Raw genomic sequence first — 57,324 nt, 5'->3', positions numbered from 1 at the left:
ACCCGCCCCGACGCGACCGCAAAGGCAGTTGGCTCTCCCTCTTTCGCCAGGAGCGGTTCCGACACCGGGAGCTCCTGCACCCAGAGCAGCTTCTCGCCGTCGAACGCCGCCAGCATGGGCACGCGAGTGCCCGGCTCGCGCGTCCCGAGCACCAGCACCTGCTTGGTGTCCGCGATCGCGAAGACGTCGGAGACCTGCATGCCCTTCACGCGGTCACGGTAGGGCGCTTCGTCCACCTCGATCAGACCGGGACCCTGGCTTGCGTCCGCTGGATCGAGGTCCACGCAGCGCGTGCCTTTCTCCTGCGCGTAACGTGCACCAGCGGTCGGAGCGCCCAACGCCCCGTTTCCCAGATCGACCGGGAAGAGCTGCTTGTCCTTGGTCAGCACGGCGACTCCGCTCGGGTGCTTGCAGAGCGCCTCCGGCAGCTCGGGCAACGCCGTCGCGAAGGCCTGCGTCCCGCTCTTGCCGTCGAACCCGAACACGGCATTGCGCACGGTCACGACCAGCCGCCCGCGCGCGGTGGTCGCGTGGTTGGCCTCGCCGCTGGCGCCCAGCGAGGGCGTGCGCCAGAGCTCCTTGCCGGACTGCGGGTCGAACGCCGCGAAGTGGAGCTGCGGAGTCTTCCCCAGGGTGGTCACCTCCAACACGATGTCCTCCACGCCGTCGCCGTTCGCGTCGAGCGGCAGCGGGCGCCCGCCGACCGAGTAGCGCCCGCCGCCCGCCTTGCCCGAGAAGGCGATGGCCGCGCCGACGCCCGCCAGCACCAGCACGAGCACGATGGGTACGACCACGAGCGCGCTCGTGCTCGCGGGTCGCACCTCGGGCATCACGATGGTAGGCATGCCTTGCGGAGCGACCGGGATGGGCTCGGTGGGCGCGCGCCGCGGCCGCTGGATGAACGACGACGTGCCGCAGAAGGTGCAGCTCACGACGTCGCGGGTCGGATCGAGCGTGACGCCGGCACCGCAGTGCGGGCAGGCGGCTTTGACGAGGCGCGGCACCGGGCGATCCGAAGCCGAGCGGGCCCAGCCGTCAACCGCCTTCTCAGAAAGCGACGGCGCCGCCCAGGGCGAGGGTGGGTGTCCACTGGTCCACCACGCCGCCGTCGGAGTCGCTGCTGACGAACACGGGCGCGCGCGCTGCGAGGAAGAACAGCGCCCGCGTGCGCGTCACCCGGAACAGCTCCACGCCCACGCGCAGTGACGGCGAGAAGCCCGACGCGCTGGCCGAGGCGTGGGCGTCGGGGCCAGCCAGCGGCGCCGGGCCCGCGAAGCGCTGGTACTCGTAGCCCAGGGACAGCGCCGCGAACGCTGCCGTGTCCGCCGTGCTGCTGGACCAGAGCGCCGCTTCGACTTCGGCGACCACGTCGGTGCTCAGGCGCAGCTCGGAGCGCTCGCTGAAGTCGTGGGCGCCGGCGAAGCGCACGGCCACGTGAACGCTGCCGACCTCGCGACGCACGAAAGCTCCGAGACCGGACAGCGACTGCGCCCGGTCGCCGACCCAGGCGCCGAGCGCGTAGGCCTCGACACCGACGTAGGTCTGCCCGTTCAGGCGCAGCGCGCGGACGCCCGTCGCGAACAGATCCTGCTCGGCCTGGGGTCCGCGCAGCCGGCGCGGGTCGTTGTGCAGGATCACGCTGAGCAGCTCCTCCAACGCTGGCGCGAGCCCGTCGCCGCCCACCGTCACCCGATGCGGAACCTCGCCGTCGAGCCAGCCGGTGAGGTGGCGCTCGCTGCCCACGCTGATCAGCTCGACGCGCAGGCGTGCCTCGCAGCCTTGCTCGGCCCAATCGTGGCTCGCGTGGCGCGCGAGCTCGTGGCGGACGAGCTTCTCGAGCCCCGCGCGCTCGCTCGGCGCCTGCACGGTGACGCAGGTGCGAACGCCCGCAAGCGCAACCGGCGCGGCGAGCACCAGGGCCAGCGCGAGGAGGCCGGCGGGCAGTTCAGAACAGGACGCCAATTTGCGCCAAGCCCCCGGGCAAGTAGGCGTCGAGCGAGCCGTAGGAGCTCTCGGCGCGCACCGCGTAGGTCGGGACCTGCAGCTCTGCTTGCGCGAAGAAGTGCAGCGACGAAGCGCGCAGGAACTCGTAGCCCACGAGCAAGTCGAGGTTCAGGCCTGCGCCGAGCACGTAGTCCCGATCGCGCTCGCTGCGCTGCCCATCGGGGCGGATGATCGAGAACAGCGAGAGCTCGAAGCTGGCGCCACCGCCGTAGTAGAACGAAGTCATCCCGGGCGGGTCGAGGTAGCGCAGGAAGTGCAGGCCCAGGCTCGCCGATCCGGCGAAGTCGACGTGACCGCCGAGCTCGTTGTTGCGCACGGCACGCTCGCGGCTACCCATGCCCAGGCGCCCGAGCACGTCCAGGCCCCACTCCTTGAACTTCCCGCGGTACCCGAACTGGAAGCTCACGGGCGTGAGCAGGCGAAGCTCCTCGTTAGCGGGCGCCTGCGCGTCGTTCGCCGTTGCCAGCTTGCCTGCGCGGACCGCGGTCCCGAGCGCCAGCGCAACGTGGCCGCGCGTGGCGATGGTGCGATAGGCGTGCTCGCTGTCGGAGCGCAGCACGTTCTCGCGCGTGATGGTCTGCTGGATGGGACGGTCGCGGAGCAGCGCGTAGGCGAGGCGCTGCGCGAGCTGGGGGAATTCGTCCAGCTGGACGTAGTCCACCTTCTCTTCGCGGGCGGTGCCCGTGTAGCGCGCGAACACCGTCCAGCCCGACGAGAGCGGGAAGAGCTCGACCTCGACGCGATGCTGGCAGCCCTTGGGCAGCGAGTGAAAGCCGGGCTCGTGCGTCACCTCGTACTCGAGGACGCGCTTGAGGTAGGCGGCAGGATCGAAGCTCCCCGGGCCTTCGCCGGTCTTGGCGGGATCGGCGCTGAAGCGCCAGGCCTCGGGCGTCGCCTTGGGCTTCGGCTGCTTCGACTCGGAGGCCCAGGTCTTCTGCTGCACCTCGACGCACACCGACGTCTCCGCGAGAGCGTGGGAGGTGGCGAGCGCGAGTGAAAGACACACCACGACGGCCGCGCCGGTGGGACCGGCACGCCGCGGAAGAGTAAGCGGCATGAAAGTGATCGCGCGGACGCAATCAACGTGCCACTCAGCGGAACGCTGAATGTGATGTTGCGCGCGCGCAACGTGTGACGCGTAGTTGACACCTCACGCGTGAACTCGCGTCAGCGTTCGCGCTCGACCTCGACGATGATCGGGTCGAGCAACGGCGAGAGCCCGTTGTGTTTGATCTCGAGCATCAACGCCAGCTGCTGTCCGAGCTTGCCGCGCGGGAACCCCTGGCGCGAAAACCACACCAGGTAGGCTTCCGGCAGCGTGTAGAGCGGCTGCCCCGAGTAGCGACCAAAGGGCATCTTGGCGCGGACGAGCTCGCGCAAGGTCTCGGGCTCGAGCGGGAAGTCAGTCGCCATCGAGCTCGAAGACGCCCGCGAAGATCGAGTCGATGTCGACGGTCGCGCCGCTCGCGAGGCGTACCTGCCCTCCGGTTTCCGAGACGCTGTAGCGCCAGGACCCATCGGCTTGCCGCTGAAAATGCTCGATTCTGGCGGCAGTCTGGGAGACCAGCAGGTAGTCCACCACGGACGCGAGGCGCCGGTAGCCCTCCCACTTCTCGCCGCGGTCGTAGGCCTCCGTGCTCTTCGACAGCACCTCGACGACCACGGTCGGATTCAGAAGCACGTCGTTGGTTCCGCTCTCGAGCTCGACGGGCCCGAATACCACCGCCGCATCGGGGTAGACGTAGCTGGACCCGGGAGGCGCGGCTATCCGTTGGTCGCTGGTCAGGACTCTGCAGCGCCCGCCTCGAAGGGAGAGCCCGAGATCGCGAATCAAGGCCGCACCGAGAGCGTTGTGGCGCAAGCTGCCGCCAGCCATCGCGAACACCTCGCCGCCGTGAAACTCGTGACGTGTTTCCTGCTGCCGTTCCCAGGCGAGGTACTCGCTCGCAGTCATCCGCTGGAAGGTGCTCGCGACGGTCACCCGAGCAATCTAGCACGGGCCCGCGCTAGGCAGCGAATACACCCAGGTCCACCAGCGCCAGGGCCATCACGCCCGTGGCTCGCACCAGGTCTTCGATGGCGACGTGCTCGTCCGGCTGGTGCGCGAGCTCCAGCGTGCCGGGACCGTAGGCGACGCAGTGCTCGATGCCGGCGAGCCGGGCGAAGTGCTTGTGGTCGTAGGTGCCGGGGCTCGCCACCAGCTGGGCGGGGCGCGAGTAGACCTGTTCGATGGCGCGCTCGAGAGCCGCGACCAGCGGAGAGCCCGCCGGTGTCTGCACGGGGTGAAACACCAGCAGATCTTCCAGCGTGTAGCGGCGGGAAGGGTCCTCGGCCCGGGCTTTGGCGAGCAGGGCGACGATCTCCTCTTTCGCTGCGACGAAGCCCTCCTCCAGCAGGAAGCGCCGATCGAAGATCGCCTCCGCGTGGTCAGCCACGCAGGGCGTCTGCGGCTCGCACCCGGCTTGCCCACCCAGGATGGCGTTCACGTTCAGGGTCGCGTGGCGCGCCATGTCGGGGACCACGGGCATGTGGGTCACGCGCTCCCGGAGCGCAGGTTGGAGCTCGGTGCGCACGCGCTCGACGAAGTGGGCCAGGTGGTCGATGGCGCTCGACCCCAGGAACGGCATGCTGCCGTGGGCGACGCGTCCGTGCGCCGTCACCTTGAACCAGTAGACGCCGCGGTGTCCGACGCAGATGCGATCGGGGTCGAGCGGCTCGGGGATGATCACGTGGTCCACGCGGTCCCGGCGGATCACGCCCTTCTCGCACAACCACGCCACGCCGGCCTGGCCTCCGCTCTCTTCGTCCACGGTGCCGGAGATCTCCACGCTGCCGCGGAGCGCGAGCCCCGCGCGGCGCGCGACCTCCACCGCCAAGACGCCGGCGGCGAGGCCGGCCTTCATGTCCGCGGTGCCGCGGCCGTAGAGCTTGCCGTCCGTCACGAGCCCCGCGAAGGGATCGACCGTCCAGCCGGCGCTCGCGGGAACCACGTCGAGGTGACCGTTCAGGTGCACCACGGGGTGCGCGCCGTCGCCCAGGCGCGCGAGCACGTTCACGCGCGGGTGCGCTCGGCTGTGCGACCGGCTGCCCTCCGCCTCGTGGTAGGCGACCTGGTAGCCGCGCTCGGCGAGATCCGCGCCGAGCAGCTCGGCGGCGTCGCGGTAGTGCTCGCCCGGAGGGTTGACGCTCGGGATCCGGACCAGCGCCTGGGTGAGCGCGACGAGCTCGTCCTGCGCCCGCTCGGCCTCTTCGAGCAAGCGGGCGCAGAGCTCCGGGTTCATCCTCGGATTATGCCGCGGGAGCGTCCTCTGTCACCTGGTCAGAAGGCTTTGCCAGCGCCAGCGTGAGCCCGGCGTACACGGCGAACGAGAGTGCGAAGCCGACGAACCAGGCGTAGTTGTAGAGCTTCAGCCAGAACTCTCCGACCTGGGCCCACTTCACCACGCCGAGGAAGCCCGGCAGGTTCGGCAGGATGCCGGCCAGGAGCGCCACGATGGCGATGGGGTTCCAGCCGCCCTTGTACCAGTACGGGCCTTCCCTCTCGTAGAGCTTGATCAGATCGAGCTTGGTCTTGCGCACCACGTAGTAGTCCGCGATCAAGACGCCGCCGATGGAGCCGAGCAGCGCCGAGTAACCGACCAGCCAGGTGAAGATGTAGCCGCTCGGATCCGAGACCAGGCGCCAGGGCTGGATCAGGATGCCGATGACGCCGGTGATCAGGCCGCCGGTGCGGAAGGAGATCTTCTTGGGCGAGATGTTGGCGAAGTCGTTGGCCGGGCTCACCACGTTGGCCGCGATGTTGGTGGCGAGCGTGGCGATGACCAGCGCTGCCAGCGCGACCACGAGTAGCACGGGGTTCTTGAAGCGCGTGATCAGGATCACCGGATCCCAGATGGTCTCGCCGTAGATCACCACCGTGGCGCTGGTGACGGCGACGCCGATGAACGAGAACAGCCCCATCGTGGTCGGCAGGCCGAGGGCCTGGCCCACGGCCTGGTCGCGCTGCGAGTACGCGTAGCGGGTGAAGTCCGGGATGTTCAGCGAGAGGGTGGCCCAGAAGCCGACCATGCCGGTGAGGGCAGGGAAGAAGAAGGCCCAGAACTGGCCGGCTTTGGGCTGCCCCGCGTCGAAGGCGCTGGGCTTGTCGAGCATGGGGCCGAAGCCGCCGGCCTTGGAGTACGCCCAGTAGAGCAGCGCCAGCCCGAGCACGATCAGCAGCGGTGCCTTGATGTTCAAGAGGATGCGGATCGACTCGATCCCCTTGTAGATGACCAGCATGTTCACTGCCCAGAACAGCAGGAAGCAGATCAGCTGGGGCACGTTGATGCCGACGAAGGGCAGGTTCGGGAGCTCGTCCCAGCTCGGGATCCAGACCGTCAGGATCTTGTAGATGGCCCAGCCGCCGATCCAGGCCTGGATGCCGAACCAGCCGCAGGCCACCAGCGCGCGCAGGATGGCCGGGACGTTCGCCCCCAGGATGCCGAACGACGGGCGGCAGTAGACCGGGAACGGGATGCCGTACTTGGTGCCGGCGTGCGCGTTGAGCAGCATCGGCAGGAGCACGATGGTGTTGCCGAGGAAGATGGTGAGCACGGCCTGCCACCAGCTCATGCCTTCGGCGATCACGCTGGACGCCAGCATGTAGGTCGGCACGCACGCGGACATCGAGATCCAGAGCGCGGCGATGTCCTTGGTCCCCCACTTGCGCTCCTTGATGCGCACCGGTGAAAGATCGTGGTTGTTGTAGGGCGAGACGATCTCACCCTCGACCTCGAACATCTGCCCTTGGCTTCGAACAACCGGAGGGCCCTGGCTCAGGTCCTCTTCACGCGCGACCGTGGTCATGCCGCCTCCCGAGGGCGGGGCGAGTAACACGAGGCGGCGGCGCAGGACAAATGGGCGCACGCGCGCTCGTTTTCTGCGACCCTGCGGGCTCCATGGCTCGCGCAGAGATCTACGTCAGCACCGACGTCGAGGCCGACGGCCCGATCCCGGGACCGCACTCGATGCTGAGCTTCGCCTCCGCCGCATTCACGGCCGATAAACAGCTCGTTTCCACGTTCAGCGCCAACCTCGAGACGCTGCCTGGCGCCGCGGCCCACCCGGACACCGCCAGCTTTTGGCGGTCGCAGCCCGAGGCCTGGGCCGCGTGCCGCAAGGACCCGGAGGACCCCGCTCTGGTGATGCCGCGCTACGTGGCGTGGGTCGAGTCACTCGGCGCCCCGCCGGTGTTCGTGGGCTACCCGGTGGCCTACGACTTTCTGTTCGTCTACTGGTACCTGATGCGCTTCGCGGGCAGGAGCCCGTTCTCGCACTCGGCGCTCGACATCAAGACGCTGGCGATGGCGCTGCTCGGGACCGGCTATCGCGACGCGACGAAGCGCAACATGCCGCGCCGCTGGTTCGACGACCTGCCGCACACACACCAAGCGCTGGACGACGCCATCGAACAGGGCGCGCTGTTCTGCAACGTGCTGGCGGAGCTGCGACGAGGTGTTCCGTAGCATCGCGGGCGCGTCCGCGCCAAGCGCGATGCGGTGCGGTGCATGTAGGACAAGCGGGGACAGGCGCACTTCGGATCGTCGGCTATGCTTCGCGACCGGAGGTTCAGGTTTGCGAAGAAACCAAGCGCTCTCGTCTCTCTGTGTTGGCGCGACCGCGTCGCTCGTGTCGTCCCTGGCGGCGGCCGCGACGTACAAGGTGGGTCCGGCCCAGCAGTACAAGCAACTCTCGTCCGTGACCGCGTTGCTCGAGCCGGGCGACGTCGTGGAGATCGACGGCGACGCCACCTACTCGGGCGGCGTCGTGTTCGCCAAGCCCGGAACGGCGGCGAACAAGATCACCGTGCGAGGTGTCCCGAAGAACGGCAAACGCCCGGTCATCAGCGGCGGCACGAACACCATCGAAGCGCAGGGAAATCACTACGTATTCGAGGGCCTGGACATCACCGGCGCCTCGTTCCGCTGCTTCTACCACCACGCCAACGACGTGACGCTGCGCGACTCCGTGGTGCACGACTGCGTCAAGCACGGCGTGCTCGGCGCCGACACCGACTCCGGGTCTCTGACGCTGCAGTACGTCGAGGTGTACAAGTCCGGTGCGGGCACCACGAACCACCAGATCTACGTCGCTACCGACGAGACGGCCTACCCGAAGAGCGTGTTTCGCATGGAGCACTGCTACGTGCACGACGGCGTCGGCGGTAACAACGTCAAGTCACGCGCCGAGCGCAACGAGATCTACTACAACTGGATCGAAGGGGCGCTGTATCACGAGCTAGAGCTGATCGGCCCAGACGGCCAGGACGCCGGCCTGGCTCGCGAGGACTCGGACGTGGTCGGTAACGTGTTGCGCAAGACCGGCAGCTCGTACGTGGTGCGCTTCGGCGGCGACGGCACCGGCGCCACCGGCGCCCGCTATCGCTTCGTCAGCAACACCGTGATGGTGCAACCGGGCGGCGCGGCCGTGTTCCGGCTGTTCGACTCGCTCGAGAGCGTGGAGATGCACAACAACGTGTTCACCGTGCTCGGCGCCGGCGGCGTCAACCTGGTGCGTTCTACCGAAGCGGTCTGGACCACCGGCACCGCGCTGATCGCGGGGAGCAACAACTGGGTGAGGTCGGGCTCGACGAACGTGCCGAGCACGTGGAAAGGGAGCATCACTGGCAGCGATCCGAGCTTCGCCAACCCGAGCGCCTTCGACCTGCACCCTACTGCGACCAGCCCACTGGTGGACGCCGGCGCCGCGAGCCTGGCGGGGCCGCCGGGTTACGCGTTCCCTTCGCCGCTGGCGGCGCCGCAGTTTCACCCGCCCAAGCGCGTGCTGGAGAAGCCCGGCAGCTCCGAGCCTCGCCCGCTCGCGGGCAACATGGACGTCGGGGCTCTCGAGTACACGACGGGCGGCGGTGGAGCCCCCGGGAGCGGCGGCGCACCGGGCGGCGGCGGCGCACCGGGCGGCGGCGGCGCGACCGGCGGCGGCGGCGGCGCACCGGGCGGCGGCGGCGCGACGGGCGGCGGCGGCGCGACGGACGGCGGCGGCGCTGCGCAGCCGGTGCGGCCGGCGGCGGCGGCGCGACGGGCGGCGGCGGCGCGACGGGCGGCGGCGGCGCGACGGGCGGCGGCGGCGCGACGGGCGGCGGCGGCGCGACGGACGGCGGCGGCGCTGCGGGCGCAGCCGGTGCGGCCGGCGGCGGCGGCGCGGCGGAGCCACCTCCGCCACGGGCGGCGCCCCGAGCGGTGTGGGCGGCGCTCCAGCGGCGGCCGGCGCCGCGGGCAACGCGGCGGAAGCGTCGCCCTCGGGCGACAGCGGCGACAGCGGCGGCTGCCGTCTCGGCGCCCCACGCGACCCGGGATCGCTGACGCCGTTCGCTCTGCTCGGATTGCTCGCGCTGCTGCGCCGTCGCCGCTGACTTCACTGGCTCGGGCGACTCTGCGCCGATCCGGCCCCCCTCACCGGGGTTGATTGCAGACCGCGCTCACCGCGCTCGAGCTGTTGTTGTCGGTGCGGCACTCGACCACGCCACTCGGTGGCGTGACGGTGGCGAAGACCGGTGTCTGCCCGCTCTTCACGTCTGCAGGCGCGTTCGGCAGTTCGATGGACAGCACCTCGGCCTGCGCCGCGTAGAGCGGGATGGTGGTCGTCGCGGTCGCCAGGGACGTCCCGGTCGGCGGCGAGCCGGCGAACACCTCGACCTTGATGCCCGTGGGCAAGGGCGCGCTACCCAGGTTGCGCACCTCGACCAGGACGCCGAACGTGCCAGAGCAGCGCGGCTTCACCGTCACCGTCGCGTCCGGTGCCGCGAGCTCGCTGCCCGGCTGTTTGTTCTGGCGGAAGTTGTTCAGGCCCGGGACGGTCCAGTTCGCGACCTCCTTGGTCGGAACGGTGCCGTCCTCCTCGATGTTGGTGATGTGGTAGCTGTGCTGATTCCACACGCGGCGCGTGCGCACCCATGACTTGCTCTTGCTCTGGATGACGCGGATGCCGCTCTGCTTGGTGCCGCCGCAGTTGAAGGCGTAGGCGTTGGAGGCGACCACGATGTCGGCTTGCCCGTCGTTGTCCACGTCGGCGATGACTGGGTACTCGATCAAGGTGCCGGTCGTGTTGCACGTCTTCCAGAGCTCCGTGCCCGTCGCGCCGTCGTAGACCTTCAGGTTGAGCTCGTCGGAGTAGACGGCTTCCGCCTTGCCGTCGCCGTTGAAGTCGAACACCGAGCTGCCGGTGGCCGCCGACGAGCAGTCCTGCGTCACGGTCTGCCAGAGCAGCGTGGTCGTGCTCGCCGCCGTCGCGTCCATCAGCTTCTTGCCGTCGAAGATCACGTAGGCGATGGAGCCAGCGAGGGCGACGTCCGGCGTGCCGTCGCCGTTGAAGTCGGCGATGGTCGGCGGACCGCCGCCGGAGTTGTGCCCGCACGGATTGGAGGGCGCGGTCTCGTGGATGTCAAAGGGCTGCCGCACGACCTGGAAGCCCGGCGCGCCGGGCGTGACCCGCCAGATGTGCATGCGGCGCTGGCCGTTGGAGGGGTCGATCCCGACGATCTCGGGCTTGCCGTCCTTGTCGAGATCGCCGACGGCTCCCCACGACGAAGGGTTGCCGCTGTCCGCGATCAGCGTGCCGTCCGCCTTGAACGCGCGCCGGCCGTCGGTGATGTCGAGCTTGCCGTCGCCGTCCAGGTCGGACACGGCCGGAGTGGGGACCCCGGGCAGCGCGTGCTTGAGCGTGCCATCAGCGCCGTTCAAGATCCCGCCCTCGACCACCACCTCCACCGTGCCGTCGCCTTCGAGATCGGCGATGGCGGGGGAAGCGCAGCTGACGTTCGAGTTGGTCCAGACGACCTTCCCCGTGCCGTCGAAGGCCGTCGCCACCGACCCATTGCAGCCCACGACCTCGTTGCCGGGCTTGCCGTCGATGTTGCCGCCGGCGAGCTGGCTCATCGGGCTGACGCCGGGCACGCTGAACTTCTCGACCACCTTCGAGTTCACGATGGAGATGGCGTGCAGCGTGCCTGCGCCGGTGTAGGCGCCCCCGGTGAAGGTGACGAAGACGATCTCGGGGATGTCGAGCGGGGTGATCTTGCCGTCACAGTTGTCGTCATCGAGCTGAATGACGATTGGCGTCATCATCACGTCGCTGCTGAAGGGCGACGAGGTCACCCCTCCCCAGGTGTAAGTGATCTCGGGATCGAAGGTGCCGCTGCTCGGGGGCAGCTCGCACTTCGGCAGACAGTCCAGACCCGGCTCCGCGCCGGTGCACACCGGCGGCTGGGGCAGGCACTTGCCCTCCGCGACGATGAAGCCAGTGGTGCAGCTGGCGGCGTCGCCGACGGGCCCGCCGTCGCTGCCGCTGCCGAGGGCCATCTCGCAGTACTCGCCGGCGGCGCAGTCCGAGCTCTCCGTGCAGGTCTTGCCCGGCGTGACGCACTTCTGGAACGAACACAGCTCGCCGGTCGTGCAGCAGTCGTTGCCGCAGGCGTTCGTCTTCTCGCAGCACACTCCGCCAGCGCAGATGCCGCCGTCACCGCAGGCGTTGCCCGTCTGGCAGTCGCCCGAGTCGAGGTTGATCGAGGCGTCACCGGCCTTGCCGCCGGTTCCTCCGCCGCCGGTTCCTCCGCCGCCGGAGCCCGCGTTCGAAGCGGTGCCCCCGTCCGAGTCGGAGCCGCAGCTCGCGAACACTGGAAACAAGAGAGAAGAGAGTGCTGCCGCCTGCCAGAGCCTCATGCCCTGGATGTTCGCACGCTAGAAGCGCTTCGCCCAGCGGTACCGCACTCCGAGGAAGCCGTAGGTCCCGGCGTAGGGCCCGAGCTCGTCGGGTCCCGACACCACCACCGTCGTGGTGAAGAGCCCCTCGAAGTTCTTGGTGAAAGAGACCAGCGCCAGCGGGCCGACGCGCGTGGTGTTGAAGGGACGGCCGGGCGTCACCAGGTACTCGACCATGGCTCCCACCTTCGCGTCCTGCCGCTCGCCGAATCCGTAGACGTACCCGAGCCGCGTGCGCATCGCGAAGGGTGGCACGACCACGACGCGCATCACCTCTTCGAACACGTAGCTATCGCCGGGGGCGTCGAACCACATCGGGTGAAACTCCGTGAACACGGCGCCGTGGAGCACGGGAGCGAGCAGGGTCAGCTCCCCCTCGGTCACCTCGTACGTGGAACGCTCGTCGTGGCCGTTCAGATCCAAGTCTCGCGCGCGGTACTTCTTCTGGGGCGGCAAGTAGCGGCGGTTGAACGGGTAGTTCCAGCGGTGCCCGAACTGCACGTCCAGGAACGGCAGGCTGGCGCGCCAGCCGGCGTAAGCCGCCGCGAAGCCGTTGGTCGAGAGCAGGTATCCGTCGAAACCGGTGAACTGCCAGTGCGGGGCGCCGTAGCCGAGGAAGAGCTGGGGGCGCGCGTAGACGATACCGGCGTCGCTGGCGCTCGAGGCGTAGAAGCTCTGCTCGTTGCTCTGCCACGCCGAGTACTTCTGCTCGTCGTGCTCGAGGGGTGTGGCGAGCGTGGCGCGCGACAGCGCCCAGGCGAAGCCGAAAAGCAGCGTCGAAGCAAGCGCGCGCACGGAGTTCCGTTAGTCCCTGGCGCGGGTTTGGGCAACTGCTCAGTGTCTGGTGGCAGTCTCGATCGGTTCTCCGCGAGTCGAGCTGGGTCGCCACCACCGGCGGGGAAGTGGTGACCCGGGGACGGGGCGGTGGGGAGGTACTGGGCCGCACAGGAGCAAGTGCCATCGAGCCTCTACGGGGGCAGGAGCCCGAGGGCGGTGATCGACGCGGAGTCTGTCAAAGAGCAGGTCGGCGCGAAGGCCTCGGCACGGGTCACGCAGGCGCCGGCGGGAGCCGGCGGTCACTCGAGTTTCGAGGGGTCTCTGCGGTGGCCTTGACTGTGCAGAGCCAGATGTGGCGCATCAGGTCGCGCCAGGGCCGCCTACGCTGTTCGTCGCTGCGCAAAGTCACCCCGCGCCAGAGCGCGAGCAGCGTGTATGCGATGCGCCGCAGCACCATCACGACGACCGTGGCTCGCGGGTTCTGTTCGATCCACGGATGATGGTCCTCGGCGAAGGCGCCATCGAGAAGCTGATGGGCAGTCTCGACGCCCCAGTGGCGCCGTACGACGAGCAGCCACTCGGCATCGGTGAGACGAGAGCGTGGCAAGCTGGAGACGAAGTAGCGGTTGTCGTTCGCGACCCGGACGCCATTGGAGTCGAGGGTCTCGACCTCGACGCGGAGCACGGTCCTGAGATGCTCCCAACCTTCCGGCGCGGCAAGGGCTTCACCGAGGTAGATGCGCCGCACGACGGAGCGACTGTGGTCGAGATCCGTGCTGGTGGCGGCGGCCTGGTCAGGCTCCAGGCCACCCATCCAGCGCACGGCCTCGGTGTGGAGGGAGGGTTGGGTGCTCTTGACGGCAAACAGGTAGTGAAGTCCGAGGTCGCGCACCGCCCGAGCGCCAGCGACGCCCGCGTGGGTTGCGCGGGTCGCGGACCTCGTCGAGGCGCGCGTCGCCGAAGCGTTTGACGAGCATGCCGATGACTCTGCGTTGAGTGCGACCTGTTCGAGGCACAGATGAGCTCCTTTCCTTCGTCCGCATGCGTGCCCACGGCGCTGCCGCTGACAATGACCACCAAGGGCAATCCGTGCACACCCCATTCGACGTGGGGTGTGCCCGAACCGTCTCACGGTGTGAGAATGGCGAGCGTCGCGCGAAGCATCGGCTCGAGCAGCGGCTCCACCTCGCAGAGGCGCGCTTGCTCGACGGCTCGCCGCGCGTCCGCTCGCTTGAACCCCATCCGAACCAGCGCTCCGAGCACCTTTTCGGACACGCCGCCCTCGGGCGCGGGCGTCGGCGCTGGTGGCGCCGGTGGCGTGCTCTGTCTTCGCCTCGCTCGCGCCTCCGAGATCTCGTTCTGGATGTGGTCCTCACCGAAGACCTGGCGCGCTCGGTGGGCGTTGTGAGGTCTGCAAAGCAAGCAGCAGTTGTCCACCGTCGTGGGCCCGCCCTTCGCGAACGGGTCGATGTGCTCGATGGTCAAGAAGCGCGTCGCCGAACACCGCCGCCCTTCGGCGTCGGTGAAGGTGCACTGGTCGCCGTCCCGCTCCCTGACCGCTCGCTGGACTTCCACCGGAACGTGCCGCGAGCCCGGCTTCGTCTCGCGGCGCTTGCGGGGCTTGCCCGCGCCGGCGCGGCGCTTCGTCTCCCGCTCGATGAGCAGGTCCAGCGCGCGCTCGAGGATCGTCGCGAGGTCGCCGCTGGGCACCGTGTGGCTGAGCAGCGCCCGGGCCTGCTCGAGCTTGTCGCGGAACGCAGCGTGGGCGCTGAATTCCACGCGAACGCTCTCCGGCGAGAGCGGCTCGACGCGAGGGCGAGGCGCCTGGGCCGGCGGGGCCGGGGTACCTGCCCCGGACCATGTGGACAACTGCCCTTGTACCGGCTCGGGCGTGACCGGGGTGATGGTCGGCGGCACGGCCGGCCGCGGGAACCAGCGGGCGAGCAGCTCCTCGAGCTGTCGCTTGGACTTCCCTCGCGCCTCGGCGAGGAGCTGCTCGGCGTTGTCGTCCGTCAGGTGGCCGGAGAGCAGGAACAGCCCCGTCAGGTGGAGCTCGCCGCTGGCGAGGTCATCGAGCACCTGGGGGAACTGCTGGGCCAGGCGGGCCACACGCACACGCTTGGTCGCGCTGTCCTCGGAATAGCCGAGGCGCTCGGTGCAGTAGGCGAAGAGGGAGGAACACGCATCGAAATAGACAGTCCGGCCGAGCCGGAGGAACTCGCTTCCGGTCTGCCGCAGTCGCGGAATCGCTGTCGGTGGTGTGGCGTGGAACGGGAACAACACAGCCTGCGGCGGTCGAGCTCTGCCAGGTGGAAGATGACGTTGGCGCACGCCGACCGCTCCGAGCTCACGGCGGCCGAAAGTCGCTCGCGGAGCTCGTGGTCGGAGACCGAAGAGAGAGCGTTCACGCTTTCTGGCATATCACGCGATTTTTCGAGCTCGCTGCTGACACGCTGAGCGCGTTTCGGGCATCTGAACGCGTCGCGCGTCGTCGCGCGCACGAACGCGCACGAGCGCGTCACCACGGGCGAGCGAGAGGCCATCGGCGGCGTGGTCGTCGAACGCGAACGCGCGTCGCTCGAGAATGCGTCAAGAGAAATCGACGTCTCGATGCTCTTTCCTTCAGGTCACCGTACGCTGAAACGCTGCTCGCGCGCCCGCAAACAAACGGGCGTGCACGGGATGCCCTCGGTGGTCTTTGTCAGCGGCAGCGCCGTGGGTCCGGAAGCTGCGCGTCGAGCTCGAGTCCGTGGCGCTCCCTCCAGGCAGCTGCACGCAGTGCCGCACTCGCGGTCATCGAGCTCTGCGTCGTGCGCTCGACCACTGCGCCGACGCCGCCAGCGCTTCACCAGCGCCCCCGAATGGCCACGCCCTCCGCTCCAGCGCCGGCCCGTCCTGACCTCAATTGCGAAGCTGCGCCTGCTCGAGAGCCCTGCCCGTGACCGTCCTCAACCGCCCGAGAACGCGTCGCTTCTCACCCTCTGTCCGGCCCGACTACCGAGCGGGGCTGCGAGCGCTTCGAGCAGCCGCTGGTGGATACCGCCGAACGAGCCGTTCGAGAGCAGCGCCACCACGTCGCCCGCGTTGGCTCGCTCCGAGAGCGCCGTCACGATGGTGTCGAGGGAGCGGTGGGGCTCGGCGTGCGGCCCGCGCCGGCAGAGCTCCGTCGAGAGCCGCGCGGTGTCCAGGCGCTCCTCGGGGGCGAGGTTGTCGCGGCCGAGGGGAGCGAAGTGCACCTCGTGGGCGAGGTCGAAGCTCTTCACGTACTCCTCCTGGTGGAGGTTGCGGCAGGCGGTGGCGCTGCGCGGCTCGAACACCACGAAGAGTCTGCCGGCTGCGTGCTTCTGCCGGAGCGCCGCCAGGGTCTCGCGCACCGCCGTCGGGTGGTGCGCGAAGTCGTCGTACACGAAGACCCCGCGGGGCTCGCCCAGCAGATCTTGGCGCCGACGCACGCCCTCGAAGCGCGCGAGGGCGTGGGCCAGATCGCCGAGCTTGGCGCCGAACCCCTGGGCGCTGGCGGCCAGGGCGCCGAGCGCGTTCTTCAGGTTGTGGCGACCCGGCACGCGGAGCGCGAAGCGCCCGGCCGAGACTCCGCCCGCGAACAGGTCGAACGTGGTCCCTTGCTCGGTCTGCTCGGCGGGCGCCGCGAGCCAGTGCGGGGCCTGGCCGTGAGTGTCCTCGCCCTCCAGCGCGTACCAGGCGACGGGCGCGCGCGCGGCGCTCCGAACGACCTCCACCACCAGCGGATCCGAGGCGCAGGCCACCAGGAGCCCGGACTCCGGGATGCCCGCGACGAACTTGCGGAACGCGTCCAGGTACGACTCCAGCGTCGGGTAGATGTCGATGTGATCGTGCTCGATGCTGGTGAGGATCGCGACCTCCGCGGAGTAGTGGAGGAACTTCGCCGTCTTCTCGAAGAAGGCCGTGTCGTACTCGTCGCCTTCGATCACGAATGGGGCGCGGCGCAGCGCGCCGCCCGTGGGCAGCGACGCGCGCGAGAGCGGCGCGCGGAAGCTCTGGGAGAAGTTCTTGGGCAGGCCGCCGATCAAGAAGCCCGGCTCGCGGCCGACGGCGTCGAGCAGCCAGGCGGCCATCGCGCTGGTCGTGGTCTTGCCGTGGGTCCCCGCCACCACCAACGGCGAGGCCTTCGAGAGCACGAACTCCTGCAGCGCCCCGGCGATGTGCGTGTAGCGCAGGCCGGCTTGCATCGCAGCCACCGCCTCCGGGTTCTCGCGGCGGCAGACGTTGCCGATCACCACCAGATCCGGCCGGGGGTCCAGGTTCTTGGCGTCGAAGCCGGGCAGCTTGCGCACGCCCCAGGCGTCCAGGGCCGGGCCCATCGGCGGGTCGAAGGCCACGTCGCTGCCCGAGACGTCGTGCCCCAGCTCCTTCAGCAGGCCCGCTAGCGCTCCCATGCCCGTCCCGGCCACCGCGACCACATGAATGTGCATGCCTTCTCTCGCTCTCTTTCGCCCGGGACTTCGCCCTGCTACACGCTTCGGCCTTCTTATGAAGATCATCGAGAAGCTGGCGTCAAAAAAGCCGTCGTTCTCGTTCGAGTTCTTCCCCCCGAAGGGCGAGGAGGGCAAGGAGAGCCTGTACGAGACGGTCGCGCACCTTTCCCCCTACGCCCCGACGTTCGTCTCCGTCACCTACGGCGCGGGGGGCAGTACCCGGCGCCTGACGGTGGAGCTGACGCTGCGCATCGAGAAGGACACGGGCATCGAGTGCATGGCTCACCTCACCTGCGTGGGCGCGGGCCGCGACGAGATCCGCGGCGTCCTCGACCAGCTGCGGGACGGCGGCGTGCAGAACGTGCTGGCGCTGCGCGGCGATCCGCCCCAGGGGCAGACGGACTTCGTCGTCGCCGAGGGCGGTTTCGCGCACGCCTCCGAGCTGGTGGAGTTCATCCGCGAGCAGTACGACTTCTGCCTCGCCGGCGCGTGCTACCCGGAGAAGCACCCCGAGGCGCCGAGCGCCGAGGTCGATCTGGCGAACCTGAAGAAGAAGGTGGAAGCCGGCGCGGAGTTCCTGGTGACTCAGCTCTTCTTCGACTACCGGGACTACTTTGCGTTCGTCGAGCGGGCGCGCGCGGCGGGCATCAGCGTGCCGATCCTCGCCGGCATCATGCCCATCACCAACGTGAGCCAGGTCAAGCGCTTCACGGCGATGTGTGGCGCGCGCATTCCAAGCGACTTGCTCTCACGTCTCGAGGCCGTCCACACCGACGCGCGAGAGGTCCGGCGCGTGGGCGTCCAGCACGCCATCGCGGAGTGTCGCGCCTTGCTCGACGGCGGCGCGCCGGGGATCCACTTCTACACGCTGAACCGCTCGACGGCGACGGTTGAAATCCTGGAAGCGCTGCGTTAGCAGCCAAGGTACCAAGATGCTCTGGAACGAGTTGACCGACGAGTCGAAGGCGCTGGTCTTCGAGGTGCTCGAGCGCGAAGCCCAGCGGCTCGAGCGCGAGGCCGTGCACCTCGAACACGCGGCCAAGCAGCTCGGCAGGCCTTCTTTGGTCGAGCGCACCGAGCTTCGGGCCAACGCCTTCCGGGCGGCCATCGAGGCGCTCGGCGGCGCGCCGTTGGGAGAGAGTTAGCCAGGGGTCAGCGCTGCGCCTGCTTCGCCCGCGATGTCAGCGGGATGACGTCGGCGATCTGGTCGCGAGGCCCGTCGGAGCTCGGCGCGCCGGCCAACACCGCCCAACGACGGAGGTAGCGAGCCAGGCAGCGACTCTGGGCATCCCCCCGTCGCTCGACGACGAACGCGAGCTCGGCGAAGCCGATGTCGTCCTCTCCCGGCGCGGGGGCGGGCTCCACGAACACCACGCGCAGCCGCGGGCCTGGGCTGCCGAGGGCGGAGAGAGCTCGGGCCTCGAGCTCGGGTTCCGTGTGCCCGCGCTTCCCCCGCGCGCAGACGCGGACGAGCACGGCGGTGTCCTCGTAGACGCTCGGGAGCACGAAGCTGGCTTCGATGCCGCCGTCGCCCGCGCGGCGCTGGGTCGGTGGCAGCGCGATGACGGTCTCCGAGAGCAACAGGCCCGTGTGGGCGGCGACCGCGTCGGCGAGGTGTGCCTCGATGAACGGCAAGAGCCCCGACTCGAAGCGACCATCGCGCAGCTCCCGGGAGCGATCGAGCGTCGCGAGCACCGTCTCGAGCAGCGTCCCGGTGTCCACGGGCCGAGGGGGGCCGAGCGAGGCAGCGCGCGCAGGGAGTGGCGAGCCCGCGCCGGGTCTCCATGACCAACCGTAGGGCTTCGTGCCGTCGGAGCACACGATCGGGAGCACCCGCGAGAGCTTCTCGAGGTCGCGTTGCACGGTGCGGCGGGACACGCGAAACCCGCGCTGCTCGAGGAGCCGCGCGAAGCTCGCGCTGTCGGTCATTCGTGGTGAGTGCGGCATCTCTTGCAGGAGCAGCAAGTAGCGCAGGAATGTGTCCGACATGATGGCCTCTCCCTCCGACCTCTAGCGGCGTGGAGCGCGCGTCCCCGTCCCCCGGCACATGAGATCGCTGCTATCAGCCCGAGCGCGAGCCAGGGGATGGGTCTGCAGCTCGACGCCGAGACCCCGCGCTTTGACGCTGGATCAGCGCGCTCGGGCCGGCCGTCGCGGGCTCGCGCCGAAGATTCGATTTCGAAACTCGGCAACGAACGACAGTGGCCGGTCGTGCTCCGCGCGGCTAACATCCCGCGCGTCCATGGGCGGCATCACCGTGCTTTGGTTGACCGACGGCGAGGACGTGCCCCGCGACCCCGACGCGCGCTACCAGCACGTCGTCGGCGATCCAGAGCGTCCGGCGGCGACCATCACACGCCTCCTCTCCGAGGGCCCCGTGCTGGCGGTGGTGCGCAGCGAGGACGAGGGGCGTCGCGCCCTGGCGCTCGGCGTGGACGATTTCGTGCTCGCCGCGCACGCCACCGGGAACGACTTCGAGCTCACGGTGGCCAGGACGGTGGCGCGGGCGCGCGGGCGCTTGCTCCGCGACCTCTGGTTGGTCGATCTGGTCCGCAAGGACGACACGACCGCGCTGGAGCTCCTGGCCAACGCGCTCGGCCGAGAGCTCGGCGAGCCGCTGAGGCGCATCGCCGACGAGAGCCGCCGCCTGGTTGACGCCCCGGACGCCGAGCGCCCGGAACGGACCGCGCGCGCAGGGCTGATCGCCGACTCCGTCCAGGCGATGGCGCGGGTCGTCGAGCGGATGCAGGAGCTCGTCGACACACGCCCAACCGACGAGGTCGTCGACTTCGTCGAGGTGGTCCAGGACGTGGTGCGTTCGCTCGAGGCGAGCGCGCGGCAGGTGGGCCGCCTCGACCTCCAGGTCGTCGAGGTCAGCTGCCGGGTCGGCCTGCCGCGCTGGCAGGCCGCGCTGGTCGTGGCGAATTTGGTCGCCAACGCGGTCGAGGCAGTGGCGGCACGGGGCGCGGCGGACGGCGCCATCTCGGTGCGCCTGTCTCGGGAAGAGGACTCGGTCGTCCTGGAGATCTCCGACAACGGCGTCGGCATGGACGCCACGACCCGCACCCACGCCAGCGAGCTGTTCTTCTCCACCGAGCGCGCGACGCGGCTCGGGCTCGGCCTTCCCCTGGTCTCCGCGCGGGTGCGACGCGCCGGGGGCGAGGTGATGATCGACTCGGAGCCGGGCGTGGGCACGACGGTGAGGGTGTTCTTGCCGCTGCTCGACGCTCCACCCCGGGTGCCGGCGCGCTCCAGCTGAGCGTGCCGGTGTTTCCACGTGGAAACACCCGAGCGGTCAGCGCTTCGCGCTCACCCGCCGGAGCTCGCGGGCGAGCTCAGTGAGCACCTCGCTCAGCTCCCGCAGCGTGACGAGCCCCACCTCGACGTCCTCGCTGCTCATCCGCGCGATGGCGTCCCTGTCGAGCAGCGTCGTCGCGGGTAGGGCCGACAGCCGCCGCAGCGTCTCGAGCGCTCGTTCGACCTCGGCCTTGCGCGGGCGCCCGCCCCGGCCGGTCCTTCTCTGGGCCGCCTCTTCGCTCAGTCGAGTCACGGTCCAGCTCTCGGCGTCGGCTCGAGCGATCAGCCTCGCCTGGCTGCTCGGCGGCAGCCCGAGCACGGCGCGCGCGTGGGACACACCGAGGCGCGGGCTCCGGCCGAGAGCCGGGACGCGTAACGACAGCTCGTAGATGGCCACCGCGCGCCACAGGTTGGTGGCGCTCATGGGGAGCTCCGGGTGGAGCGCCAGGCGGCGAAACGAAGCGTCCTTCGGACCCCGGCGCCGCACGCGCGCGGAGTTGCCGCTGAAGATGCGGTGGAACACGATCTCGCCGACGTCCAGCGCGAGCTGCAAGGACGCCGCGCGGGTGAGATGGCGGATGTCCGCGAGCGCCTGAAGCACCGGATCTCCGGCGAGCGAGCCCGGGCGCCAGTCGTCAGGCGCGACCCCGGAGACGGCGCTCGCTGCTCGTGCGGCCATGGCCTCCGTCATTTCACCAGCACCGAGGCCCGCGATCAACCCCGCGGGGTGGTAGCTTCGGGGCGTGCAGAATTCCGGGCTGATCGTCGATCTCGACCGAGGCCTGAGCGAGCTCGGGCTGCCGAAGCGCCTGAGCGACACGCCGAGCTCGGCGCACACGCGCGGCCTGTTCTTCAACCTCGCCGAGGCCGCGGTGGTGCGCAAGGATCCCACGCTCCTCTCCGCGTGGCGTGCGGCTTCGGGCGCGCGCCGGCGCTTTCCCTTCAAGCTCTACCCCACCCGGGACTTCATTCGAGAACAGGCGACCGCGGCGGTCCTCATCCATCCCGACGACCCGGGGCGAGCGCTCTTCGAGATGTGGCTTCGGACGCCCACCCTATCTCCCTTGATCAAGGCAGAGCGCTTCATCCGTTACCTGACCGGCAACGATCCCGCACACGCGCTGCGCTGGCTCGAGAAGAATCGCGGCATGATGTGCGACTACGGCCTGTGGCGACTGGAGCAGCTCGGCCCGAGAGAGTTCATCTTCCACATCGCCGAGGAGTGGGTGTGGATCGACTCCGCACACAAAGGTGGCGCGACCGGCACGCTCGAGCGCTGCGGCGTCGTCGGGACGGTGACCGCGGAGATGGTCTCGGATTACGACGGGAAGCTGCACTTCACCTGGCAGTGAACCGCGTTCGACTGCGACGACTATCGTCGTAGCGCTGGTTCACGGTAGAGTTGATGGCCAAGCGCTCGACCCTGGCGCAGCTGGCGCCGCGCCCTGCGACCCAAGTCCGAACCGCTGCACAGGTGTTCCTGCAGACGCTCGCGGACGCTGGAGTCAGCCAGGCTTGGGGGATCCCGGGCGGCACCATCAGCCCGGTGTTCGACGCGCTCTGCGACGTGCAGGCGATCGCCTACGTGGCCACACGGCACGAGCTCGCGGCGGCGTTCGCGGCGCTGGGGCACGCCCGTGTCTCGGGCCGACCCGCCCTGGTGCTGACGACCTCGGGGCCTGGTGTCACCAACGTGATCACCGCAGTGGCGTCGGCGCACTTCGAACAGCTCCCGATGATCGTGGTGGGCGGCGAGGTGCCGGCGCGCGCCAGCGGTCGAGGCGCGCTCCAGGACGGGACCGCCGAGGGCTGGAGGGCCGCCGAGGTGCTCGGCCCCATCGTTCGCTGGGCGGGACGCGTCTGCTCGCCGGCGGCCGCCCAGTCCGTCGCGGCGCGGGCCTTGGGCTCGGCGTGCGGAGCCGTGCCCGGGCCGGTCTTCGTCTCCGTGCCTCTCGACGTGGCGGGTCAGCCGGCGACGAGCTTCGCGCTCGGGCCTTCGCGACCGCTCGCCCGTGCTACTCCGGAGCGGGAGGCGTGCCTGGATCTCGCGCGCGCGCTGGCACGAGCGAAGCGACCCCTGCTCGTGCTCGGCAACGGCGCGCGGTCCGCCTGCAAGGAGACGCTGGAGCTGGCGGAGGCCGTGGGCATGCGCGTGATCGTCACCGGCCACGCCAAGGGGTGCTTTCCGGAGAGTCACCCGCAGTACCTCGGGATCTCCGGCCTCGGGCAGCACCCGAGCGTGGACCAGTTCTTGGTCACTCCGCCCGACGTGACCCTGGTGGTGGGCTCGCGCCTGAACGACCTCAGCACGAACGGCTGGAGCATGGTCTTCGAGGGCACGGCGGCCACGTTCCACCTCGACCGGGACCCGGTGCTCCTGGGGCGGAACGTCCAGGCGACGCACTGCCTCGTCGGCGACGCCGGTCGGACCTTGCGAAGGGTGCTCTCCGTGCTGGTCCGGAGCGCCCAGCCGCTCGTCGTCGGAGGTGATCCTCTGCGCCGGCATCGTCCCGAGCTCGAGCGCTCGGACCAGGTCCCGCTCGCGCCGCCCCGCGTGCTCCGAGCGTTGCAGGACGTGTTGCCGGACGCCATCTGGTGCTCCGACATCGGCGAGCACCTGGCCTTCGCCCTCCACTACGTCGGCGTCGACTCGCCCGACCGCTTCCACAATCTTCTCGGCTTTGGCTCGATGGGCAGCGGTGTGGGCGCTGCCCTCGGCATCCAGCGCTCGCGCCCGGGCGAACGCGTGATCTGCCTGTGCGGCGACGGAGGCTTCTCGATGCTCTTGGGCGAGCTCTTGACCGCCGTCGAGCAGCGCTTGCCGCTGGTCTTCGTGGTGATGAACGACGCGCGCTGGAACATGGTCGAGCACGGGTTCCAGGCCGTCTACGGACGCTCCCCGGACGGGCTCGCCCACGCGCGCGGCGATTTCGCCCTCGTGGCCAGAGCGCTCGGGGCCGCGGGCGTCTGCATCGAGCGGCCGGAGCAGTTGGAGCGGGCGTGCTTGTCCGAAACGCTCCGGTCCCGGTCGGGCCCCATCGTGCTCGACGTCCGCATCGACCCGAGCGAGTCCTTGACTCGCGAGACACGCTCCGCCGCCATTCGCCACTTCCGCGGGGAAGCTCCAGATGTCTGACCATCGGCTCGACTCGCGAGTGCTGGAGAACGTCCGCCTGGCCGCCGGCTGCGGCGCCGCGCCGGCGATGCTGCTCGTGGTGGCGCTCGCCAGCGCGAGACCCGCCAGCGTCGCAGAGGGAGTCGCGCTCTTGGCGCGAATGAGCGAGCGCATCCAGGAGCTCCACGTCGCCACGCCGTGCCCACACCAGCGGCTCGCCGAGATCGAGCCCGAGCTCCAGAGCGAGCCCGAGCTCGCGCGGATGCGACTCGACGTCGGGGACCACGAGCTTCGAGGCCGGCTCCTGTTCGGCGAGCTGCTCGGACAGAAGTCCTTCCTCCAGGTCGCCGCCCTCGCCATCGCCGGGGTCGAGCTTTCTGCCGCGGACGCCGAGCTGCTCGGTCACGAGGGAGTGCTCACGCAGCTGGCTGACGTCCGGATCTGGCCGCTGGCGGTCACTCGTCGCGTCTCCGCCGGCGGAGGCAGCCTGGTCGAGGCCGTGACCGCCGGCCTCGCGACGCTCTGCACCTCGCAGATGGCGGTGACGCCGGTGGCTGGGTTCATGCGCTTCCTCGCCGGCCTGGAGCACGAGCTCGGCCGCGGTGCAGCGCTCGAGCCCCTGCTGCGGGAGCGGCTCGCCAGCGGCGAGCGTGTGCTGGGCATCGGCCGACCGTTGCTCGGGGTCGACGAGCGCGTTCCACCGAAACTCGCGCTGGCGGAGCGCTACGGCAGGGCCTCTGGACGGAGCATGTTGCTCGCGCGGGAGATCGATCGCGTCGTCCACGACCTGAAGGGCGTCCGCGTCAACTCCGCGGGGTATCAGGGAGCCCTGCTCAGGGATCTCGGCTTCTCGCCCGAGCCTGCCGCGGCGTTCTGCCTCTTGTACTTCATGGTGCCGGTGCTCGCACACGCGGTCTTCTGACCGCCTCACTTCGGGCGCTTCGCGCACCCACTCGTGGTCGAGAGCAGCAGCGAGACGGCGAGGAGAGCGCGCATCGCCGGTGTCGACGCCAAGCGCCAGGGGACCATTCCGGCGCGCCGAGCCGGGGTCCGTGAACGAACTACACTTGTTGCCAGGCGGCATTCGCTTCAAGATGAGGCGTGCCGCGCGCTCGGATCTCGTGCTTGGGCCTGCTCTTCGTCGTGCTCGCGGGCTGTAGCTCGTCGTCCACCAACCCCGCGGACACTTGCGCCCCGGGTGACCTGAAGCAGTGTTCCTGTCCGGGTGGGCAGGCCAGCGTACGGGCGTGCAGCGGGGGTCAGTTCGGGGACTGCCAGTGCGGCGACGCGGGCGTGGGCGGTGTCGCAGGCACGGGTGGCGCCGCGGGCTCCGGAGGTTTGGGCGGGACAGGTGCCACGAGCACCGGCGGTGCTGGCGGCGGAGCCGAACCGCCCAGCTGCAAGGGATTGGCGGATTGCGTTCCGGGTCACAGCTGCTGCGAGAGCTTGCCGATCCCCGCCGGCGCATTCCAGCGCGACGCGAAGACCGAGTCGGCGTTCGAGGCGACGGTCGGCGCATTTCGCCTGGACGCGTTCGAGGTCACGGTGGGCCGCTTTCGGAGCTTCGTCATGGCAGTGGTGAACGAGGGCTTCAAGCCTGTGGACGGCTCCGGCAAACACCAGCCCGAGCCCGTGGCCGGCGAGCCGGGTTGGCTGTCGGAGCTCTCGGTCGAGCTCTGGGCGTCGCTGGCCGAGTGGGAGGCGAAGATCGCCGAGTGCCCGGGGGGTGGTGCGTCCTCGACTTTCTCGTCGACCCCGGGCCCGAAAGACGCGCTGCCGATGAACTGCGTCAGCTTCCCTCAGGCGTACGCGTTCTGCATCTGGGACGGCGGATACCTGCCGACCGAGGCCGAGCTCGGTTACGCCTGGGTCGGCCAAGGGAAGGCGCCCCGGAAGTACCCCTGGGGCGACACCGCGGTGGACGCCGAGCACGCCGTGTATGGCATCAGCCCGCAGGGGTCTCCGCCGCCGGTGGGGTCGAAGCCGAAGGGAGTAGGTCCGTTCGGGCACCACGATCTGTTTGGGAGCATGTTCGAATACACGCTCGACCACTTCGACACTGCGAGCTACCCGCTCTCCCCGTGTGTCGATTGCGCGAAGCTCACCACCAACCAGAAGGCGAACCGGGCAATCCGGGGCGGCGGCTGGGTGAATCTCGGCGACGAGATCAGCGCGGGTTCCCGCCTCCCGTGGTTCTGGGGTGGCCACAACACGGGCTTCCGTTGTGCGCGACCGGCCGGCTGACGGCCCCAGATCTCGGCGGAGGGTCTGATACCTTGCCCCGATGCCGAAGACGGAACGACTTCCAGAAGCCCTTGGAGGCGCCGAGTTCCGGGCCTTCTCGCTGGACGAAGGTCAACCGATCCGAGAGGGCGAGCCGCTCGCCAGCTTCGCGCTCGGGGGCAAGCTCGTCGTGATGCGCGCGACGCACTCCGGGACGTTGCTCCGCAAGCTGATCAGCGAAGAGCTCCGCTGCGCGGCGGGCGATCCAGTCGCGCTGGTCGGCGCCGCCGGAGAAGACGTGGGCTACGACCCGGCGCAGGTGCAGTGTGTCCGTTTGCTGCTCCTCAACAAGTGCTCGGAGTGCGGCAACGACTACCCCGTGAACGGTATGGTGGAGCGTGCTCGCTGCACGCGTTGCGGTGACATCCAGCCGCTGGGGCGGGACTTCTGGCAGGACGACGTCGCCGAGGATGTCGGGTTCGCGCGAACACCGGGCGCGCGCGGCGGCGGCGTCACCCTGGGAGGGCCCACGGTGGAGTGCCGCGGCCTGCCGCCGCTCTGCCGCAAGTGCTTCACGCTCCTCGACATGAACGCGCTGACGGCGGCTTGGAAGCTCGCATCGAAAGGCGGTCGGGCGAGCATCGAGTGCGGCGAGTGCGGCGAAACGCACGCTGCGCGAATGCCCCCGGCCTGGGCGGCCGAGATCTTCGGCGGCATCGCGTTTCTGGTCGGCGAGGTGACGGGCGAGCCGGGGCCCGACGGCCCCAAGCCCGTCATCTTCAAGTGCCCGTCGTGTCTAGCGGCCCTGGAGATCGCCGGCGAGAAACGCATCGTGCGCTGCAAGTACTGCGAGTCGGACGTCTACCTGCCCGACGACCTCTGGCTCCACTTCAACCCGGCGGCCAAGCGCGCCCGATGGTGGATGCTCTTCGAGGCGCGCTAGCTACCCGCGTGACCTCGCGCGCCGTCTACACTAGACATCGGGGGCCGGCCATCGGAGCGACGGAGTCGACTTGAAGTTCCTGACGTCACAAGTGATGGCCGTGCTGCGGCAGCCGGACCTGAGGAAGAACTTCGGGGCGTTCTACCGCTACGTGCTGCTCCTCCTGGCGATCATCGCCGGGTTCAGCGTCGCGTTCCACGTCCTGATGGAGCTCGAGGGTCAGGACCACTCCTGGCTCACCGGCCTCTACTGGACGCTCACGGTGATGACGACGCTGGGGTTCGGCGACATCACGTTTCAGAGCGACGTCGGGCGCGCGTTCAGCATCCTGGTGCTGCTGACCGGCGTGGTGATGCTCCTGATCGTCCTGCCCTTCACCTTCATTCGCAATTTCTACGCCCCCTGGCTCGAGGCGCAGCTGAAGGTGAGGGCTCCCCGGGAGCTGCCCGCGGAGACCGAGGGCCACGTCATCGTCTGCGAATACGACGCCATCGCGCAAGCGCTGATCTCGCGGCTGGAGGTGCGGCAGATCCCCTACGTGGTACTGGAGTCGGACCCGGCGCGCGCGGTCGCCTTGCACGGCGACGGCGTCCACGTGATGGTGGGAGAGCCCGACAACGTCGAGACCTGGCGTCGCGCCCGCGCGGAGAACGCGCGCCTCGTGGTCGCGAACCTCAGCGACCCCGCGAACACCAACGTCACGATCACGCTGCGCGAGCACGCGTTGGACACGGTGCTCACCGCCATCGTCGAAGATCTCGACGCCGTGGACATTCTCCAGATGGCTGGCGCATCCCACGTCATCGCGCTCAAGAGCCAACTCGGCCAGCAGCTGGCAGCGCGCGTGAACGCCGGCACGTTGTCCGCACACGTCGTGGGGCGCTACGAGGACCTGCTGATTGCCGAGTTCCCGGTGAGAGGGACGTCGCTGGCCGGGCGGAGCGTGCGCGAGACGCGGCTCCGAGAGCTGTGCGGGGTGAACATCGTCGCGTTCTGGGAGCGCGGTCGCCTCAAGGCCGCGCGGGCGGACGTACGCCTGAGCGAGAGCAGCGTGGCCGTCGTGGTCGGCACCGAAGATCAGATCACGATGCTGAACGCGATGTTCGTGATCTACCGCACCAACGACGACGCGGTGATCGTGATCGGCGGCGGCAACGTCGGGCAAGCGGCCATTCGCTCGCTGAAAGAGCGCGACATTCGCGTGACGGTCATCGACGAGAGCGAGGCGCTCCGTCCGAAGCTGGAGGGCCTGGCGGATCAAGTCGTGATCGGCGACGCCGCCTCGCTGGAGGTGATGAAGCAGGCCGAGATCGCCAAGGCCCCGTCCGTGCTCCTGACCACCCACGACGACGCGGCGAACATCTTCCTCTCCGTGTACTGCAACCGGCTCAACCCCAAGTGCCACATCGTCAGCCGCGTGACCCACGAGCGGAACATGGAGTCGATTCACCGCGCGGGCGCGGACTTCGTGCTCAGCGAGAGCGGCCTGGCGGCGAAGCTCTTGATCAGCGTGCTCCAGAACCGCGAGCTGGTCGTCATCGGCGAGGCCGTGGAGTTCTTCGTGGTGCCGGTGCCGCCGTCGCTGGTGGGCAAGACGCTGATGGAAAGCAACATCGGCGCTCGCACCGGCATGAACGTGATCGCGATCCGGCGCGGCTCGGAGTCGGAGGGCTCGCCCACAGCGTCGGCGGTGCTCAGCGAAGGCGCGTCGCTGGTGTTGCTGGGCACCGTCGAGCAGCGCCAGGAGTTGACCCGGATGTTGGAGGAAGAGGCCTGAGGGCTGCGCCTACTGCGCGCGCAGCTGTTGAATGCGCCGCTTTACCTCGTCGGTCCTGAAGCTGGCCGGCTCGCGGGACAGGTACACCTCGAACGCCTCGGCGGCACCCGCGAGATCGCCGAGCTTCTCCCGGACGACCCCGAGGTTGTAGAGCAGCGCCGGATTGCAGGTGCGCTGGTAGGAGAGCAGGAAGAGCTCCGCGGCGGTCTCGGGCTGGTCATTGACCATCGCCTCGACCCCGCGTTGGAACTCCCGCTTGGCCTCCTCCAGGTTCTGGTCGGCGGGCGCGCGGCAGTCCGAGAGCGGAGGCTGACGCGCCGGGGTGGCGAGGGGCGTGGCCTCGTCGCGCTCCGGCTCCGCGCTGGCGCTGGGCACGACCACGGCGGTCCGAGCTGGCTCGGGCCCCGACTCTCGGGTCGCACAGGCGAGGACCATTGGGAGCAGCGCGGCACACGCGAGTCTCCGACGCATGCCCTGGAGTTTAGGCTCGACGTTGCCGGAGCACACGTGCCGCCTTGCGCGCTCCGCCGCGCTCGCGTCAGAGTGACCGGGTTGTCCCAGCCCGAGGGGAAGAGAACGCTCCGAAACGCCCGCATCGCTGCCGTCCTCGCGGTGATCGGCCTGCTCGTGGTCGCGCATCAGCTCGGTATCTTGCAGCACTTCCACGCGCCGGCCCGGGCCAAGGAGGTGCTGGTCGGGCTCGGCGGCTGGGGCTACCTCGCGTTCATCGTCGCTTATGCGCTGCTACAGCCGTTCGGCGTGCCAGGCACGGTGTTCATCATGGCCGCGCCGCTGATCTGGCCGTGGCCGGTCGCGTTCGGCCTGTCCATGGTCGGAACGATGGCCGCGAGCGTCGTCGGCTTCTCGTTCGCGCGCTTCGTGGCACGGGACTTCGTCGCCTCGAAGATCCCCGAGCGCTTCCGCCGCTACGACGAGGCGCTGGCGCGGCGAGCGTTTTCGACAGTGTTCCTGCTCCGGTTGGTGTTCTGGATGCCCCCGCTCCTGCACGCCTTCTTCGGCGTCTCTCAGGTACGGTTCTCGACGCACTTCTGGGGCTCGCTCCTCGGCTACGTGCTCCCGCTTCTGGGCGTGAGCTACTTCGGCGAGGCGCTCTTCGACACGCTGATGAAGATGAGCGCGCAGACCTGGGCGCTCATCGGCCTGGCGATTGCCCTCGTCGCGCTCGGCGTCTGGGTCTCGCGCCGGCGGCGGGTGAAGATCTGACGGCGCTTCGCGGTCGAAAGCGACTCACTTCAGGTACTGAGTGCAGTCGCCGCCCCCGATTTCGACCAAGGTGTAGCCGCCCGTGAGCCAGAAGTGGTCGAAGGCGCCGAACCCGAGGCCAGTGGCGTACTTGTCGTACTTGTAGCCGAATCGGTTGACCGCCGTCCAGCCTGCAGGGTCGCGACGGTACTGGTCGATGAACCCCGTGCCAGCGATGTACGCGTACTGCTCGCCGGTCTTCGGTGCGACGACTACCTCGAGCCCGCTGATGGAGCTGGCGGGCACGAACTCGCTCACCCACTCGCCGGCCCCCGCGTGCCACGAGAGGAGGCCGGAGCCCTTCGAGCCAAAGTTTCCGGCGTACCAACGGCTATCCGCCTCGCCGAAGCCCAGGAAACTAGTGTTCAGGCCCGCCGGTGCGCCGCTGGTCACCTTCGAGCTGGCCTTGGTGGCGAAGACCCACTCGCTGAGCGTCCCGTCGGTGGTGGGGCCCAGCATGAGCAAACGGTCCGCCTTGGCGTAGAGCTCTCCGCCAATTGGCACGCCGTCGCTCGCTTTGGAGTACGACTTCACCAAGGTCAGCGTGCGCGCCTCCATGGGTCCCACGTCCAGGGAGTTGTCTGGGTGCTGGTCCGGCTCGAGCTTGCCGTCGCCGTCCGTGTCCTCGAGCGTCACCTGGTAGACGTCGAGCTCGGCTCCTCGATCGACGTAGATTTGATCGCCGAACGAGTCGACGCGGCTGCCGGACTTGAACGCACCGCCGCTGAAGACCTCCCAGTATCCGTATACGTGGCAGGCGCCCTGGTTGCTCGGAGTCGCCATCGTCTGGAGCTGATCGCAGCTGCCCGTTGTCTCGTTGCAGGTCTGGTTCGCTGCGGGGTTGCACGTCAATGCCGGGGACTTGGGGACCCACTTGGCGGGCGGACCGGGGTCACACTGTTGCACCTGGTTGCCGTGGCAGTTGAACTCCCCCGCTTTGCAGGCGACGTCCTTGCACGCTCCCGCGTCGCAGCCATAGGGGCAAGGCGCGGCATCCTGCCACTGTCCTGAAGTGTCGCAGCTCTGCGGGGTGTCACTGCTGCACTGCTTCGTGCCCGGGATGCACACTCCGCTGCAAGTGCCTGACACGCATGCGAACTGACAGGGTGTGCCGCTCTTCCAGCTCCCGCTGCCATCGCAGGTCTGGGGCGTGGGACCGCTGCACTGCTTGCTGCCCGGCACACACCCGCTCGCGCCTCCAGCGCCTGCAGAACCCGCTGCGGCGTCTCCACCGGCCTCGCCGGCGACGCCGCCCGTGCCGCCGGGCATGCCAGCGCCGCCGCCCGCGCCACCCGCTGCGCCGCCGGTTCCGCTCGAGCTCGAGCCGCTCTCGCCGCACGCAGCGACGCCGAGGAGAGCCAATGCCGCCGCGGGTATTACCAAACTGGTTCGTCCGGACATCTACAGCCTCCGAATGCGATGAGTCGCAAGCTCAGTTCGCAGTGCCGCGAGCAAGGGCTATGCCAGCTCCGAGCCGCTCGCATCCCCTAGACCAAGCGGAGGCTTGGAGACTCACGGGAGACGCGGTGCGCGGTTGCGGACGTTCGCGAGCGTTCGCAGGCAGGCGCGCCTGCCACCGCTCAGCCCTTCTTCGCGCCGCGCAGCCCGTGCTGCGCCAGCTTGCTCACGAAGGTGCGGAGCGGCATCCCGATGAGCTCGGCGGCGCGTGTTTGATTCCCGCCGGACGCGGCCAGCGCCTCGCTGATGCGCTTCCGCTCCAGCTCGCGGATCTCGTCTTCCAGCGGGCGAAAGCCGGGCGCCTCGAGCGGCGTGGGTGGGGCGGGCTCGGGCGGGCGCGCCGACAGCCGTTCGACGACGTGGGCGGCATCGAGCACCGGACCGTCTCGAGTCGCCGCGAGGTATTCCATCACGTTCCCGAGCTCGCGCACGTTGCCCGGCCAGGCGTGGGCCGCGAGCGCGCGAGCGGCAGCCTCCGACAGGGCGACGGGCGGGCGACCCAGGCGCGCACGAGCGCGCGCGAGCAAGCTCTCGGCGATCAGGACCAGCTCGCGCGGGCGATCGCGGAGCGGAGGCACCCACAAGGTGGCGCCGCTGAGCCGGAAGTAGAGATCCTGGCGGAAGCGACCCGCGGCGACCTCTTGCTCCAGGTTCCGGTTCGTCGCGGCGACGAAGCGCACGTCCACGGGGCGCTCGTCCACGGCTCCGACCGGGACGACGCGTCCAGTGTCGAGGGCACGGAGCAGCTTGGCCTGCGTGCCCAGGGACAGCTCCCCGACCTCGTCCAGGAACACGCTGCCACCGCTGGCGCTCTCGAGCAGGCCGACCTTCTTCTGGGCGGCGCCGGTGAACGCCCCCCGCTCGTGGCCGAACAGCTCGCTCTCGATCAGCGCTTCCGGCAGCGCTGCGCAGTTGATGGCGACGAAGCGCCCCGCCGAGCGGGGCGAGAAGTGGTGGAGGGCGCGCGCGCACAGCTCCTTGCCCGTGCCGGTCTCGCCGTGGATCGACACCGGGAGCGTCGCCGGCGCGAGCCGGCGGATCAGCGCGTAGAGCGCCAACATGCTCGCGTCCGCCAGGATCACCCGGGTCTCGCCGAGCTCGAGCACCTCCGAGGCGCCCCCGCTGGTCGGGACTTCGGCTCCGTCTGCGTGGAAGACGATCGCCGTGTGTCCCAGCTCGATGGAGTCGCCGGAGAGCAGCGTGCGCGAGCCGGACACGCGCTCTCCGTTCACGTAGCTGCCGTTCTGGCTGCCGAGATCGACGAGCTGCACGCGCTCGGGACTCAGCTCGAGCGAGACGTGCTTGCGCGAGACCTTCGCGTCGCGGACGCGCACGCCGACCTCGTCTCCGCGCCCGACGAAGACCTCGCCGCTCTCCGGCAGCGGCACGACCCGCGAGGACGACTCCTCGAAGACCGCCAGGTAGCGCCGCCTCTCCCGCGCCGGGCGTGGCCCGGAGTGCTCGGTCGCCAGCGTCTCCCGAGGGTCCGTCACGTCGGGTTTGATAGCATGAGACGCTTGGCCCAGGCCCGGACGGCGATCAGGAAGCCGATCTCCAGAGCCGACAAGCCGATCACCAGCGCTACGCCGAAGGCCAGACCGAGCTCGGAGAGCCCGGGCACGGCCCCGGGCAGGTCGGGTACGTGGTCGAGCAGCGCGCCGCGGAGCGGTAAGATCAGCGCGACGTTCAGCAGCGTGCACAGTCCGACCACGGCGAGCGCGCCGTGGCTGACGCGGACGGCCAGCGCGGGGCCTTGCCGACTCTTCTTCATCAACACGACGCCCAAGACGACGAACGCCGCGCCGACGCCCATCAAGAGCAAGCTGTCCAGGATGGTTGCCAAGGCCGCGGCGCGCGACAGGAACGCGACGTCTTGCTCGGCGGCCGCCGGGACCTTGCCGCGCACGCTCTCCACGAACGCGACCGGATCCCAGAGCTCCGGCAACGCGAAGAACGTCGAGGCGAGCTTCCATAGTCCCGTCACCACGCCGGCGACCAGGCAGAGCACGCCCAGCCCTTCGCTCGGCACGGCCCGGGGCAGAGGCGCCGCGCTCACGGTCGGCAGCGCGCTGGGCGAAGGCGCAGCGCTCACGGTCGGCACCGCGCTGGGCGAAGGCGCAGCGCTCACGGTCGGTACCGGACCCAACGCGACGGTCGGCGCCGCGTCGCTCGTCCGGGCGGCGATCAGGGTGGGCACGCTCTCGCTGGCGACCGGCGACGCCAGCGTCGGTGGCGCCGGCTCCGCCGCGGACGCCAGGGTCGGAGCGCCCCTCGAGTCGGCGCTGCTGGCACCGGCCAGCGCCAGAGCCAGCTCCGCCGCGCTCTGGAAGCGATCTCCCGGCCGCTTGGCGACGGCCCGCAGGATGGCGCGGTCGAGCTCTTGCGGAACGGCCTGCGGCGCGAGCCGCGACGGCGGCGGCGGCATCTCGACGAGCTGCGCGTGGTAGATGGCGTCGGCGGTCTTGTGCTTCGCGAACGGGTGCACGCCAGTGATCAGCTCGTAGAGCACGAGGCCCGCGGCGTAGACGTCCGTGGCGGCGCTCACCAAGCCGCCCTCGAGCTGCTCGGGGGCGGCGAAGTGCGGCGTCCCGACCATGCCGCCCTCGTGGGTCGAGAAGCGCGGCCTCACCAGCCCGGACAGCGCCGCCTCGTCCAGGACCTTCGCGACGCCGAAGTCGAGCACCTTCAGCGTGCCGTCGCGGCACAAGAACAGGTTCTCGGGCTTGACGTCACGGTGCACGAGCCCGGCTTGGTGCGCGGCGTGGAGCCCCGCCAAGGCCTGGGTCAAGAGCCCCAGCGCTTCGCCCACGGGGATCGGCCGCCGCCGCGACAGCTCCTCCGCCAGCGAGCGCCCCTCGAGGCGTTCCATGACCAGGTACGCTCGCCCGGCGGCGTTGGTGCCGAAGTCCGTGACCTTCACCAGGTTCGGGTGGGACAGCCGGGCCAGCGCCTGCGCCTCGATCCGCAGGCGATCGACCAGATCCGCGCGCGCGGCCAGCTCTGCCCTGAGCAGCTTGACCACCACGCGCTGCGCGAGCCCGGCATGCTCCGCCTCGAGTACGGTGCCCATGCCGCCCTGGCCCAGGGACGCGATGAAGCGATACGGGGTGCCGGCCAGCGCCGCCGCGCCTTCGTCCGCGGACGAGGTCATCGCGCGGCGAGTATAGACGGCTGGAGGCTACTTGCGCACGACGACGTAGACTTTCTTCTCGCCGGGCTGGGAGATCCCGTGCCAGCCGTCGGGCAGCTGGGGATCGGCCCAGTGCCAGACTCGCAGCGCGTCGCTCGGGGAGAGCTGGATCTGCCCCTGACCGTTCTCGATGCCGAAGCGATCGTGCCAGGGTGCGCCGATCAGCATCTGTCCGCTGCTGAGCTGGATGGCCCACGGCGCGTCGTAGACGTCGAACAGCTCCTCGATGCCCTTGGGGTTGAACTTCGACGCGGTGATGTGCTTGCCGGTGAGCTCGAAGCTGCCTTGCTCGGTCGAGGCGGAGGTCTTCGGATCGCCCAGTCGATCGCGGCCGGTGCTGATCAGCGTGACGAACACGGGCTTTCGGCCCTCGTACAGCACCAGCGTGTTGGTCACGATGCTGACGTCCATCCACTTCTGGTCGCCCTGGGCGAAATCCGGCCAGGCGTTGCGCTTGCGCACTACGAGCACGTCGCGGTGACGCGCGTAGCGTCCGTCGGCCATGCCCCAGTACTTGAGCGGGCCGACGGTGCGGAACTTCCCCGTGAGGCTCAGGATCTGGTGGTATTCGAGGGGATCGAGCTTGTCGGCCTCGCCCTTCTCGACCTGCCAGGCCCGTATTCCGCGCTTGACCACGAAGCCGACCGGCAGCTCGGTCTTGTCGTCGAGCTCGACGCCCTTGAATTCGCTCGCCACCACGGGCTCGAGGTCGCTGGCCTTGACGAACTGCCCGCTCGGGGTGAGCGCCAGGCGTTGCATCTTGCCCTCGGGGTCCATCGCGTTCCACGAGCCCACCACGGCGATGATGCTGCGGCGCCGGAGCTTGCCCACCTCCTTGACGGAGTTCTCCTTGCCCGTGTCGCGCTCGAGCAGCGGCCCCTCGCTCTTCATGCGGCCGTAGACGAAGGGAGAAGGCTGGTCGAGCTTCGGTCCTTGGGCCATCGCCACCAGGGTCGGGTGCTTCAGATCCAGGGTGGCGCTCTCACCGGCACAAACGAAACCGGCCGGTCGCACCGGGTACCAGCCACCGGGACACTTGTCGGTGGAGTAGGGCTTCTCCGCGCGGGCGACCAGTGCGCCCGCGTGCAGGTAACCGAGCTGCTTGCCGGTGGTGGACGGGCGGTCCATCACCGGCGTCACCTCGGCCACCGCTCCCAGCTTGGGCCCGTTCGCCGGCGGCACCGGCACGCTCGGGATCTCGACCTCTTCGGTCTTCGACAGGGCTGGGAGGTCGTCCTGGTTCTTGTTCGAGCAGCCCAGAGCACCGGCCGAAACGACCAGCGCGAGCGCTCCCACCCCGAAGCGGACGTTCGCGAGCATATGGCGAGCCATGACTCCCGGTGGCATGGGGGGCGGGGTTTGGCCCAATTTTCGGCTGGCTCTGGGTGGTTGCATCCCGCCTGCCGCCGGCGGAAACCAGGGGCATGCGAAGGATCGACGTCTCCGAGCTCGAGCCTGTCGTCGGCGCGAAATACCCGCCGCCTTTCGACGAACCCTGCCGAGGGCGGGCCGTGCAGCGCATCGCCGCAGCGGCGGGCCTGACGCAGTTCGGCGTGAACCGCGTGCGCCTGCCGCCTGGCGCGTGGGCCAGCCAGCGGCACTGGCACGAGCGGGAGGACGAGCTGGTCTACGTGCTCGAAGGCGAGCTCACCTTGGTCACCGACGCCGGCGAGGAGATCCTCCGGCCGGGGGACGCCGCCGCGTTCAAGGCAGGCGTCCGCGACGGTCACCACCTCCAGAACCGCTCGCAGAGCGACGCAGTGTTCCTGGTCGTGGGGACGCGCGACGACGCCGACAACGGCGAATACCCGGACATCGATCTGGTGTTCGGCCCCGGTCGCTACAGCGGGAAGGGCGGCTACAGGCACAAGGACGGGACGCCGTACTGAGCGGAGGGCCGGCATGAAGGAGCTCGCCTCGCTGTGCGCTGCCCTCGGCGCGGTCGTCGGCGCCGAGTACGTGATCAGCGACGAAGGCGTGCTCGCCCAGGCCGCGACCGCGACCTTCGCCACCACGGCCCGCGTGCTCGCCGTGGTGCGACCGGGGAGCCGCGAAGAAGTGCGCGAGGTCTTGCGGCTCGCGACGCAGCATCGGGTACCGATCTACCCCGTGAGCGGCGGCAAGAACTGGGGCCTGGGCTCGCGGGTCCCGCCCGGGGACGCGGTGCTGCTCGACCTCGGACGAATGAACCGCATCCTGGACTTCGACGAGGAGCTCGCGACCGTCACCCTCGAGCCCGGGGTCAGCTTCCGGCAGCTCTACGCCTTCTTGTGTGAGCAGCGCTCGCGCTTGTTCGCCGCGACCACGGGGGGCAGCCCGGACGGCAGCGTGGTCGCGAACGCTCTCGAGCGCGGCGATGGTGCTGGCCCGAACGGCGACCGTGCGCTTCACCTCGCCGCCCTCGAGGTCGTGCTCGCGACCGGCGAGGTGGTGCACACGGGGTTCGATCGCTTCGAAGGCGCGAGCGCGGCGCGGTTGCACCGATTCGGCGTGGGTCCGGCGCTCGACGGGCTGTTCACGCAGTCCAACCTGGGCGTGGTCACGCGCGCCACCGTCTGGCTCGCGCCCCTGCCGCGCTTCCTGGCCGCCGTGCGCTTCGCCGTACGCGAAGACGCGGCGCTGGGACCGCTGGTGGACGCGATCCGGCGCTTGCGCCTGGACGGCACGTTGCGCTCGCCCGTCGGCATCTGGAACGACTACCGCGTGCTCTCCGTAGCCGAGCGCTATCCGTTCGAACGCATGTTGGGCAGGACGCCGCTCTCTCCGGAGGTGCTGGCCGAGAAGAGCGCCGCCTGGGGCGGGCAGCGCTGGCTCGGGCTCGCCTCGGTCTACGCGGGGAGCGAGCAGCTCGGGCAGGCTGCGGTCGCTCACCTGGAGACCGAGCTCGGGCCGCGGGTAGACGAGCTCGGCGTCGACGCAAAGAGCGGTGACCCGGTGGCCGGGGAGGAGCTCTTTCCGGTGGCCGAGCCGGGGTTCGCCTTCCTGCAAGGCGTTCCTCACGAGCAGAGCCTGCGCAGCATGTACTGGCGCAAGCGCACGCTGCCGCCGACAGTCCCGGATCCCGATCGCGACGGCGTGGGTCTGCTCTGGCTGTGCCCGCTCCTCCCGCTCCGCGGCGAGGACGTGGTGAAGGCCGTGGCGCGAGCCGAGCGCTGTTTGCTCGCCCACGGGTTCGAGCCGCTCTTGGCGCTGGTCGCCCACGGCGAGCGCAGCGCGCAGCTGTTGCCGATGATCGTCTACGACCGCGAAGTGCCCGGCGCCGACGCCAAGGCGCTGGCCTGCCACGATGCGCTGCTCGCCGAGCTCGCCTCGCTGGGCCACCACCCGCAGCGGCTGGCGCTTCCGGCGCAGGACGCGCTGCCGCTGCCGCAGGACGACTACGGCGCGGTGCTGTCGCGGCTCGAGCGTGCGCTCGATCCGGCGGACGTGCTCGCCCCGGGCCGCTACGACTTCCGGAAGTCCTGGCCGAAAGCCCGCTGATCAGGGGGACTGGCATCCGTCAGGTCCCTGATCGTCGTCATGGGACGAAGCTCCGGGGACCCCGCATCCTTGCCGGGCCATGAAGATCACCGAAGGCCTCCTGGGTGAGCACGCGCTGTCCTACGCGCTGTTCGACCAGGTCGAGAGCATCGCGGACGACGCGAGGACGCTGGAGGAGCTGGTCGCCGCGGAGAGCCTCCTGTCCTGCGCCGTGATGAGCCACGCGGCCCTGGAAGACGAGGTCTTGTTCCCGGCGCTGGTCGAGCGCGGGCAGGCGGAAGGTCCGCTCGACGTGATGCGCTCCGAGCACAAGGAGATCGAGCTTCTGGCGGGCGCCGTCCGCGCGTCGCAGACGCTGGACGAAGCGCGCGAGGTCATGTACCGCCTGCTCGACACGCTGCGGGAGCACTTCGGCAAGGAGGAGCGCATCCTCTTCCCGCTGTGCGAGCGGCTGCTCGGCGAGCAGCTGCTCCTGGAGCTCGGCGAGCGCTGGGCGAAGCGTCGCGGAGTGGGTTAGGCCCAAGCGCGATGATTTGCTGCTGACACGGCGTTCGGCGTGTGCGATCAGGAGCCATGTCCGGTGGCGAGATCGACTGGGAGGTCTTCGCGGCGCACCTCAAGGAGCAGGGCGAGGAGCACGTGCTCGACGAGTACCCGGAGTACGCCGAGTACCTGCGCAAGAAGGCAGGGGTGGTCGCGCCAGCCACCGCCCCGCCCGCCCCGGAAGCCGGAGAGTCGGTGCGCGTGGTCGAGCGCATCGTCGAGGTCATTCGCTGCAAGTTCTGCAACGAGCTCTCGCCGGTGGAGCAGCCGAAGTGCCGGAGCTGCGGACAGGAAGCGTTCTATTGAGAATGCCCCACCCGGCCACCCCCACCGTAGTCCTCCGCCGGGGGCATGCCCCCGGACCCCCGACGCGACTCGTTTCACTCGTCGCGGGCTCGCTTCGCTCGCGTAGTTGCCCGCGAGACACTCACGCGACTTTGGACGGCGCCGCGCCGATGGGCAACTACTGAACCTCAGTCCTGCCGCTCGTCGTCCCGGCGCGGGCGCCGGTTCACGTCGAGGATGCGCTTGCGCACGCGCACCGCGTCCGGGGTCACCTCGACCAGCTCGTCCTTGTCGATGAACTCCATCGCAGTGTCGATGCTCAGCAGGTGCGGCGGGGAGAGGATCACGTTCTCGTCCCGGCCGGCGGCGCGGATGTTGGTCAGCTTCTTCTCGCGCGTGGCGTTCACGTCTAGATCGTTGGCGCGGTTGTGCTCGCCGATGATCATGCCCTCGTAGACCTCGGTTCCCGGGTCGATGAACAGCACGCCGCGCGGCTGCAGGTGGAACAACGCGTACGGGGTGGTGTTTCCCGCGCGGTCCGAGACGATGGCGCCGTTGACGCGGCGGAGCATCGGTCCGCGGTAGGGCTCCCAGCCCTCGAACAGCGTGTTCAGGAGGCCCATGCCGCGCGTCTCGGTCAGGAACGAGGAGCGGAAGCCGATCAGACCGCGGGACGGCACGATGTACTCCATGCGCGCGCGTCCGAAGCCCAGGTTCGACATCTTCACCATCTGGCCCTTGCGCTCGCCCAGGCGGGTGGTCACCGCGCCCACGAACTGGTCGGGGACGTCCACCACCACGCGCTCCACGGGCTCCATCTTCTGTCCGTCCACCTCGCGCACCACGACCTCGGGCATGCCGAGCGCGAACTCGTAGCCCTCGCGGCGCATGGTCTCGGCCAGAATCGCCAGCATCAGCTCGCCGCGGCCGTAGACCAGGAAGGTGTCCGGCTCCGACGTGTCCTCGAAGCGCAGCGCCAGGTTGCGCTTCGACTCCTTGATCAGCCGCTCGCGCACGTGACGCGACGTGACCCACTTGCCCGTGCGCCCGGCGAACGGCGAGGAGTTCACCAGGAAGCTCATCTTGATGGTCGGCTCCTCGACCTGGATGCGCGGCAGCGGGTTCGGGTGCTCGGGCGCCGCGACGGTGTCGCCGATCTGCACGTCATCCATCCCGGCGATCGCCACGATGTCGCCGGCGGCAACGTGGGTCGCCTTCACTCGCTTGGTGCCCTCGAAGGTGAAGAGGCTCGAGAGGCGGCAGCGGCTCTGGGCTTTCTCCTGGAGCAGCACCACCTCCTGGTTCACCTCCACGGCGCCCTGCCAGAGCCGGCCGATGGCCAGGCGCCCGACGTAGTCATCGTGCTCGATGTTGTGCACCAGGAGCTGAAGCGGGAGCTTCGGGTCACCCTTGGGCCCCGGCACGCTCTCGATCAGCGTCTCGAACAGCGGGGACAGGTCACGACCTTCTTCCTCCAGCGAGCGCTTGGCGATGCCGAGCTTGCCGATGGCGTAGAGCGTGGGGAAGTTCGCCTGGGCGTCGCTGGCCTCCAGCTCGCAGAACAAGTCGAAGATCTCGTTCAGCACCTCGTCCGGGCGCGCGTCCTGGCGGTCGATCTTGTTGATGATCACCACCACCGGCAGGCCGAGCTCCAGGGCCTTCTTGAGCACGAAGCGCGTCTGGGGCAGCGGCCCCTCCGCCGCGTCCACCAGCAAGATGGCGCCGTCCGCCATCTTCAGCGTGCGCTCGACCTCGCCGCCGAAGTCCGCGTGGCCCGGCGTGTCGATGATGTTTATGAGCACGTCCTTGATGCGGACGCTGGCGTGCTTGGCCAAGATGGTGATCCCACGCTCGCGCTCCAGGTCGTTGGAGTCCATGATGCGCTCCGCGACGACTTCGTTCTGGCGGAACACGCCGGTCTGGCGCAGCATGGCGTCCACCAGCGTGGTCTTGCCGTGATCGACGTGCGCGATGATGGCGACGTTCCGCACGTCGGAGCGAGTCGGGGGTGTCATGGTCGCGCGCCGAACTAGCGCAAAGCGCGCGTCCTGTCCAAGCGATAGTCTTCAGACCACGCCTAGCCGCTCGAACACCGGCAGTCGGTTCGCTTCGAGATCCTTGGCTTGTAGCAGAAGCTCCCGCTTGTTCTCGTCCTCGGGCTCGAGCCGCTTGCCCTCCTTCATCACGCGCTGGTTCTGCACGGCCAGGAGCTGCCAGGCGTGGTCCACCCACTCGGTCAGAGTCTGCTTGCCCTCTGCCCTCGCGATCAAGAGCAAGTGGTCGAGGCGCGAGATGGCGACGCCGGTGCCGGTCACTGGCGAGGCCAAGAAGCTGATGTCCGAGCTGGTCCGCGCGCGGTCCAGGAGGTGTCGGTTCAGCGCGCGGGTGCGGGGGCGGGCGCGCTCGATGTCGGCCTCTTCCTGGACCAGGTACAGGTTGTACTTCCCGAGCAACACCGTCACCGCCTGAACCAGCTGACCGAAGCTCACTCCCTTGGCCGTCCGCTCGAGCTCGGCCAAGCTCTTCGGGCGGGCGCCCTCGGCGGCGAGCGCCTCGATCACCGGAGCGTAGATCGACTCCTGAAGCTTCGCCGTGCCGAGCGAGCCCTTGACCTCGAGGCTGATGGCCTTGGGATCGACCGCGAGCACGACCCGGAATGCGCGCAACAGCTCGCCCTGCACCAGGGTCGGCAGCTTGCGCGGGCCGCGGACGAAGTAGTCGCGGCGGAACTGCGCGTTGGTCAGGAAGTCCCGCACCGTCTCGCGCAGCACCACGTCGCTGATGCCGGCCACCAAGGCTTGCCCTTCCGCGCTCAGGTGCAGGCCATCGAGCTGCTCGAGCAGCGTGGCGTTGGTTGCGTGCGAGAGCTTCGCGGGCTCGAGCTCCTCAACGATCTGCGCGAAGGGCATGGGGTGCCACTCTTCGTTCAGGAGCTCGTGGGCGAGGTACTTTCGAGGCTTCTCCTTCATCTTCTTCAGGCGCTCGAACACCCGCGGGTGCGCCTTGAAGTAGATGGAGCCGGCGTCGCCCAGCTTCTCGGCGAAGTCGAGGGCGGCATCGAGCCGGTTCAAGATCCCGGCGGCCTCGGTGCCGGCGCGGGCGGAGTGCACCTCGAGCAGGTGACGCAGCGGCACGGTCGGCGACCAGCCGGGCGTCACGTTGTAGGAGACGTAGAAGACGCCGCCCGGCTTGAGCTTCTTCCTCGCGATCTCGACGATGACGCGGCGGTTCTCCGGCGAGATCCACGACCAGATGCCGTGGAGCATGACCATGTCGAACTGGGGAACGTCGTCCCGCTCCGCGAGCTCGGCGAAGCTCGCGTCGAGCACCCGGGCCTCCGAGCCGGAGGCAAGGACGAGCTCCTCGGCGGTGGTGGCCTGCGCCGGGTTGAAGTCCGTGCCCCAGAAGCTGCCCGGGCAGGCCGCCGCGTGGATGGCGAGCGAGACCCCCTGCCCGAAGCCCAGCTCCAGGTAGCTCGGGCGGGTGAGGTCGCGGGTCCGCACCCCGCGGCTGGCGAGGGCCCAGCGCGTCTGCAGCGCGGACAGCTCCGGGAAATACCCGGCCGTGTAGTCGACCTCGTAGACGTAGCCTTCCGTCCAGCTCATTTGCCCCGGGGCTTGATACCACGAACGCGCCACGGGACCGGCGGTCACGCTCGGGGTGTGAACCCGGGGACTCGGCCCCGGCAGATCGAGCGGAAAGCCGCGCGGGCACGCCTGGCCCGACTCGTGCTAAGCGCCGCGACCATGAGCACGACGAGACTCTGGGTGGGCGCGCTGGCCTCGGTCCTCGGCCTGGGAGCGTGCGGGGGCAGCACGGACTCCGGGCTCAACGCCAGCGGCGGCTCGAGCTCCGGCGGGACCGCCGGCGGTGGCGGCTCGGGGGGCGGGGCGGGCTCGTCGAGCGGCGGCGCTGCGGGCGCGCCGAGCGGTGGCGCTGCGGGCGCCGGAGGCAGCGGGGCGTCGAGCAGCGGCGGAGCCGCCGGCTACACCCTGGACGACGTGTGCCAGAAGACCCAACCCCAGGGCTGCGAGTGGAGCAAGGCCTGCTGCACCCAGAGCGGCTTCGGCTACGACGCGACTGGTTGCGCGAAGAACGCCATGGCGGGCTGCGAGAAGAACGTGGAGGAGGTCAAGGCGGGCAAGATGACCTTCGACCCGACGAAGGTGGATGCGTGCCTCGCGGTCTACCAGAAGCTGCTCGGCCAGTGCACGCTGGGCGTCCACGAGTACCTGCTCGCGCTCGACGAGCTCAAGACCTGCAGCCTCACCTTCCAGGGCAAGCTGCCGACGGGAGCGAGCTGTGATCGCGACGCGCAGTGCGCGCCGTCCGCGGACCCGAACGTCTTCGTCGGCTGCGACGACGTGACGGGGAAGTGCACGCAGTCGAAGCGGCTCTCGCTCGGCGCAACCTGTGCCGTAGGCGACGCTGTGGCCGACTTCTGCGCCCCGGGCCTGTATTGCGACGCGGCTTGGTCGCCGACTCCTCCGTACCCAGGCGTGTGCAAGACGGCCACGGCGGAAGGGCAACAGTGCAACGGGTTCAAGCCCTACAATCTGGAGTGCGGCCCCGGGTTCTACTGCAACAAGGGCACGAGCCTGTGCACCAAGGCCAAGGTGGGCGGGGCGACCTGCACCGAGACCATCGAGTGCCAGAGCTTCAGCTGCAGCCTGGGCAAGTGCGGCGCGCTGGCGCCGCTGGTCGATCAGAAGACCTGTACGGGCTGAGGCCTTGAGGTAGGCTTGGGTGCGTGCAGGGCCCTGACGACGAGGACGAGTCCGCGTCTGGCGAGGTGAGCTCGGTGCGGGTCGATCTGGCGAGCCTGCCGGACTTCGCCGACGAAGAGCTGCCGGACTTCTCGGCGTCCTCGGCCTCGCAGTCGAAGGAGCTGCCCGCACTGGATCCCGAGCACGAGCTGCACGTCGAGATCACGGTGCCCGAGTCGGTGGAGGAGCCGCCGGTGCTGGGCCCCGAGCACGAGGTTCACGAGGAAGAGCCGCCGGTGCTGGGCCCCGAGCACGAGATCCACGACGTGGAGCTGCCGGTTCTCGGAGCTGAGCACGAAGTGCACGAGGTGCAGGTGCCTGTGTTGGGCCCCGAGCACGAGGTGCACGAGCAAGCGCTGCCGGTGCTGGGCGCCGAGCACGAGGTGCACGAGCAAGCGCTGCCGGTGCTGGGCGCCGAGCACGAGGTGCACGAAGTGGAGCTGCCGGTGCTGGGCGCCGAGCACGAGGCTCACGAGGAGGAGCTGCCGGTGCTGGGCGCCGAGCACGAGGTGCACGAAGTGGAGCTGCCGGTGCTGGGCCCCGAGCACGAAGTGCACGAGGAGGAGGCGCCGGTTCTGGGCCCCGAGCACGAGGAGGAGCCGCTGGTGACGGGCCCCGAGCACGAGCTCCGCGACGAATCGCTGCCCGACGTCGCGGCCGAAGGGGAACCGCTCCCGGGGCTGGACGCCGCGGCGGACGCCGACGAAGACGCCGAGCCCACCGAGTCCGAGGCGCCGGAAGACGCCGAGGCGTCGCGCAACTACCGCCAGATCTACGAGACCGAGCTCCGGCCGCTGGAGCGCGACGCTCGTATCGCCGCCGCGCACACCGCCGACGGCTCCCTCCTGTGTGCGCTCTGCCTCGACCCCGAGCCGCAAGTGATCCGCGCCATCCTGGAGAACTCCCTGGTCGGTCTGGACCACGCGCGCCTGATCGCGCGGCACCACAAGAACCCGGTCGGGCTGGAGGCGATCGTGCAGCGCACGGAGTTCGCGCGCGACACGCAGGTGCAGCGTCTGCTGGTGCGGAACAACCAGCTGACCGACAGCTTGCTGCGCCGGCTCGTCGGGCAAAAGCCGCTGCGCGAGCTCTACAAGGTCGCCATCGACCGCGACGTCGCCGAGCGTAACCGCGTCGGGGCGCGCGGCCTGCTCCGCACGCGCTGGTCGAGCTCCTCCAGCGAGGAGCGCGCGGACTTCGTCATGGCCACCGAAGCGCGCTGCCTCACGCTCTTGATTGGCCAGACCTTCGACTCGCGCATGACCTCGATCTTGTGCGGAAAGCAGTTCAACTCGGTGCTGTTCATCCAGAACCTGGCGCGCTTCCCGGCCTGCCCGCCGGCGCTGCTCGTGCACCTCTTGAAGCAGCCGTTCGTGCGGAAGAGCCCTGCGTTGCGCAAGGTGCTCTTCCAGCATCCGAACGTGCCGTCTCAGGTGAAGCGGAACCTCTGATCTAGCCTCGACTCGCGCTTTCGCGCCGCGCGAGACCCGCTGCGAGTGGGTCTCTTCGCAGCTTGCCGCGAGACGTCACCAAAGCGGGGACGCGAGTGGCAGCGCGGCCGCCGGCGCCGTGATCGCCCCTGGCGTGAGCTCTCAAGGCCGACATCGAGGCGTGCGCCAAGTGCGGAAGTGCTCCGCGGCGTGGTTTCGCGGCCGAGACGGTGATGCCCACCTGCACAGTCGGCGAAGACGCCGAGCCGCCTCCGCTCGCACCCGCGAGGAGCCCGCCGTTCTTCACCAGCCGGCGTTGCGCCAGAAGCTCGGGCTTCGGCGCTCGGCGACCAACCCGACGCGCAGACGGACATGCTAGTCGGGAGGTGCGCTCGCTCCGGTCCCGCGTGCAGGGTGGACGTTTGCCTGGTAGTCTCTACGACGGGTACCTTGGACGGCTTCAGTAGCGAAGCGGAGGGTTTTTTCCCGCGGACGCGGACGGCGCAGTCCGCTGCGCGCCCGTTGCCAGTCAGACGGGCCAGCTGTCCCACTACCCGCCTTCATCGCACCCACTCGCACGTCGAAGGGTTCAAGCAAGGAGAGGAAGTGGAAGGAGATGCTCTCGTTGCCGGTGTGGGACCAAGACGCCGTCCAAGCGCCGGCGACGGGCCTGCGCGGGTTGAGCCTTCCCGCAGCAGGTCGTCGCCGTGCTCCAGGGGCAGGTCGGTGCGTCAAGAGCGCGGGGCCGACGACGTGAGGGAGACGATCTTGAGTGGGGCTTCTCGTCGGAGGCGCGATGTTGAGTCTCTTCAGACTCCTCGGGGCTGCCTTCTCGGAGAGCCGGCCCCGGCGAACCGGAGGCGCCGTCGCGCGAGGCAAGGTGTCCCACGCGGGAAGCTCGCCGACTCGAATGAGCAGTCCGCGATGAAGATCACGGTCCAACGCGAGGCAACGTACCGGCGGTTGCACAACACGCCGGAGGCGTTGCTCAAGCGCCGGCGTGCTCGCACTCACCGGTCTGCTCGCTGTCGTGAACGATCGGTAGCGGACCCAGGGCCGGGCCGCGGCAACGGCTCGCCTTTCGCCTTCTATGGGAGCGAAGGCGGAGTTGTGGCGCGTTCAAGCGCACAGCGCGCGGCCGGAATTCGCCAGGCACCAACCGGCGGGAACCCATCAGAGCGCTTGTCTGCTCACACTTTCAGTCTATGAAGACGAAATGGCCCACCGATGCCCGAACCTCCGCTCGCATGAAGCGCGTCGGGAAGAGCGCTACCGCGGCGGAGCTACGCGTGCGAGCTACGCTGCGTCTGCTCGGGGTCCGCTCTCGCACGGTGGTGCGCTCGCTGCCTGGTACCCCGGACCTCGGGAGCAAGAAGCGACGCTGGGTGATATTCGTGAATGGGTGTTTCTGGCACGGACACCCAGGTTGCTCCCGCGCGACCATACCCAGAAGGAACCGCGCAGCGTGGCTTGCCAAGATTGCCGCCAACAAGTCGCGGGACACTCGGGTGGAGCGCGAGCTGCGGGGGGCCGGATTTTCGGTCCTGGTCGTCTGGGAATGCCAGACGTTGGACGCGGAGCTCCTTGGTCGTCGGCTTCGCAGCTTCTTCCGACGAATCGACACACAACCGCGGCGCTCGACGAGCCGATGAGGCGTACGTGCCTGAAGCGCCCGTGCCCTTGGAGTGCGGGACCTCCCAATAAGCCACTTGATCGGCAGATGACTATGAGTATCATGCCGGGAGCGGACGACCATGCTCAAGAAGATCACCGACATACGAACGCGACGGCTGGAGCTTGGGCTTCCGCAAGGCGATGTCGCCCACCGCGCTGGGGTTCGTGAGACCGACCTTCGGAAGTGGGAGCGAGGGCTCGAGCTACCCGACCGCGCAGCGGCTGAGCGCATTGGGAAGATCCTCGGGATCGACGCTGAGCGACTTCTGCGAGAGCAGGGGCAGCACGCTGAGAGCGCCACGCCGGGCGAGGGCTACACGACTGCCGAGGCGGGTAGGGGCGACGTCGTCCCACGAACGGCCGAACCGCCGAGCGGGCGCCGCCGAGTCCTGGACATCTTCTGCGGTTCGGGCGGACTCTCGTTCGGGTTCGAGCAATCGGGTGGCTTTGCGACAACGTGCGGTATCGACCTGCTACCCGACCGCATCGAGACGTTCGTGACCAACCACCACCACGCGACTGGGATTGCGGGGGATCTTCGCGCACACTCGCTTAGCGAACTGCACCGCCTGACCGGAGAGGTCGACGTCGTTGTCGGCGGCCCGCCGTGCCAGGGCTTCTCGTCGATCCGGCCATTTCGCAATCTAACCGAAGGAGATCCGCGCAACTCGTTGGCCGAGCACTACGTCTTGGTTATCAACCACCTTCGACCGGAGTGGTTTGTGTTCGAGAACGTCGTTGGAATTCTGACGCATGAGGGCGGGATGCGCCTGCAGTCGGTTCTTGAGGGACTGAGCGCTGCCGGCTACTCTGTCGATTGGCGCGTCGTGAACGCGGCCCTCTTCGGTGTCCCGCAGTTCCGCGAGCGCGTAGTCATCGTCGGCAATCGGATCGGAGTTCCGTTCATCTGGCCGAAACCCACGCATCGAGTCGACTACAAGAGCATGGCCGGATCGCGTCCCGAAGTGATCCGCACTGACCCGCTGTTCTCAGTTGGCCTCCCGCAGGCGGTCACGCTCATGGAGGCCATCGACGATCTGCCCGCCATCCCGTCCGGGGGCGAAGCTTCCGCATACGGGAAGGCGGCGCGGACGGACTATCAGCGCCTAATGCGCAGCGGGTCCAGGCAACTGACGCTCCACAAAGCAACGAAGCACTCGCCCAAGATGCTTGAGATCATCCGCCATGCGGGGGCCAATATCTCGGCGTTACCTCCAGGTATGGTCAAGAGTGGATTCAGCTCCTGCTACAGTCGCCTAGACCCTGGCCGCCCGAGCACCACCCTCACGGTGAACTTCGTTCATCCTGCGTCCAATCGCTGCATCCACCCCCATCAGGATCGCGCGCTCACTCCTCGTGAAGGTGCCAGAATCCAGAGCTTTCCAGACCGCTTCGAGTTCAGAGGGACCAGCGCGCAGATCGTGAAGCAGATCGGCAATGCTGTGCCGCCGCTTCTCGGACAACGGATCGCTGAAGCGATTCTCTACTCGGAACAGGTTGCTGGCAACACGTCTCGGCGAGTACGACAGGATCAAGTCGCGCCCGCCGCGGTGCTTGACACGTAGGGTATGGAACTCGCCTGTCAGCTTACGTGATCGCGCGCGCCCTCGCGAAGAGCGCCGCTGCATTTCGATATGCAGCGCCAGAAGGAGACAAGGGGCAGCGGTGGAGGTCGCAGTAGACGAGCTGCAGAGCCTCCATCCCGTCCGCGTTGATCACCGCTGTCTTGCCGCTGTCTCCTTCGGTGTTGCTGAAGTTGAAGTGACTCTTCTTGAGAGCCCCGACCCGGACCTCCCAGATCCAGGCCACGTCGCCACGGCTGCCCTTTCCCCGCCGGTAGACCCCGTTCGCGTCTCCGAGGACGTAGCGCACGGTCAAGTGAGGGCCCGGCTTGATCAGATGACCCTTCGGCTTATTACTCTCGAGAGCGACCTTGATCTCCACGTCCTTGCAGCCGGCGCCGCGACCGAGAAGGTCGGGATACGTGTGGGGTGCGTTCGCCACGAAACGCCCCCCTGACGTCCGGACGATTCCGCCGCGGTAGAGGTTCCCGATGATCGCGGACAGGTTCGCAAGCTCCAGGAGCATCGAGAGGCGCTCGCCACCCGCTTCGATGAGCTTCCCGTCGATGCTGTCCAGGACCTGGTGGACGTAGGTGATGCTCCGCCCGATCACGTCGATGGACAGCCCGAACTCGTCCAAGGACGGTTGATGAGCCAGGTACTTCTTGTTGCAGAAGCGCGACATCTTCGCTCCCTGGAGGGGCCTAGCGCACGTCCGCGAAGAGTTCGCCAGGGCGAACTCGCAGCGCACGAGCAAGCTGAAGCAAGTTGAGAACTCCGACGTTTCGCTCGCCGCGCTCGATCCCACCGATGTACGTTCGGTGGAGCCCACAGCGCTCAGCGAGTTCCTCCTGCGAAAGGCCGGCGGCCCGCCGGAACTCTCTGACGCGCTGCCCGAAGCGCTTGAGGTCCGGGTTCATCCGCGCGCTACTCCATCGCGATGATGACGATGGGTCTACAGACGATAAGTATCACAGTCGAGCGGAACGACGCCTCTGGAGGGACTTCGCGATGCGCCGAAGTGTGACGAGCGCCTGCGGTGAGTCCAGGAGCACGCGCGCGTGAAGCGCGCCGAGGTGCTTTCGGGCGCGTAGCTCCTCCGAGAGGTGTTCGACGCCGTCGGAGACGCGCAACCCGGGAGCGTGCACGTAGGCCCACGGCCCGAAGATGACGATCCTTGGCGCGCGCCCATGCTCTCCGAAGAAGAACGCGTTCGCGGCCAAATTCGCGGCAGGGTTCATCCGAGCATACGACGTGACGAAGGCACACGTCCGAGCGAGCTGCTCCAGCTCTCTCGCGGCACGGCGCATGATTTGCCGACGTTCTGCGGGAGTTGACCTAGTCTTCGGCGGCATGGCTGCTACCTGGGCACCGCGAGGACACTACCACATGGCAGCGCACGGGGTTCGCGCGTGACGCGCAGGTACAGCGTCTTCTGGTGCCCAACAACGAGCTCACCGACAGCCCGTTTCGCAGTCGGGCGGAAGCCACTGCCCGAGCCATCGACCGTGACGTCGCCGACCGGAACCGCGTCGGGGCGTGCCTGGCTCAGCATGCGCTGGTGGAGGTCCTGCGACGAGCGCCCAGATTTCGTCATCGCGACTGAGCGCGCTCCCTGGGTCTTGAGTCGATCACAACTCGTGGCTTTCGTGGCGCAGGAATTGTGCTTGGCAACGTTGGTTCCTCAGTGCTCCCCGCCGAGCTCCCACTTCGCGGGGCTGCGCCACAGGCGCGAGCGCAACAGCTCGCGCTCGTAGAGCAGCTCCTTCGGGAGCCGATCGTAGAAGCGATCGAAGTGCTCTTCGTGGGCGACCGCCTCGGTGCGACCCGCCTCGCGGCTGACGGTCATCAGCTCGTAGAACTTCTTGGGATCGTAGTCCAGGCCGTCCCAGGCGATGTCCTCGTGGCGGGGCATCCAGCCGAGCGGGCTCTCGACCGCGTAGGCCCGCCCGCGCACGCGTTCGACGATCCAGCGCAGCACGCGCATGTTCTCGCCGAAGCCCGGCCACATGAACTTGCCGTTTTCGTCCTTGCGGAACCAGTTGACGCGGAAGATGCGCGGCGGGTTCGGGATGCGCCGGCCCATGTTCAGCCAGTGGCCCCAGTAGTCGGCCATGTTGTAGCCGCAGAAGGGCAGCATGGCCATCGGGTCTCGGCGCACGGCGGCCTGACCCACGGCGGCGGCGGTGGCCTCCGAGCCCATGGTCGCCGCCAGGTAGACGCCGTGCGACCAGTTGAAGGCTTGGAACACCAGCGGCATGTCCTTCGAGGTCCGGCCGCCGAAGATGAACGCGCTGATCGGCACGCCGCCGGGCGCTTCCCAGTTCGGGTCGGCGGTGGGGCACTGGGAGACCGGGGCGGTGAAGCGGGAGTTGGCGTGCGCCGCCGGTGTCGTGGAGTCGGGCGTCCAGTCGCGCCCCTGCCAGTCGATGCAGTGCTTGGGAGGATCCGACAACCCCTCCCACCACACGTCGCCGTCGTCGGTGAGCGCCACGTTGGTGAAGATGCAGTTCTTGGTCAGGGCGGCGATGGCGTTCGGGTTGGTCTTCTCGCCCGTGCCCGGCGCCACGCCGAAGAAGCCCGCCTCAGGGTTGATGGCGTAGAGCTCGCCGTCCTTGCCGGGCTTGATCCAGGCGATGTCGTCGCCGACGGTGAAGATCTTCCAGCCGTCGAAGCCCTTGGGCGGGACCATCATGGCGAAGTTCGTCTTGCCGCAGGCGCTCGGGAAGGCGGCAGCGACGTAGGTGCGCTCCCCCTGGGGGCTCTCCACGCCGACGATCAGCATGTGCTCGGCCAGCCAGCCTTCGTCGCGCGCCATCACGCTGGCGATGCGCAGCGCGAAGCACTTCTTGCCCAGCAGCGCGTTGCCGCCGTAGCCCGAGCCGAAGGACCAGATCTCGCGCGTCTCCGGGAAGTGCGCGATCACGGTGTTATCGGGGTTGCACGGCCACGGCACGTCCTTCTCGCCGGGCGCCAGCGGCTTGCCCACGGAGTGCATGCACGGCACGAACTCCTTGGTCTCCCCGAGGACGTCGAGCGCGCGCTGCCCCATGCGCGTCATGATGCGCATGCTCGCGGCCACGTACGGGCTGTCGGTGACCTGCACACCGATGTGGGCGATGGGCGAGCCCAGCGGCCCCATGCTGAACGGCACGACGTACATCGTGCGCCCGCGCATGCAGCCGTCGAAGCTCTTGGCGAGCTTCGCCTTCATCTCTTTCGGGTCCATCCAGTTGTTGGTCGGACCGGCGTCGAGCTTGAACGCCGAGCAGATGAAGGTGCGGTCCTCGACTCGCGCCACGTCCTTCGGATCGCTGCGGGCCAGGAAGCTGTTCGGACGCTTCGCCGGGTTCAGCTTGATGAAGGTACCGCTCTCGACCATGAGCGCGCACAGTCGGTCGTATTCTTCCTGGCTGCCGTCGCACCAGTGCACGTGATCGGGCTTGCACAGCGCCTTCATCTCGTCGACCCAGGCGAGTAGGCGAGCGTGCTTGGTCTTCGCATTGCTCATGGTCTCTACCTTTCGGAAACGGGCCCGGAACCTAGCAGTTTTGACCCGGGGCGGGGAGGCTCGCAGGCGGAAGGTACCGCGAAATTCCCGCGCGTGACCGCTCGCGTCCTATCCTTCGCGGCAAATGCGCGAGAGGCTCCGGCTGCTCGGTCGGCATCAGCTGGCGTCGCTCTCGGCGACGGCAGCTGACTTCTGCGCCATGATCGCGCTGGTCGAGCTCGCGGAGCTCTCGCCCGTGCTCGGCGCGGCGCTCGGCGCGGCGCTCGGCGCGGTGGTGAATTTCCTCCTGAACCGGCGCTGGGTCTTCCACGCCGAGCGCGCTCCCGTCGCCGGTCAGGCGCTGCGCTACGCGCTGGTGTCGGTGGCGAGCGCCGTCTGGAACGCACTCGGCGAGCACCTGCTGTTCAAAGTCCTCGGGCTGCACTACGTGGTGGCTCGCGTGTTCGTCTCGGTCGCGGTCAGTCTGGGCTGGAACTTCCCGCTGCAGCGCGGCTGGGTGTTCCGTAACCCAGAGGAGACCAGTTGAGCGAGCCTGCCAGCCAACTCGACGACGTCCCGGCGTCGACCCGGCGCTTCGTGGTCTTCACGCTGAGGCACGCTCGCCTGATCTGGCTCGTGGCGCTGCTGCTCGCCGTGCCGGCCGTCTGGCGCACGGCGCTGCTCTACACGAACCTGAGGAGCGAGCTCGAGCACCTCTTGCCGAAGAGCGCCCCGAGCGTGAAGGCCATCGAGGAGATGCGGGCACGTCTGCCCGGTCTCCAGCACCTGGGCGTGGTGGTGGACGCCGGCCAGGCCGCGAACCTCCCCCAGGCCGAGCGCTTCCTCGACGACCTGGCGGGGAAGATCCGCGCCTACCCGCCGGAGCTGGTGCGCGCCGTGCGGCTGGGCAACCAGGCCGAGCGCGAGTTCCTGGAGAAGCACGCGCCCATCTACCTGGACCACGCCGACCTCGTCACGGTGCGCGAGCGCATCGAAGCGCGGCGCGACTGGGAGGTGGCCAAGGCTGCCGACCAGCTGCTGGACGAGGACGAAGCTCCGCCTCCGCTCGACTTCGCCGACATCGAGCAGAAGTACAGAGCAGCGGTCGGCGGCGGCGAGCGGGTGCCGTCGGGACGATTCTCGTCGAAGGAGCTCGCCCACTCGCTCTTGGTGGTGGACGTGGCGCCGTTCTCGACTGGGCAGGGCCAGGGCGCGGAGCTGCTGCGCCGCGTGAAAGCCGACGTTGCGGCGCTGGGCGGACCGGACAAGTACGCGCCGGGCATGCGCCTCGGCTACGCCGGAGACATCGCGATCGGGGTCGAGGAGACCCAGGCCCTGAAGGAGGACCTGTCGCTGTCCTCGGTGATCGTGCTGCTCTTGGTGGGGGGGGCGCTACTCGCCTACTTCCGCTGGTACCGGAGCATGCTGGTGCTGATCCCACCGCTGCTCCTGGCGACGGCGTACACCTTCGCGCTGGCCTCGCTGCCGCCGTTCAGCGTCACCGAGCTGAACTCCAACACGGCGTTCCTGGGCTCGATCATCGTCGGCAACGGCATCAACTTCGGGATCATCCTCTTGGCGCGCTACACCGAGGAGCGACGTCGCGGCGGCAAGCTGGAGGACTCGTTGATCATCGCGGTCTGGGGTGCGCGCCCCGGCACCCTCTCGGCGTCGCTGGCTGCCAGCGCCGCTTACGGGTCGCTCATCCTGACCGAGTTCCGCGGCTTCCGGCAGTTCGGCTACATCGGGCTCATCGGCATGGTGCTGTCGTGGGCCGTCTCGTTCGTGCTGATCCCGCCGCTCTGCGCCCTGCTCGATCGGAACGGCGGCTCGGGCAGGAGCCCAGCCACGACCACCGGCGCCGTGATGGGTAAGGTGGCAGACGCGGTGACGCGTTACCCGCGGGCCATCCTCGCGCTGGGCGGCGTGCTCACGCTGGCCTCCGTCCTGAAGCTCACGACGGTCAGCGAGAAGAACCTCGAGCACGACTTTTCGAAACTCCGTCGGGCCGACACCTGGGTGGACGGTGAAGGCCATTGGGGGCGCAAGATGGACGCCGTGCTCGGCAGCTACCTGACCCCCACCGTCATCCTGACCGACGCCCCGGATCAGGCCGAACGCGTGCGCGACGAGTTGGCGGCGCTGCGGAAGGAGCCGCCGCTCTCGGAGATGGTGACCCGAGTCTTCTCGGTGAACGACGTGATCCCGCCCGAGCAGGAGAAGAAGCTGGAGGAGGCCGCCAAGATCCGCGCAGCGCTCACCCCGCGCATCCGCGCGCAGATCCCCGAGGACAAGCGCGATCTGGTGGAGAAGCTCCTCTCCCAGGAGGTCCCGAAGCCGGTGGGTCCGGACGACCTGCCACCCCGGCTCCTGGTCGGCTTGCGCGAGCGCGACGGCAGCGTGGGCAAGACAGTGGTCGTCTTCCCGCGCCCCTCGCGCGAGCTGTGGCAGGGGCCGCCCCTGGCGGCGTTCGTGGCGTCGCTGCGCGGCGCAGCCGAGGAAGCCAAACCGACCGCCCGGGTGGCGGGCTCCTTGCCGCTCTCCGCGGACATCCTGGCCTCGGTGCGGCGGGACGGCGTATTCGCCAGCGTCGCGGCCTTCCTCGGCGTGCTGGCGGTGGTCTTCGGCCTGTTCCGCTTCAGCCGGACCACGCTCCTGGTGATCGGCTCGTTGGTGGTCGGCGTGGCCTGGCTCGGAGCCTTCGCGATGCTCACCGGCGTGAAGGTCAACTTCGCCAACTTCATCGCCTTCCCCATCACCTTCGGCATCGGCGTGGACTACGCCGTGAACGTGATGAGCCGCTACCTGAGCGACGGCGAGCGCGACGTACGGCCGGCGATCCGCGCCACCGGCGGCGCCGTCGCGCTCTGCTCGGTGACCACCGTCGTCGGCTACTCGTCGCTGCTCCTGGCCGAGAACCGCGCGCTGTTCCTGTTCGGCTTGCTCGCCGTGCTCGGCGAGGTGGTGTGTCTGCTCGCGGGCGTCCTGCTCCTGCCCGCGGTGCTGCTCTTGATGCCCAAATCGCGGGCCGCTCAGGTCGGCTGAGCGTCGAGCCCGAAGCGCACGAGCAGCCGCTTCGCTGCCACGACCGCGACGATGGCGACCAGCCATCCGCCGATGGCGTCCAGGATCCAGTGGTGGTCCAGGTAGACCGCGGCCAGGAACATGACCAGCGAGTAGAGCAGGTGAATCGGTCGGGTCTTCCAGCTCGCCGCCTTCCATGCGGTCAGCAGGCCGAGCACCGGGTAGGCGCAGTGCATGCTGGGCATCGCGCCGAACACGCTGGACGAGCGCGAGTAGAAGTCGTGGAAGTAGCTGATGCCCAGCATCGCGTCCACGCGCGCCAGCGCTGCGGGGCTCGGCAGCGCGGCCATGTCGATGGCGCAGCCGTGAGCGCGCAGGTACCAGGGCGGAGCCGCCGGCACGACCAGCCACATGAAGAAGGAGATGTAGTTGCCGATGGCGAACGCCCACAAGTAGTGGCGCATGCGCGGGCGATCGACGACGTAGAGGTACGCAGCGTAGAGCAGCGCCAGGTAGGCGAAGATCGCGTAGGGCACGGCGAAGATCAGGTCCAGCACCGGGTGCGCGTGGGCCTGCGCGAAGTCCTGCCAGGTCCGGCCGCCGCCCGCCGGGAAGATCGCCAGCTCCGCGTCGCGCAGGCCGCAGCCCAGCACCCGGTCGGCGCCCACCAGGAGCCGGCGCGGGTAGCGGACCGCGTCGTAGCCGATGGCGACGGCGAGGTAGGGCCAGATGTCCGCGAAGAAGCGCCTCGAGCGCGGGCCGAAGTAAGCTAGCCCGACCGCCAGACCGATCAGCGCGACGTGCTCGAAGCGTGTGTCGCCCATCGCGACGACGAACGCCAGGTACGCGAGCGGGATCCCGCCGGGCAAGAACCACCACTTGCCCCAGAGCTCGCGCACGTGTCGGAGCGCCGACGTCACGACCCTGTCAGTCCGAGTGCGTTCGCGAGAGTGGCGCGGGCGTCGCGAGCGCTTGACGCGCTGCCCGGAGCGCCGACACGACTCCGATGAAGCTGGACGCGGCGAGCACCGCCACTCCGAGCAGCGTGAGCGGCGCGGCGAGCGTGTGCTCCTTGCATGGGACGACTCCGGCGATGAGGGAGAGCGTGAGCAAGAGCACCCGCTCCGCGCGGCGCATGAACAAGGGTGGCAGCACGCTGCCCAGCGCCTCGGCCCGGGCGCGGACGTAGCTCACGGTGAAAGCGCCGAGGATGGCCAAGACCGGCACGGCGACGACCCAGCCACCGTGGCCCGCGTAGAAGACCGCGAGGCCGACCAGGGGCAGGCCGTCGGACAGCCGATCGACCGTCGAGTCGAGCAGGGCGCCCCAGCGCGAGGTGCTGCCCGTGGCGCGGGCCACGACGCCGTCGAACAGGTCGAACGCACCGCTGGCGATCACCAGGAGCGCGGCGGCGATGAACGAGCCCGATGCCGCAGCGACGCCGGCCAGGGCGGCCAGGACCAACGACGCATAAGTGAGGGCATTGGCGGAGACGCCCGTGCGCCCCACGGCAGCGCCGGCCACCAGGCAGCCGCGGTAGGCGGCGGTGGCCAGCGGCACGTGCTCCCAGACACTTCCGCTCAGGCGCTTGGAAGCGTAGTCGGTCGAGCTCGAGCCCCGATACTGGGCGAGCTCCCGAGAAGAATGGACGGCTCGATTCGCCACGCGTGTATGGATGAGAGCCTAGTGCTGCGAATCGGGTGCGCAACGGTGGCGAGCGCGGAAAAATAGCCGGATCGGCCCGCTGGCCCGCGTGCCAAACGCGCCCATCGTCCGGTGGCTCTGGCCCATCGTCCAGCGTAGTCATTTCGCGCAGCGAGCCGTGCCCGTTAGAATCACGCCAACCATGTTTCGAACCGCTCTCGGACTGCTGGTGCTCCTTCTCGCGACGGCGTGTGACGACAAGAAGAAGCCCGTTCCGGTACCGAGCGCGACGTCCGAGCCGACCTCGGCTGCGCCGAAGCCGACCGAAGAGGCTCCCGCGGTCGCGGCCTATCCCCCCGGCATGGCGCCTCCCGAGGACGCCGGCACCGACGCCGCGCCGCCCGAGCCGAAGACCGGCGTGTGTGCCTTCAACGAGCAGAGCTACGACGGTCAGGACACCAAGAGCAACGAGAAGATGGTCGTCAAGATCAAGGACGACAAGATCGTCGCCGCCGAGTACACGTACCGCGGCTCGTACGCGGTGGACGGCAAGAGCGACAAGCTCGACATCCCGCTGGTCGAGAACAAGTGGCTCGACTTCGAGCTTCCCATGACCAGCGGCACCAGGAAGTTCCAGGTCAGGATCAAGGCCAACGTCATGGACTTCAAGGGTGTGGCCACCGAAGACGCCGACGGCGACTGCCAGTGGGAGAAGCCCGAGAAGGAAAAGGACAAAAAGAAGAAGAAATAGGCGGCTTGTCGGCGGTCATGGCCGGCGGCGAGGGATGGTGTATCTCTCGGCCATGCTCCCGCGCAGGACCGTGCTGACCCTCTCCGCGCTCTCCGCGCTCTCCGCAGCGTGCGAGGCCATCGGCCTGAAGGCCACCGTCGTCACCACCAAGACCCAGAACGGCAAGACGACCACCCGGGTTCGCGAGGCCAAGAACTGGGAGGAGTTCGAACAGGCCATGGGTGAGGTCGCGACGGACTTCAGCGACTTCGCCAAGCAAGTCGGGGCGACCACGGTCGAGCTGGCGAAGAAGCTGGTGGACGTTCCGCCGCAGGGGCAGGTCCAGCTCGGGCAGCTCTCCTCGTCGCTGAAGCCCTACGAGGGCGACGTGCGCTACGACTACCTGAAGGTCGCGCGCATGAATCCGAACGCGGAGTACGACT

Annotated in this window: 50 protein-coding genes (2 of these 50 cut by a window edge); 24 read left to right on the top strand and 26 right to left on the bottom strand. The window is 69.1% G+C overall.

Annotated elements, in window-relative coordinates:
* From HS104_18805 to HS104_18775, 7 genes are all read right to left on the bottom strand, one after another.
* Positions 1-1,004, bottom strand: partial view of a PQQ-binding-like beta-propeller repeat protein gene (locus HS104_18805; protein MBE7482016.1) — the 5' portion only. It extends 217 nt beyond the left edge of the window; 1,004 of the gene's 1,221 nt are visible here — the first part of the coding sequence; it begins with the start codon at positions 1,002-1,004; its stop codon lies beyond the left edge, outside the window.
* A gap of 43 nt (positions 1,005-1,047) precedes the next feature.
* The gene (locus HS104_18800; protein MBE7482015.1) at positions 1,048-1,866 is read right to left on the bottom strand and encodes a hypothetical protein; all 819 of its coding nucleotides are present in this window, start codon (positions 1,864-1,866) and stop codon (positions 1,048-1,050) included.
* Between the two features lie 79 nt (positions 1,867-1,945).
* Positions 1,946-3,061 (bottom strand): hypothetical protein, encoded by a 1,116-nt coding sequence (locus HS104_18795; protein MBE7482014.1) that lies wholly within the window; start codon positions 3,059-3,061, stop codon positions 1,946-1,948.
* A gap of 110 nt (positions 3,062-3,171) precedes the next feature.
* Positions 3,172-3,417, bottom strand: a complete 246-nt coding sequence (locus tag HS104_18790; protein MBE7482013.1) for a DUF3820 family protein — start codon at positions 3,415-3,417, stop codon at positions 3,172-3,174.
* Complete coding sequence (locus tag HS104_18785; GenBank protein ID MBE7482012.1) at positions 3,407-3,958, bottom strand: Uma2 family endonuclease; 552 nt, start codon at positions 3,956-3,958, stop codon at positions 3,407-3,409. Before HS104_18785 ends, HS104_18790 begins: the two co-directional genes overlap by 11 nt.
* 52 nt (positions 3,959-4,010) lie before the next feature.
* Positions 4,011-5,285, bottom strand: coding sequence for an acetylornithine deacetylase/succinyl-diaminopimelate desuccinylase family protein (locus HS104_18780; GenBank protein ID MBE7482011.1), 1,275 nt, complete (start codon positions 5,283-5,285; stop codon positions 4,011-4,013).
* A 7-nt stretch (positions 5,286-5,292) separates the two neighbouring features.
* Positions 5,293-6,783, bottom strand: coding sequence for an NCS1 family nucleobase:cation symporter-1 (locus HS104_18775; protein ID MBE7482010.1), 1,491 nt, complete (start codon positions 6,781-6,783; stop codon positions 5,293-5,295).
* Positions 6,784-6,941: 158 nt separating this feature from the next.
* Between HS104_18775 and HS104_18770 the strand changes: the two genes are divergently transcribed.
* Together HS104_18770 and HS104_18765 are read left to right on the top strand one after the other, a co-directional pair.
* Complete coding sequence (locus HS104_18770) at positions 6,942-7,508, top strand: exonuclease (GenBank protein ID MBE7482009.1); 567 nt, start codon at positions 6,942-6,944, stop codon at positions 7,506-7,508.
* 163 nt (positions 7,509-7,671) lie between these two features.
* Positions 7,672-9,465, top strand: a complete 1,794-nt coding sequence (locus HS104_18765; protein MBE7482008.1) for a hypothetical protein — start codon at positions 7,672-7,674, stop codon at positions 9,463-9,465.
* Here HS104_18765 and HS104_18760 read toward each other — a convergent pair.
* The 5 genes from HS104_18760 to HS104_18740 form a co-directional block, all read right to left on the bottom strand.
* On the bottom strand, positions 9,453-11,717 hold the full coding sequence (locus HS104_18760) for a VCBS repeat-containing protein (protein ID MBE7482007.1): 2,265 nt from the start codon (positions 11,715-11,717) through the stop codon (positions 9,453-9,455). The genes HS104_18765 and HS104_18760 overlap by 13 nt on opposite strands.
* 18 nt (positions 11,718-11,735) lie before the next feature.
* A complete protein-coding gene (locus tag HS104_18755) occupies positions 11,736-12,551 on the bottom strand; it encodes a hypothetical protein (protein MBE7482006.1) in 816 nt (271 codons plus the stop codon).
* Between the two features lie 253 nt (positions 12,552-12,804).
* A complete protein-coding gene (locus HS104_18750) occupies positions 12,805-13,425 on the bottom strand; it encodes a hypothetical protein (protein MBE7482005.1) in 621 nt (206 codons plus the stop codon).
* A 236-nt stretch (positions 13,426-13,661) separates the two neighbouring features.
* Positions 13,662-14,813, bottom strand: coding sequence for an HNH endonuclease (locus tag HS104_18745; GenBank protein ID MBE7482004.1), 1,152 nt, complete (start codon positions 14,811-14,813; stop codon positions 13,662-13,664).
* A gap of 668 nt (positions 14,814-15,481) precedes the next feature.
* Positions 15,482-16,984, bottom strand: coding sequence for a UDP-N-acetylmuramate:L-alanyl-gamma-D-glutamyl-meso-diaminopimelate ligase (locus HS104_18740; protein ID MBE7482003.1), 1,503 nt, complete (start codon positions 16,982-16,984; stop codon positions 15,482-15,484).
* 58 nt (positions 16,985-17,042) lie between these two features.
* On the opposite strand from HS104_18740, the gene metF reads away from it, so the two are divergent.
* Together metF and HS104_18730 are read left to right on the top strand one after the other, a co-directional pair.
* Entirely contained in the window at positions 17,043-17,903 is an 861-nt protein-coding gene (metF, locus tag HS104_18735) for a methylenetetrahydrofolate reductase [NAD(P)H] (protein MBE7482002.1), read from the top strand.
* A 16-nt stretch (positions 17,904-17,919) separates the two neighbouring features.
* The gene (locus HS104_18730; GenBank protein ID MBE7482001.1) at positions 17,920-18,132 is read left to right on the top strand and encodes a hypothetical protein; all 213 of its coding nucleotides are present in this window, start codon (positions 17,920-17,922) and stop codon (positions 18,130-18,132) included.
* A 7-nt stretch (positions 18,133-18,139) separates the two neighbouring features.
* Here HS104_18730 and HS104_18725 read toward each other — a convergent pair whose 3' ends face one another.
* Entirely contained in the window at positions 18,140-18,976 is an 837-nt protein-coding gene (locus tag HS104_18725; GenBank protein ID MBE7482000.1) for a hypothetical protein, read from the bottom strand.
* 253 nt (positions 18,977-19,229) lie between these two features.
* Here HS104_18725 and HS104_18720 point away from each other — a divergent pair, with 253 nt between their 5' ends.
* On the top strand, positions 19,230-20,246 hold the full coding sequence (locus HS104_18720; GenBank protein ID MBE7481999.1) for a sensor histidine kinase: 1,017 nt from the start codon (positions 19,230-19,232) through the stop codon (positions 20,244-20,246).
* Positions 20,247-20,282: 36 nt separating this feature from the next.
* Here HS104_18720 and HS104_18715 read toward each other — a convergent pair whose 3' ends face one another.
* A complete protein-coding gene (locus HS104_18715; GenBank protein ID MBE7481998.1) occupies positions 20,283-20,963 on the bottom strand; it encodes a hypothetical protein in 681 nt (226 codons plus the stop codon).
* 64 nt (positions 20,964-21,027) lie between these two features.
* Between HS104_18715 and HS104_18710 the strand changes: the two genes are divergently transcribed.
* The 6 genes from HS104_18710 to HS104_18685 all read left to right on the top strand — a co-directional run bounded on the left by HS104_18710 (position 21,028) and on the right by HS104_18685 (position 28,342).
* Entirely contained in the window at positions 21,028-21,636 is a 609-nt protein-coding gene (locus HS104_18710; protein ID MBE7481997.1) for a hypothetical protein, read from the top strand.
* 53 nt (positions 21,637-21,689) lie between these two features.
* The gene (locus tag HS104_18705) at positions 21,690-23,420 is read left to right on the top strand and encodes a thiamine pyrophosphate-binding protein (protein ID MBE7481996.1); all 1,731 of its coding nucleotides are present in this window, start codon (positions 21,690-21,692) and stop codon (positions 23,418-23,420) included.
* Complete coding sequence (locus HS104_18700) at positions 23,413-24,321, top strand: hypothetical protein (GenBank protein ID MBE7481995.1); 909 nt, start codon at positions 23,413-23,415, stop codon at positions 24,319-24,321. The genes HS104_18705 and HS104_18700 overlap by 8 nt, the downstream gene beginning before the upstream one ends.
* A gap of 179 nt (positions 24,322-24,500) precedes the next feature.
* A complete protein-coding gene (locus HS104_18695; GenBank protein MBE7481994.1) occupies positions 24,501-25,643 on the top strand; it encodes an SUMF1/EgtB/PvdO family nonheme iron enzyme in 1,143 nt (380 codons plus the stop codon).
* A gap of 40 nt (positions 25,644-25,683) precedes the next feature.
* The gene (locus HS104_18690; protein ID MBE7481993.1) at positions 25,684-26,565 is read left to right on the top strand and encodes a hypothetical protein; all 882 of its coding nucleotides are present in this window, start codon (positions 25,684-25,686) and stop codon (positions 26,563-26,565) included.
* 70 nt (positions 26,566-26,635) lie between these two features.
* Complete coding sequence (locus HS104_18685; protein MBE7481992.1) at positions 26,636-28,342, top strand: NAD-binding protein; 1,707 nt, start codon at positions 26,636-26,638, stop codon at positions 28,340-28,342.
* 9 nt (positions 28,343-28,351) lie between these two features.
* Here the strand turns inward: HS104_18685 and HS104_18680 are convergent, their stop codons facing one another.
* Positions 28,352-28,813 carry a hypothetical protein gene (locus HS104_18680; protein MBE7481991.1) on the bottom strand — a complete coding sequence of 154 codons (462 nt, stop codon included), beginning with the start codon at positions 28,811-28,813 and terminating at the stop codon, positions 28,352-28,354.
* Between the two features lie 72 nt (positions 28,814-28,885).
* On the opposite strand from HS104_18680, the gene HS104_18675 reads away from it, so the two are divergent.
* A complete protein-coding gene (locus tag HS104_18675) occupies positions 28,886-29,566 on the top strand; it encodes a TVP38/TMEM64 family protein (GenBank protein ID MBE7481990.1) in 681 nt (226 codons plus the stop codon).
* A gap of 24 nt (positions 29,567-29,590) precedes the next feature.
* On the opposite strand, the gene HS104_18670 is transcribed toward HS104_18675, so the two are convergent.
* The 4 genes from HS104_18670 to HS104_18655 all read right to left on the bottom strand — a co-directional run bounded on the left by HS104_18670 (position 29,591) and on the right by HS104_18655 (position 35,585).
* Entirely contained in the window at positions 29,591-30,967 is a 1,377-nt protein-coding gene (locus tag HS104_18670) for a hypothetical protein (GenBank protein ID MBE7481989.1), read from the bottom strand.
* A gap of 218 nt (positions 30,968-31,185) precedes the next feature.
* Positions 31,186-32,451, bottom strand: coding sequence for a sigma 54-interacting transcriptional regulator (locus HS104_18665; GenBank protein MBE7481988.1), 1,266 nt, complete (start codon positions 32,449-32,451; stop codon positions 31,186-31,188).
* Positions 32,452-32,552: 101 nt separating this feature from the next.
* Complete coding sequence (locus HS104_18660) at positions 32,553-34,214, bottom strand: protein kinase (GenBank protein MBE7481987.1); 1,662 nt, start codon at positions 34,212-34,214, stop codon at positions 32,553-32,555.
* A 27-nt stretch (positions 34,215-34,241) separates the two neighbouring features.
* A complete protein-coding gene (locus HS104_18655) occupies positions 34,242-35,585 on the bottom strand; it encodes a L,D-transpeptidase (GenBank protein MBE7481986.1) in 1,344 nt (447 codons plus the stop codon).
* 92 nt (positions 35,586-35,677) lie between these two features.
* On the opposite strand from HS104_18655, the gene HS104_18650 reads away from it, so the two are divergent.
* The 4 genes from HS104_18650 to HS104_18635 all read left to right on the top strand — a co-directional run bounded on the left by HS104_18650 (position 35,678) and on the right by HS104_18635 (position 38,582).
* Positions 35,678-36,142, top strand: coding sequence for a cupin domain-containing protein (locus HS104_18650; GenBank protein MBE7481985.1), 465 nt, complete (start codon positions 35,678-35,680; stop codon positions 36,140-36,142).
* A gap of 13 nt (positions 36,143-36,155) precedes the next feature.
* On the top strand, positions 36,156-37,733 hold the full coding sequence (locus tag HS104_18645) for an FAD-binding oxidoreductase (protein MBE7481984.1): 1,578 nt from the start codon (positions 36,156-36,158) through the stop codon (positions 37,731-37,733).
* Positions 37,734-37,812: 79 nt separating this feature from the next.
* A complete protein-coding gene (locus HS104_18640; protein ID MBE7481983.1) occupies positions 37,813-38,250 on the top strand; it encodes a hemerythrin domain-containing protein in 438 nt (145 codons plus the stop codon).
* 56 nt (positions 38,251-38,306) lie between these two features.
* Positions 38,307-38,582 (top strand): hypothetical protein, encoded by a 276-nt coding sequence (locus HS104_18635; protein MBE7481982.1) that lies wholly within the window; start codon positions 38,307-38,309, stop codon positions 38,580-38,582.
* Positions 38,583-38,749: 167 nt separating this feature from the next.
* On the opposite strand, the gene typA is transcribed toward HS104_18635, so the two are convergent.
* On the bottom strand, positions 38,750-40,576 hold the full coding sequence (typA, locus tag HS104_18630) for a translational GTPase TypA (protein MBE7481981.1): 1,827 nt from the start codon (positions 40,574-40,576) through the stop codon (positions 38,750-38,752).
* A gap of 51 nt (positions 40,577-40,627) precedes the next feature.
* A complete protein-coding gene (locus tag HS104_18625) occupies positions 40,628-42,166 on the bottom strand; it encodes a methyltransferase regulatory domain-containing protein (protein ID MBE7481980.1) in 1,539 nt (512 codons plus the stop codon).
* Between the two features lie 141 nt (positions 42,167-42,307).
* Between HS104_18625 and HS104_18620 the strand changes: the two genes are divergently transcribed.
* From HS104_18620 to dcm, 4 genes are all read left to right on the top strand, one after another.
* On the top strand, positions 42,308-43,288 hold the full coding sequence (locus HS104_18620) for a hypothetical protein (protein MBE7481979.1): 981 nt from the start codon (positions 42,308-42,310) through the stop codon (positions 43,286-43,288).
* Positions 43,289-43,311: 23 nt separating this feature from the next.
* Positions 43,312-44,778, top strand: coding sequence for a hypothetical protein (locus tag HS104_18615; protein ID MBE7481978.1), 1,467 nt, complete (start codon positions 43,312-43,314; stop codon positions 44,776-44,778).
* Positions 44,779-45,962: 1,184 nt separating this feature from the next.
* Positions 45,963-46,409 carry a DNA mismatch endonuclease Vsr gene (vsr, locus tag HS104_18610; GenBank protein ID MBE7481977.1) on the top strand — a complete coding sequence of 149 codons (447 nt, stop codon included), beginning with the start codon at positions 45,963-45,965 and terminating at the stop codon, positions 46,407-46,409.
* Between the two features lie 102 nt (positions 46,410-46,511).
* Positions 46,512-47,996, top strand: coding sequence for a DNA (cytosine-5-)-methyltransferase (dcm, locus tag HS104_18605; GenBank protein ID MBE7481976.1), 1,485 nt, complete (start codon positions 46,512-46,514; stop codon positions 47,994-47,996).
* A 22-nt stretch (positions 47,997-48,018) separates the two neighbouring features.
* On the opposite strand, the gene HS104_18600 is transcribed toward dcm, so the two are convergent.
* The 3 genes from HS104_18600 to HS104_18590 form a co-directional block, all read right to left on the bottom strand.
* Complete coding sequence (locus tag HS104_18600; protein MBE7481975.1) at positions 48,019-48,678, bottom strand: hypothetical protein; 660 nt, start codon at positions 48,676-48,678, stop codon at positions 48,019-48,021.
* Between the two features lie 19 nt (positions 48,679-48,697).
* Entirely contained in the window at positions 48,698-48,913 is a 216-nt protein-coding gene (locus HS104_18595) for a helix-turn-helix transcriptional regulator (GenBank protein MBE7481974.1), read from the bottom strand.
* A 764-nt stretch (positions 48,914-49,677) separates the two neighbouring features.
* On the bottom strand, positions 49,678-51,504 hold the full coding sequence (locus tag HS104_18590) for a phosphoenolpyruvate carboxykinase (GTP) (GenBank protein ID MBE7481973.1): 1,827 nt from the start codon (positions 51,502-51,504) through the stop codon (positions 49,678-49,680).
* A gap of 124 nt (positions 51,505-51,628) precedes the next feature.
* On the opposite strand from HS104_18590, the gene HS104_18585 reads away from it, so the two are divergent.
* Both HS104_18585 and HS104_18580 read left to right on the top strand, forming a co-directional pair.
* Positions 51,629-52,030 carry a GtrA family protein gene (locus tag HS104_18585; GenBank protein ID MBE7481972.1) on the top strand — a complete coding sequence of 134 codons (402 nt, stop codon included), beginning with the start codon at positions 51,629-51,631 and terminating at the stop codon, positions 52,028-52,030.
* Complete coding sequence (locus HS104_18580; GenBank protein MBE7481971.1) at positions 52,027-54,528, top strand: MMPL family transporter; 2,502 nt, start codon at positions 52,027-52,029, stop codon at positions 54,526-54,528. The genes HS104_18585 and HS104_18580 overlap by 4 nt, the downstream gene beginning before the upstream one ends.
* Here the strand turns inward: HS104_18580 and HS104_18575 are convergent.
* Together HS104_18575 and HS104_18570 are read right to left on the bottom strand one after the other, a co-directional pair.
* On the bottom strand, positions 54,516-55,427 hold the full coding sequence (locus HS104_18575; GenBank protein MBE7481970.1) for a phosphatase PAP2 family protein: 912 nt from the start codon (positions 55,425-55,427) through the stop codon (positions 54,516-54,518). The two genes, HS104_18580 and HS104_18575, sit on opposite strands and share 13 nt — an antisense overlap.
* A 7-nt stretch (positions 55,428-55,434) precedes the next feature.
* Positions 55,435-56,172, bottom strand: a complete 738-nt coding sequence (locus HS104_18570) for a CDP-alcohol phosphatidyltransferase family protein (GenBank protein ID MBE7481969.1) — start codon at positions 56,170-56,172, stop codon at positions 55,435-55,437.
* Between the two features lie 181 nt (positions 56,173-56,353).
* On the opposite strand from HS104_18570, the gene HS104_18565 reads away from it, so the two are divergent.
* Together HS104_18565 and HS104_18560 are read left to right on the top strand one after the other, a co-directional pair.
* On the top strand, positions 56,354-56,902 hold the full coding sequence (locus HS104_18565; GenBank protein ID MBE7481968.1) for a hypothetical protein: 549 nt from the start codon (positions 56,354-56,356) through the stop codon (positions 56,900-56,902).
* A gap of 52 nt (positions 56,903-56,954) precedes the next feature.
* On the top strand, positions 56,955-57,324 hold the beginning of the coding sequence (locus HS104_18560) for a hypothetical protein (protein ID MBE7481967.1). It continues 458 nt past the right edge of the window; 370 of the gene's 828 nt are visible here — the first part of the coding sequence; it begins with the start codon at positions 56,955-56,957; its stop codon lies beyond the right edge, outside the window.

It is taken from the genome of Polyangiaceae bacterium (assembly GCA_015075635.1).
Classification (GTDB): Bacteria; Myxococcota_A; Polyangia; order Polyangiales; family Polyangiaceae; genus JADJKB01.
The sequence above is the reverse complement of the archived record's forward strand: the minus strand, read 5'-3'. Positions and strand labels throughout refer to the sequence as shown.

Excerpts from the sequence above, each read along its gene's own strand:
- HS104_18730 (MBE7482001.1), top strand. The coding sequence starts at position 17,920 with ATGCTCTGGAACGAGTTGACCGACGAGTCGAAGGCGCTGGTCTTCGAG.
- typA (MBE7481981.1), bottom strand. The coding sequence starts at position 40,576 with ATGACACCCCCGACTCGCTCCGACGTGCGGAACGTCGCCATCATCGCG.
- HS104_18680 (MBE7481991.1), bottom strand. The coding sequence starts at position 28,813 with ATGCGTCGGAGACTCGCGTGTGCCGCGCTGCTCCCAATGGTCCTCGCC.
- HS104_18785 (MBE7482012.1), bottom strand. The coding sequence starts at position 3,958 with ATGACTGCGAGCGAGTACCTCGCCTGGGAACGGCAGCAGGAAACACGT.
- HS104_18700 (MBE7481995.1), top strand. The coding sequence starts at position 23,413 with ATGTCTGACCATCGGCTCGACTCGCGAGTGCTGGAGAACGTCCGCCTG.
- HS104_18660 (MBE7481987.1), bottom strand. The coding sequence starts at position 34,214 with ATGACCTCGTCCGCGGACGAAGGCGCGGCGGCGCTGGCCGGCACCCCG.
- HS104_18790 (MBE7482013.1), bottom strand. The coding sequence starts at position 3,417 with ATGGCGACTGACTTCCCGCTCGAGCCCGAGACCTTGCGCGAGCTCGTC.
- HS104_18725 (MBE7482000.1), bottom strand. The coding sequence starts at position 18,976 with ATGTCGGACACATTCCTGCGCTACTTGCTGCTCCTGCAAGAGATGCCG.
- HS104_18705 (MBE7481996.1), top strand. The coding sequence starts at position 21,690 with ATGGCCAAGCGCTCGACCCTGGCGCAGCTGGCGCCGCGCCCTGCGACC.
- HS104_18795 (MBE7482014.1), bottom strand. The coding sequence starts at position 3,061 with ATGCCGCTTACTCTTCCGCGGCGTGCCGGTCCCACCGGCGCGGCCGTC.
- HS104_18770 (MBE7482009.1), top strand. The coding sequence starts at position 6,942 with ATGGCTCGCGCAGAGATCTACGTCAGCACCGACGTCGAGGCCGACGGC.
- HS104_18655 (MBE7481986.1), bottom strand. The coding sequence starts at position 35,585 with ATGGCTCGCCATATGCTCGCGAACGTCCGCTTCGGGGTGGGAGCGCTC.
- HS104_18720 (MBE7481999.1), top strand. The coding sequence starts at position 19,230 with ATGGGCGGCATCACCGTGCTTTGGTTGACCGACGGCGAGGACGTGCCC.
- HS104_18620 (MBE7481979.1), top strand. The coding sequence starts at position 42,308 with ATGAGCACGACGAGACTCTGGGTGGGCGCGCTGGCCTCGGTCCTCGGC.
- HS104_18645 (MBE7481984.1), top strand. The coding sequence starts at position 36,156 with ATGAAGGAGCTCGCCTCGCTGTGCGCTGCCCTCGGCGCGGTCGTCGGC.
- HS104_18635 (MBE7481982.1), top strand. The coding sequence starts at position 38,307 with ATGTCCGGTGGCGAGATCGACTGGGAGGTCTTCGCGGCGCACCTCAAG.
- vsr (MBE7481977.1), top strand. The coding sequence starts at position 45,963 with ATGAAGACGAAATGGCCCACCGATGCCCGAACCTCCGCTCGCATGAAG.
- HS104_18565 (MBE7481968.1), top strand. The coding sequence starts at position 56,354 with ATGTTTCGAACCGCTCTCGGACTGCTGGTGCTCCTTCTCGCGACGGCG.
- HS104_18780 (MBE7482011.1), bottom strand. The coding sequence starts at position 5,285 with ATGAACCCGGAGCTCTGCGCCCGCTTGCTCGAAGAGGCCGAGCGGGCG.
- HS104_18640 (MBE7481983.1), top strand. The coding sequence starts at position 37,813 with ATGAAGATCACCGAAGGCCTCCTGGGTGAGCACGCGCTGTCCTACGCG.
- HS104_18585 (MBE7481972.1), top strand. The coding sequence starts at position 51,629 with ATGCGCGAGAGGCTCCGGCTGCTCGGTCGGCATCAGCTGGCGTCGCTC.
- HS104_18740 (MBE7482003.1), bottom strand. The coding sequence starts at position 16,984 with ATGCACATTCATGTGGTCGCGGTGGCCGGGACGGGCATGGGAGCGCTA.
- dcm (MBE7481976.1), top strand. The coding sequence starts at position 46,512 with ATGCTCAAGAAGATCACCGACATACGAACGCGACGGCTGGAGCTTGGG.
- HS104_18690 (MBE7481993.1), top strand. The coding sequence starts at position 25,684 with ATGCCGAAGACGGAACGACTTCCAGAAGCCCTTGGAGGCGCCGAGTTC.
- HS104_18600 (MBE7481975.1), bottom strand. The coding sequence starts at position 48,678 with ATGTCGCGCTTCTGCAACAAGAAGTACCTGGCTCATCAACCGTCCTTG.
- HS104_18625 (MBE7481980.1), bottom strand. The coding sequence starts at position 42,166 with ATGAGCTGGACGGAAGGCTACGTCTACGAGGTCGACTACACGGCCGGG.
- HS104_18715 (MBE7481998.1), bottom strand. The coding sequence starts at position 20,963 with ATGGCCGCACGAGCAGCGAGCGCCGTCTCCGGGGTCGCGCCTGACGAC.
- HS104_18595 (MBE7481974.1), bottom strand. The coding sequence starts at position 48,913 with ATGAACCCGGACCTCAAGCGCTTCGGGCAGCGCGTCAGAGAGTTCCGG.
- HS104_18650 (MBE7481985.1), top strand. The coding sequence starts at position 35,678 with ATGCGAAGGATCGACGTCTCCGAGCTCGAGCCTGTCGTCGGCGCGAAA.
- HS104_18760 (MBE7482007.1), bottom strand. The coding sequence starts at position 11,717 with ATGAGGCTCTGGCAGGCGGCAGCACTCTCTTCTCTCTTGTTTCCAGTG.
- HS104_18590 (MBE7481973.1), bottom strand. The coding sequence starts at position 51,504 with ATGAGCAATGCGAAGACCAAGCACGCTCGCCTACTCGCCTGGGTCGAC.
- metF (MBE7482002.1), top strand. The coding sequence starts at position 17,043 with ATGAAGATCATCGAGAAGCTGGCGTCAAAAAAGCCGTCGTTCTCGTTC.
- HS104_18775 (MBE7482010.1), bottom strand. The coding sequence starts at position 6,783 with ATGTTCGAGGTCGAGGGTGAGATCGTCTCGCCCTACAACAACCACGAT.